Origin of the sequence: Robiginitalea myxolifaciens, from assembly GCF_900115205.1 — a bacterium.
GTDB classification, from domain to species: domain Bacteria; phylum Bacteroidota; class Bacteroidia; order Flavobacteriales; family Flavobacteriaceae; genus Robiginitalea; species Robiginitalea myxolifaciens.
Map to the genome: position 1 here is coordinate 1,672,339 of NZ_FOYQ01000001.1, position 57,671 is coordinate 1,730,009.

Sequence of the window (57,671 nt, forward strand, 5' to 3'; positions counted from 1 at the left end):
TCAGCCCCGGAGGAAGAAGGGGAAATCTATGAAATTTTCGGACCGGAATACGAACGGGTGAGCCCGGAAAGTAAGCGCCTGGAAGGGACGGTTTATTACCTGGTATCCGGGCATGGTGGTCCGGATCCCGGGGCAATGACTAAATACGGGGGAAAGGCTATTGCCGAGGACGAATACGCCTACGACATTACCCTGAGGCTGGGGCGCTATTTGCTTTCGCACGGGGCTATGGTCTATATCATTATCCGGGACCCCGACGACGGCATTCGCGATGAGCGCATCCTCCCTATTGACCACGACGAAGTAGCCTACCCGGATAAGCGCATTCCCCTGAACCAACTGGCGCGCCTGAAGCAGCGCACCGAAGCAGTTAATAAATTATATGCCAAGCATCGCGGGAAGCACCAGCGCCTGATCGTTACCCATGTAGACAGTCGAAGCAGCGGACAGAATATCGATGTGTTTTTCTATCACCATGAGAAAAGTACCCAGGGAAAGCGTCTGGCGGAACACATCCATAAAACCTTCCAGCAAAAGTACGCGTACTACCAACCGAATCGTAAATACAACGGTACCTTCAAGGATCGCAGCAATCTCTATGTGGTCAAGAACACCCATCCACCCACCGCCTTCATTGAAGTCGGGAATATCAGCAACAAGAAGGATCAGCGTCGTATCCTGGATCCCGACAACCGCCAGGCCCTGGCCAATTGGATCTGCGAAGGAATACTTACGGACTACGAGTCTAGGAAGAAGGACTGATTTTGCGGTAATGCTGATCTTTTCCACCCACCATTCCGGGTTGGCGTTCCTGAAGTCGGGAAGCAATATGCCTGCTGTAATATCCATACATCACCTCCGGGCTCTTACCCAAGTAATAGAGGAAGTGGATGCGCGCAAAATGATACTGCAGGCGCCACACGCCCAGTTCACGGTATTTACGTGCTGAGGTAATCACACTCGACTTAAGGATTTCAAAAGGGTACGCCTTGCTCAGGCGCCTGATGAATTCGTTGTCTTCATAGATACGATACGTCTCATCAAAACCACCCAGCTGGGTGAACCAGCTTTTTGGGACAAAGAGGGATTGATCCCCGCCCCGGCAAATCGGATGATTAATCCGCGTCCACCATGCAAAGAAGTTTAGCACGGGATGGTTCCAGTCGAATTTCAGGCGGAAGCAACCCGATGTGAGCGCTGGCTTTTTCTCCGAATTGAAATGGCAAGCATCCTGGATAGATCGATCAAAGCCTTCAGGGGGAAGGGTGTCGGCATGTAAAAAGTAGAGGAGTTCTCCGGAAGCTGCGGCAGCTCCCGCATTCATTTGTTTGGCCCGGCCCCGATCCGATTGGATAACCCGGGCTCCTGCTTCACGAGCTACCCGGATACTCTCATCCGAGCTGCCACCATCGACAACAATAATTTCCGTTACTGCATCCGTAATACAGCGGGCGCGGAGCAGGGGCAAGGTATGCCTGAGGTTTTTCGCTTCGTCAACAACTGGAATAATCAGGCTTATGCGGACCACTTAGCAACAACCTCCTCCGTCGTAATGCCAGGTACTTTCGCTTACGTAGATCTCCGGGTGGGAGGCAGCCAGGGCAGCTGCGGTTTTATCGCAAACAGCCAGGGGCTGGTTTTGCAGGAGCACGTGGCCTTTGCCGTCGTCAAAGAGTTCCTCCTTACCGTAATACACAGCAGATTTCCCGGTGAACACACAAGGTCCGTCTTCCGGCATCGGATCTTTAATGGCAGCTACCTCCACCGATTCGATGGGTATGATCTGGTCTACATCGTAATGCTGCGGACTCAGGATGCGATACAGGCGACGGGCGCGAACTTCAATCGTTCCAAAGCCGGCGTCCGTAAGTACTTTTAAATATTGTTGAAGCGGGATACTACCTGTAATACATAAGGCGCGTAACCTGTCGTCGTTACGCAGGGTATCGCTCAAAGGGTATTCGCAAACCGGGTCGCTCATTACCAGGCGCCCGTGAGGTTTCAGTACCCGATACATTTCTGATACTGCCTTGCGAAGATCTGCTTCTTTAAAAATATTGAAGAGGCAATTCTGGGCAGCCACATCTACACTTTCATCCGCAACGGGCAGCGCCAGGGCATCTCCCTTTACCAAATCCACAAAGTCACTGGAAAACCAGGGATTCTCCTGCTCAGCAACTTTGAAGTTTGCTCGTGAAGCTTCCAGCATTTCATCGACCACATCTACGCCGATCACCCCTCCTTTCTGACGGGAGAAATACGAAAATTGGAGTAATTCCATACCTCCACCTACGCCTACATAGAGCACTTTGGGATCGCCTATGAGGTCCTGGGCACTAACCGTACTTCCACAGCCGTAATTCATCTCCTGCATAATGCGCGGGACGGATAATCCGGGTAATTGCCAGATCGGATTGGTGGTACAGCACAATCCTACATCAGGGGTTATGGCTGCGTCGCGATATAGTTCTTCTGTGGCTTGCAAATAGCTCATAGGGGATAGTTTGAGTAGTGGTTAAATGTAGGTGAATTAGTGTAAAAAAGTATCACGACCTTACATAGCCGCTATAACTTTTTTGAAAAGTTTTACCAGCCGGGGTTCGGCTGCGGCAGCAATTTCCAGGATTTCCGCCACATTGATTGGTTCCAGGTTGTCCGGATCGCATTCGTCGGTCAGCACGGAAACGGCGGCAACGGGAAGCTTCAAATGATTGGCGACGATGACCTCGGGCACGGTGCTCATTCCTACGGCATCGGCACCCAGGGTTTTCAGCATGCGATATTCCGCGCGGGTCTCCAGTTGCGGCCCAACAACGGAGGCATAGACCCCTTTGCGCAAAACGATGTCCTCCTCGTCGGCGGCTGTTTCCAGGGCCTTGCACAAATCTGAATCATACGGCTTGCTCATATCTACAAAGCGCTCGCCGAATTCGGCAACATTCTTAAAGGCCAGGGGTGAACCACCCTGCAGGTTTATGTGGTCGTCGATCAGCATCAAATCGCCCTTCTTAAATCCGAGATTAATGGCGCCGGCTGCATTCGAAATCAATAATTTCTTTATCCCAAGCTCCCGCATCACGCGGATCGGGTAGGTAATGTCTTTAAATTCATATCCTTCGTACAGGTGGAAGCGACCTTGCATGACCACCACTTTTTTCCCGGCGATTTCCCCATAGATGAGTTTACCGCTATGAAACTCCACGGTAGCCAGGGGGAAGTAAGGGATATTGTGATAATGGGCAACGGTTTGTTGTTCAATCTCAGCGACCATCCGACCCAGGCCGGTGCCTAGTACAATACCAATTTCAGGGGCTTCAAAGCCTTTCCCCCGGAGGAAGGCAGCGGATTTATCGAGTTGCTTCTGGGTCATTTTGAAATATGCGTTATGTAGGGTTTGAATTCAGGGCGGTGGGCGATATCCTCATACCGGTCCACGTCATTTTTTTCTGCCAGTAAAGATACCGGAATTCCTTTCAGGTCGCTCAGGGTGTCGGCCAGAACTTCGGGGCCACCCCAGGCTTTTCCACTGAAGATTTGCCCAGGTACTTCCACCAGGCCAACCAAATAATAACCCCCATCGGAAGCGGGTCCCAGGACTACCTTTTGTGACTGAAGTGCTGCAAAGGCATCGCTCAGGACCTGGGTATCTAAATCCGGGAGGTCGCTGCCAATCAGCACAACGCGTTTATACCCGGCATGGAAAGCCTCCATGAAGGCATTTTGCATTTTTTCACCCAGGTCCGAACCCTGTTGGAGTTTGTATTCAAAGCGCTCTGGGTTCCAGAATTCCCCGGTACCCAGGGCTTCTGTGAAATAGACGAATTTGTCGGCTTCCTGAAATGATTCCGCTTGTGATGCGGTGTGTCTCAAGAGGTGTTTGTATACCTCCAGGGCGGCCTGATCGCCTATAGTGGCGGCAAGTCGCGTTTTGCATTTCCCGAGTTCCGGGTTTCGGGTAAAGATCAGCAGGGCCTGGTCAGCAGTTGGAGTCAAAGGTCTAAAATTAGGAAACCCCCGACCGGAATATTCCAGTTTCGGGGGTTTTCATTCCTAGTTGCAAATATAGGATTTGCAAACTACTGCTTCCTAGTAAGGGATCCAGCGCCAGGCATAGGCCATGGCAGCCAGCAAATACATGCTAAAGAGGATTGCCGTTCGGAATTTATAAAGCATCCTTCCCATGCCAGTCAGGGTGCTTTGTAAACTGTGATCTCGCATTATAAGGGTCTTTTTGAGTTAAGGGTAGTCTTTTGAGCCAGAGTCATTCCTTAGTCCCAGACAAATCCGGTAGACAAACGGAATACGAAGGCGTAAAGCACTACGAAAAACATAGCAAAACTGAACCAGGCAAAAATCTTGAAGTAGTTACGCACTAAAAGGTTACCCAGGTTTTTAAAAGCTTCGAGATAGATCTCTTTAATGAGTAGTGTTGTCTTCATAATAAATTAAGATTATCGGGGTTAATGTTTTTTGTTTGGTTCAAAGATGCGGGCACTATTTTGATTTTGTCCCGAGAATGGATTTCAGGGAGGAAAACCTCGACTAAGTACCTTTTTTTCGCCGGTTGACCGAAAAAACGAGCAATTGGCCGATTGAGGACAATTTTGGTTCCGACGACCATTCTGGAAAATCATCGATAAACGGCATACCAGATGTTGCGAAAGTGCTGAAATCTGTTGTGAAGCCTCAAAAAAGAAAACCGGCACCCCCCCAGGTGCCGGTTATAACCAAACTAACTCAACTTTGCTTTGCAATGAATGAGAGTCAAATCTAGGCATTCCTGCTGCGCGCCGGGTTAGACTTTTGTAAACCTTATGTTTTGGTTTTGTAAATATTCCGGCAGAATTCCCCTGGCCGGCGCCATGCCCTAACTTTCTGCTAACTCAAATACTAATATTTGATCACGAGGGCTTTACCATAAGTTCAAATAACCCGCCTGATCTTTGTATTCCATGAGACGCAAACGTTCTGTTGACCTCGTGGTCCTTTCCGACATCCATCTGGGCACTTACGGCTGCCATGCCAAGGAACTCCTTCGCTACATGAAATCTATTCGCCCGAAGCAGGTGATCCTCAACGGGGACATTGTAGATATCTGGCAATTTTCAAAAAGGTATTGGCCTAAATCCCACATGAAAGTAATTAAGCGACTACTGCAATGGACTTCCGAGGGGGTGCCCGTGTATTATGTCACGGGTAACCACGACGAAATGTTGCGAAAATTCAGCGGATTTGAACTGGGGAGTTTCCAAATCGTCAATAAGGTAGTATTGGATCTGGAGGGTAAAAAAGCCTGGTTCTTTCACGGTGATGTCTTTGATGTAACCATGCAACACAGCAAGTGGCTGGCTCGCCTGGGCGCTATTGGATATGATACCCTGATTCTGATTAACCGTGCCGTAAACTACCTGAGTGCCAAAATGGGTCGGGGAAAGATTTCCATGTCCAAAAGGATAAAGAACAGCGTTAAATCTGCGGTAAAGTTCATTGGCAATTTTGAGCAAACCGCCGCGGATATCGCTATCGAAAACGGCTACGACTACGTGGTTTGCGGACACATCCACCAGCCGGAAATACGTCAAATCCGGTCAGAAAAAGGAGAAGTCACTTATTTGAACTCCGGAGATTGGATAGAAAACCTGACTTCCCTGGAATACCACCGCGGTAAATGGCGAATCTACAGTTATGAACAAGATCTGTCCCTGCAGGCTGCCCCACCAGCCGCAGAGCAGGAAGAACCCCTGGACCTGCGTTTGCTACAGCAGCAGCTCATCCATGAATTCCAACTGAAAGCCTAAGATGCGAATACTCTATGCCATACAGGGAACCGGGAACGGACACCTGAGTCGGGCCCGCGCCATTATCCCAGAGCTTTTGAATCGGGGCGTAGACCTGGATTTACTGGTTAGCGGTATTCAGGCCGATATCCCTCTGCCTTATGAAGTAAAATACTGCATGCGCGGGATCAGTTTTATTTTCGGCAAACAAGGGGGCGTTGATTTGTGGAATACCTATTTGCGAACAAATTCCTTCCGCATCCAACAGGAAATCCGCAGCCTGCCGGTTCGGGATTACGATTTCGTGCTTAACGATTTCGAGCCAATTTCCGCCTGGGCCTGTAAACTCCGAGGGGTACCCTGCGTGGGAGTAAGCCACCAGGCCGCCGTACTCGCTCCTTCGGCGCCCCAACCCGAAAAGCGGGATCACCTGGGATTATTAATCCTTAAGCGATATGCCCCGGTTAGCCATCAGTACGGCTTCCACTTTCAGGCATACGAACCCGGGATCTATACCCCGGTTATCCGTAAGGGCATCCGGAAGGCAAAACTCAGCGATAAGGGACATTATACAGTCTATTTGCCGGCATACTCGGATGGACGCATATTAGAAGTGCTCAGCAAAATTCCCGATGTGCAATGGCAGGTCTTCTCCAAGCACAGCAAAAAAGCTTATGCCTTTGATAATATAGTGATAAAACCCATCCAGAATATGGGTTTTTTGGGAAGCGTAAGTACCGCTTCAGGAATTCTATGCGCAGCAGGATTTGAGACCCCCTCCGAGGCGTTGTTTATGGGCAAGAAACTCTGCGTGATACCCATGAAGGGACAATACGAGCAACAGTGTAATGCTGCCGCTCTTGGCAAAATGGGAGTGCCCGTTGTTGAATTTCTGTCCGAGGAAGCCCTTCCCGCACTCCGGGCATGGGTAACCTCCAACCATCGCGTACAGGTAGATTACCCGGATGTTGCCGGGACCGTAGTGGATCGTATCCTTGCTGAAATGAAAGAAGGCAGCCGGGTTCCGACTGCCTCCTAGGCAATATGCTGAGTTAGCAAGTGTATTCTAAACTATTTATTTAGCCTGCTTGTAATTTGCATTTTCAAGACTAGTCAAAGGCAAAGCCCGTAGACAACCTGAAAATAAAGGCATACAATACCACAAAGAACAGCACAAAGCTAAACCAGGCAAATACCTTAAAATAGTTCTTGACCAGGAAGTTCCCCAGGTCTTTAAAAGCTTCAGTATATATCTCCTTAATAAGTAGTGTTGTTTTCATGGCACTAGTTTTTATGGGTTCTGCCATGTATAGTGCCATCAGGATGCCAAACTCAGGAAATGGGCCGAAAATTCGGTGAAATGAAGCCTTAATTAGATAAAAAGCGGAATTACCACGTTTTCAGCAGGATGCGTAAGCCATTACGCACTAGTTTTACTTCTCCTCCTTCTTCCTGATGTTTTTCCCAGGCTTTGCTGCTGGCTTCTTTTTCCGCATCACTCCTAAGGCTTCCTACCCCGGCCATCGCCGTTTTAAAGTCTTTGAACCCATTGATCACCCAGGCATTGGCACCGTCAGGACCGATACCCGCCGAAATGGTTCCCATCATGTTGAGCCGCCCGTCCGGGTTGTTGGAGGACTGCATTTCTTTATAGGAGTCCACCCATTTGCCCATATCATCTACATCCAGGAGGAAATAGCGCTGAAACGGATGCTGTACGCTAGCATCTCCATATTGGGCTAACTGTCTCCCCATGGCAGAGCTGAAGCCGCTTTCCATATGCTGGTTGACCCGTGCGAGAAATAAGTTCCAGGCATCGTTATTACCTCCAGCGTACATCGCCCCCATGGCATCCAGGCTTCCGGCAAATACTACAGCATGTGAGAAGTTATTTTCACTGTCGTTAAAATGATTCTCCCATAGGGAAACCATGACACCTTCGGGTTTGTTCTTCGAAAAATAATCATCGAACAAATCGTAAACTGTGGAAACATCCTGTGATTCTACATTGAAATTGTAAATCGTAAAATAAGTGTCCTGCGCGCTACAGACGAATCCGAGAAATAGCGCAATAATTAGCACTGATTTTTTCATAATAAATTGGTTTAGGTTGTTGATTATCAAGTATTAGAAGATACAAATTAATCCTGGATCAAACTGCGCTGAAGGGGTCGGATTACCGGATTTGGCAAGGTTCTGTGGGAAAAAGGCTTCTTTACTATCCGAATTGCCTTCTTATCTGTCCCATTTTTGATTAAATCGCGTGTCTGGGATCCAAAACAACCTGATCCTCAAAGGTATAGATAGACATGCGAAACATTATGTAACCAACTTGAAAATGAAAAACCCTTCCAGCTGTTGTAGCCTAAAGGGTTTTTGGTTTAAATATGGGTTTTGAATCTACTCCTCGCTATCGATGACTTTGTAGATGGGACAGGCGAAATCTATTCCAATATCTCCACAAAAATATCGGGCTTAGGGGCAAAACCGAAGATACCTTCTCGTTTGAACCAGGAGGAAATGCAGACGGTCTGATTGTCACTCGTTTCAAAAACGATTAAAGGATATCCGATAGTCAGGACGTCTTCGGGGGTATTGGTATTCCGATTGAATTTGGTAGCCCTGCGTTCATGCAGGGAATTCTCATCGATAAACCACTGGGGATCATTGTCAGTTCCCAGAATATAATTTCCATCCTGACTAAGTCCTGTGGCGAGGAATGGCCGGTCGTAGAACTGCAGGAAGCTGAAATTATTGGTCTCGTAGATTCCACGTTCCAGATTATCCAGGAGAACATTCTGAGCGGCATTGTAGAAATAATTGCGCTGAAAGTCCTTCCAGCGGAGGGTGTTGAATGTTTGCTTGTTGCTGAAGTTTCCACCCGCGTCTACTTCAAACGTATAAGACTCCGAAGCGAATTCATGCCCGACCAATACCTTGGTGGCGCCCAGGGTAATTATTTGGAATTGCCCGGCATTTTGTGCATTGAATGAAAGGGCCTCCTGGGCTATCGGGTTCAGGGTGTTGTTGGTCCTTGTAAAGGAATATAGGTTGTCGCTATCAGCAACCAGCCATACCCCATTACCGCGGTACGCAATATCGGTTATAAACAGGAAGCCCGTATTGGGTTCCAACAAGTATTTGAAATCCAGGGTCGCTGCGTCATAAACCCAAAGATCTCCGCCTATCTGCAGGAGTAATTCTTTTCCAAAGCCAGAGTCCACAATTTTCATGAATACGGCGGAGGAGGTATCGGGAGAATCGCCGGAGATTAGGGTCTGATTGGTTTCGTAATTAAAGCGCATCAATTGTTGCTGATTATCCTGGGCATCATTTCCGAGGATGTACAGCGTAGGTTCATTCTCGTCGTAGGTCCACTTCATAATGGAAGAAACTGGGAGTAAACCAGGACGCTGATAGCTCACTTCGGAGGAAAGTCTGCCAAATTGGGTACTGTTGTTGTCGAAGGTGTTGACCACCCGAACCTCATAGATGGGGTTATTCAGGTAGGGCGGGTCCATATCAGTAAAGCTGGTTGTTCCCACATCGGTAATCTCCGCTATTTTTTCCTCCTGAAATGCATAACCCGTTGAGTTCGCTTCATGATTCAGGACATAGATTTCATATTTGGCGAAGTAATAACCCGTAAAAGGTTCCCAACTCAGGTTTATCTGATTTCCACTGGCCGAAATATCGGTAATGGCTACCGGTAAAATTTCGAGATCACCGGGAAATACGGTTTGGATATCGCTCTCCCCTAAGAGTCCGTCTGCGGTATAGGTGCGGAGGAAATAACAGAGCTGATCCCCAGCCACAGGGCTTTCATCAATAAATGTTGTGGTTTCCGGCTCCCCGATTATGCCTACCAGCTCGGCATCCTCCTTTTGACAGCTTGTGCTTCGATATACTTCATATCGGCTGAAGTCTCCTCCGGCATAGGCATCCCAGGTAAATTCAATCCGATCCCGCGCTTCAAAGTTGGGGAAGAAGGTGACCGACACATTGTCAAATGCCGGGGGGCTGTAGGGTCTTGCTCTAAATTTAAAGGTATCCAGGGTACCGTCCTCATCAAAATCGATCTCCGCGGTGAAGATGAAAATATTGCTGCGTAAGTCTACGACGTTCAGGGTTAAGCTCTGACCAAACTGGTCCCTGAGGGTGATAATCCCATTTCGCAGTTCCCAATTCAATTCACTTACTTCAGGAATACATTGATTGTTGTCAAAGAATACATAGTCCCGGTACGTACCGTCTGGTGAAATGGTAAAGAAATCCAGGCCACAGGCCGGGCTGGTAGGGGGAATGTCAACGACCTCTCCTTGCAGTTCTCCCTGGAAAATCGCCCAGGTTCCGTAAAGTAATTCCGGGTCTACATCCTGTTGAGTAGGATTTTCGGGCCCATCGTCCTTAGAGCAGCTAAAGAACAAAAGTGTAAGTACGAGGGTGAATATCGGAAGGCGGAGGTTAGTCATTTAAGATAAGGGTTGAGAATTACGAATCGAATTACGTCAATTTCTCAATATCTAACTGATTTGGGATGGGAATTATTTTAGGGGGAGAAAACTATTCTTTAGGAGATACCTCGCTGGCGCTCGGTGTTCCTTTGGTCCCCCACCTGAAAGTAGTCGGATCCAGGAGATACCTCGCATTTGCTCGGTGTTCCTTTGGTCCCCCGCCTGAAAATGCCAAAACCCTCCACCGCTAGCGCGGCGGGTGTTTTTTGTTTCCAGCCCGCTTTGGAAAGCAAGCTTTCCGCGCGTCCCGAAAACAAAAAACCCGCTCCAATCGGAGCGGGTTTTGTCGCTTTAAGTGGTACCTCCAGGAATCGAACCAGGGACACACGGATTTTCAGTCCGTTGCTCTACCAACTGAGCTAAGGTACCAGGATGTTAAGCGTGGCCTGCCGGAGCAGGCCTGCCTTACGTGAAGGCGGGGGCAAATATAATTTCATTTTTAGACAGAACCAACATTTCTGGTAAAAAAGGATAATTCCCGATCTTTGAGGTATGAATCTGGTCATAGACGCAGGGAATACATCTATCAAGCTCGGGGTATTTATCCGGGGCAAGCTGGAGCACACCCAGACCACCGATAAGGAAGGCTTTGCAGGGGCTATTCGCGATACCTTCTCGAATTACCCGGGAATATCTCATGCCATCCTGGCTTCTGTAGGCTCGCTGGGAACCATGGCGCGGGATGTCGTATCCGTTTTCTGCGAAGTCCATGTGGTCTCCGCGCTTACCCGGGTTCCGTATAAAAATGCCTACGCCTCTCCCCAGACGCTCGGGGCAGATCGGATGGCGCTGGCCACAGCCGCCTATTATTATAAGGAGAAGGAGAATGTTTTGGTGATCGATGCCGGGAGCTGTATTACCTACGATATGGTAAACGATATTGGTGAGTACATGGGCGGGGCTATTTCCCCTGGCCTGCGCATGCGATATCGGGCGCTGAATACCTTTACGGCCAAACTGCCTGAACTTAAGCCCCAAGCCCCGATGGCCCTGATAGGAAATGCCACTGAAAGCAGTATCCACAGCGGGGTGGTTAATGGGCTCTGTTTTGAACTTGATGGTACTATAGATCAGTATCGTTCTCATTTTGAGAATTTAACAGTGATTTTAACAGGAGGGGATTCGCAATTCTTGTCTAACCGACTAAAAAATACCATATTTGCCCTTCCTAATTTTTTGCTTCAGGGCTTGAATCAGCTGCTGGATTACAACAAGAGCTAAATGCTACAACGCCTCTTTTTCGCAAGCCTTTTCTTTGTGATTTTTACTGCCGGTGCTCAAGACGGCACCGTGTCTCCGTACTCCTCACTGGGTGTGGGTGATTTGCGCCAGGTGCGCACCGTGGAAAACCAGTCCATGGGTGGTCTGGGCATCTATACCGATAGTATCCACCTGCATTTGAACAACCCTGCGGCCCTTGGGAAACTGGGCGCCACAGTCTACACGGCAGGCATATCCCACCAGGAACTTCGTTTGGAAACCTTTGACGATGCGCAAAACTCCTCGGTATCCAATTTAAATTACCTGGCCATTGCATTTCCAATTAAACTGCAGCGCGCCGGAGTTGCCTTCGGAATTAAGCCGTATTCTTCTGTGGGATACAACCTGGAGCAATTTTCCAGCAATGCCGAAGGCGGGGAAATTGTCAGGAGCTTTACCGGAACAGGAGGAATAAACCAGGCCTTCTTATCATTAGGCTTCGCTATTACCCCCGAGCTTCATATCGGCGCTACGGGGAATTTCAATTTCGGGCGGGTTACCTACCGACGCATTCAAATTGAGGAGGGGGTGGTTTTTGGCACCCTGGACGAACGCATTTCGGAGATCAATGGTTTCGATTTCAATTATGCCCTTACCTATCAACCGCAAATAACAGACAAGCATACTTTATTCTTGTCTGCGCGGGCGGCGACCCAGCGAAATTTGGTTTCCACCAATGAGCAGCGCATTGAAACCTTTGTACCATCCAATGGCAATACTATAGAGTCTATCAATGTAAACCTCGATGAGGAGTTTTTGCGATTTACAGAAATAAAAGTCCCTACAACCTATTCTCTGGGAGCAGGTATCGGGGAAGATAAGCACTGGTTTGTCGGCGCGGAGTATAGCTTGCAGCAATTCAGTGATTTTCAAAACGTATTCCTGCAGGGCGACAATGTAACCTTTGAAGATGCCAGCAGCATTGCAATTGGCGGCTACTTTATCCCGAATTTTCAATCCCTTGATTCCTATTTCAGCCGGATCGTGTACCGGGCTGGATTTCGTCTGGATAATACGGGATACATCGTAAATGACAAGCCCCTCGAGGATTTTGGCATAACATTTGGTTTAGGGGTACCACTGGGAGGAGACATCAGCAGTCTTTTCTCCAACCTGAACCTGGGATTTGAGTTGGGCCGGCGTGGCACCACGATGAACAGCCTGGTTCGTGAGAGTTATTTCAAGGTTAATCTGGGACTTTCGTTCAATTCAAGGTGGTTCCAGAAACGCCGGATCAATTGATAAAAAATTAGTAATTTACACGCCCTTAAAGAACTAGATAAGATGAAAAAGGAATTTTACCTGATGTTACTGATGATTTTCGGCTGTACTGCCCCGGCTCTGGCCCAGGCGCAGAATCCGGAATGTATGACGAATCTTTCCATCTACGCGGAACACGCAAAAGTTAAGAATTACGAGGCTGCCTATGCACCCTGGAAAATGGTCTACGAGGCCTGCCCGGGTATCAATAAGGCCAACTTCTCCTACGGGGAGAAAATCCTCGATTATAAAATAGATAACTCTTCCGGGGCCGAAAAGGAAGGATACATCAAAGACCTGATTGCCCTGTATGACAAGAGTATGGAGTACTTCCCTAAGGATTATTCCATGGCCGATGTGATGAGCGATAAGGCCAATGTTATGTACGACAACAAAATGGCCGATGATGCTGAGTTGTATTCCATGCTTACCAAGGCCTTTAACGAAGACAAGAAGAACTTTGACAATCCAAAGTCACTGTATTTGTATTTCTCTTCTTTGGTAGACTTGCACAAAGGGGGCAAAAAAGAACTGCAGGAAGTATTTGACGTATACGACGACGTTACTGAGCAAATCGAATCAGTAAACGAAAAGTACCTGGCGCAGATTACTAAGCTACTTCCCAAGGAAGAGGCCGGAACGCTTACTTCTAAGGAAAAGCAACGCCTTCGTGCCTACAATAGTTATTCTGAGAACTACGGTAAGATTGCCGGTAGTATCGATTCTAAGTTGGGAGATCTCGCCGATTGTGAGAACCTGATCCCGCTTTACGAGAAGAGTTTTGAAGAAAAGAAAACCGATGTAAATTGGGTAAAGCGTGCCGTAGGGCGTATGTTCTCCAAAGAATGTATCGACGACCCCATGTTCCGCAAGCTCTTTGAAGCTCAGATCGCACTGGATCCTTCTCCAAGTGCTTACCTCTATGGAGCTACCCTTAAAGTAAAGGATGGCGATACAAGAGGGGCTATTGCTGATTTTGATAAGGCAGCTTCTTTGGAAACCGATTCAAAAAAGCGCTCCGATATTTTCTACAAGGCGGCCACGGTGGCCAGAAGGTTTAGCAAGAGCCAGGCGCGTTCGTATGCCCAGAAGGCTATCGATGCTTACAGTGCTAACGGAAAGGCGTATTTGCTGATCGCTAACCTCTATGCAGGAAGTGCAAACGATTGTGGAAGCACTCCATTTGAGAAGCGTGCGATTTACTGGAAAGCAGCCGATATGGCCAGACGTGCCGGGCGCGTTGATCCTTCCCTTAGCGGAAGATCCAATCAGGCCGCTGCGAGCTACTCTGCCAAGGCTCCTTCCAAAACGGATATTTTCAACTCCGGGATGGCTGGTAAGACCCTTACCTTCTCCTGCTGGGTTGGTGGATCTGTTACAGTGCCTAACTTATAAGGATTTACATGCGACATAAATCGCATTCCAGATTACGAAGTGTTGCCACGGTTTTTGCCGTGGCAATCTTTGTTTTGGGCTGTCAGGACAAGTACGAGCGGGTGGGAGATGAAGCCGTAGATCCGGTTTACCCTCAGGGGGTAGCCAGTGATTTTACCCTCACCTATACCGAGGCGCCTGAGAACCTGAATTCCCAGGACAGCAGCACTACCCGAATCATCGCCATCCTTAAAAGCCCGGTAAGCGAAGATTATACCAACCTCCGCTTCCAATACCGCACCTTCCCCGATGGTCTCCGGGTGGAGCATTACGACGAAGAGGGGCGCCTCAGCACCATAGAGGCCGATTATGCCATTATCTATGCGCAGACCAACCTCTTTGACCTCAAAGGCAATGTGATAATGCAGACCCAGGACGGAAAGATGCTGGAAACCGAACAGCTCTTCTGGGATCGCAGCAACGATTGGATTTTTACGGAAGCCCGTTTTACCCTTACCAACCCGGAAGAAGGAACGGTGCTCAATGGGGAAGGAATGGATTTTAACCGGGAATTTAGCTATTTTAATGCCCATAAGACCGGCGGGGAAATGCGGGTCAAAGAAGAAGGTTCATGATAAAAATTTTAAGATATACCGAGTACCTCTACCTGGCAGTAGCCGTGCTTTCGATTTATGAGGTCAGCCAAACATGGTCAACGGAACGGGATCGCAGTTACCTCTTTATCCTGTTTGCGGTTGTTTCCTTAGGGATGTTCCTTTTCCGTCGGCGTTACCGGCGCAAATTTGAAGCCCAACGCAGGCGCATGGACTCAGACAAGGAGTAAGCGGCTTTGGCAATAACCATCATCGTAATATCGCTGCTGTGTTCCGCCTTTTTCTCTGGGATGGAAATCGCTTTTGTTTCGGCGAACCGCATCCATATCGAAATTGAGAAAAAGCAGGAGGGCATCCTCGCGGGGATCCTTACCCGGCTTACGGAGAAACCCTCCAAGTTTATCACCACCATGCTCATCGGGAACAATATTGCCCTGGTGGTCTATGCCTACTATATGGGGGAGTTGCTGATGGAATGGTTCCAATCGCTCTTGCCTTCCGCTTACCCGATAATCAATTCCCTGCTTACGGATTTTTCCCTGCTGTCTCAAACCGTGATCTCCACCCTGATCATCTTGTTTACAGCGGAATTCCTGCCTAAGGTGCTGTTCCAGATTTATTCCAATACCCTCCTCAAAGTCCTGGCTGTTCCGGCCTACATTTTCTACCAGTTGTTCTGGCTGATTTCGGAAGGGGTTATCTGGATTTCCGATGTGGTGCTGAAGCTCTTCTTCAAATCCGATGGGGACCACGTACAGGTTTCTTTTACCAAGCTGGAACTGGGGGATTATATTACGGAGCAGATGGAGACCGTGGAGGAGGAAGATGAGGTGGATTCCGAGATCCAGATATTCCAGAATGCGCTGGAGTTTTCCGAAGTAAAGGCGCGGGAGGTGATGGTGCCGCGTACAGAAATTACGGCCGTGGAACTCCACGACACCCCCAAAAACCTGACGAAACTTTTTACGGCTACCGGTTACTCCAAAATCCTGATATTCAAGGATACCATCGATAATATCATTGGCTATGTGCACTCTTATGAGCTCTTCAAAAAGCCCAAGAGCATAAAGAGTATCCTGTTGCCGGTGGAATACGTACCGGAAACCATGTTAATCCACAACATCCTCAACGTGCTCACTAAAAAGAGGAAAAGCATGGCTGTGGTCCTGGACGAATACGGGGGGACTTCGGGGATTTTAACGGTGGAGGATATCATCGAAGAGTTATTCGGGGAAATAGAAGACGAACACGATTCCACAGACCTGGTAGAAGAGGAAATCGGGGATAATCACTACAAATTTTCGGCTCGGCTGGAGGTAGACTACCTCAACGAGCAATACCGCCTGGACCTGCCAGAAGGGGACGAATACGGTACGCTGGGAGGAATGATTCTCCACGAAACCGGGGAGATTCCCCAGCAGGATACCGAAATCCGGATCGGCCCGTTTTTCTTTAAAATTCTCGAGGTGAGTAATCACAAAATTGATCTGGTATCCCTCGAGGTTCTCGATGCCGACTAAAACCCTCTCGAATCCCCTGATTTCCTTTTTATTATTGGTTAGAAAATGGTAATTTCGCCCACTGATTTAAAGAAATCCACATAAGATGGCAATACTCGAAAATATCCGCAAACGTACCACGGTTCTTATCCTGATCATCGGGATGGCCCTGTTCGCCTTTGTAATTTCTGACGTTCTCACCCGCGGAGGCGGTCTGGGAGGCGGAAATATCGGCTCAACGGTTGGGGAAATCAATGGAGAAGATATTGGAATTGATGCCTTCCGCCAGCAAATGGAAGCTGCTCAGGGAACCTTTGGGGCTTCGGCCACTTCCACCCAAATGGTCAACCGCGTTTGGGATCAGACGGTTCGCAATACCTTGTTGGACCAGGAATTCGAAAGGTTGGGGATCGAAATCCAGCAGGATCAGATCATGAACCTGATCCGCACCAATCCAACGTTTACGCAGAACCCCAATTTTCAGGATGCCGACGGAAACTTCGATGAAGATGCCTTCCGCAATACCATTTCGGACCTGCGCCTGAATTCCCCGGCCCAATATGCCCAATGGTTGCAAACCGAAGAGGCCCTGATGCGTGCTGCCAAGGAGCAGACGTATTTTGACCTGATCCGCGCCGGGATCGGAGCGACCCTCAAAGAAGGGGAGTGGGACTACCGCATGTCTAATGACAAAGTAGATATCAGCTACGTCCGCGTACCGTACACCTCCATTCCGGATAGCACCATTTCCGTTTCCAAAGAGGAAATCGCCGCCTACATGAAGGAGCACGAAGCAGATTTCAAGCAGGAGGCCGCCCGCGACATTCGCTATGTCTATTTCCGGGAGTCGGCATCTGAAGCCGATGAGCAAAAAATCCAGGACGATCTGGCCGCCTTGCTCGAGGACGAGGAAGTCTTTGATGCAACCGCCAAAGACAGTACCCGTGTTGAATACGGATTCCGCAATGCTACCGATATGGCAGCCTTCCTGGATCGCAATTCAGACACGCCATACGACACCACCTATATCAGCCGTCGTGTTATGCCGGCCCAATTCGCCGATTCCATCCTGAATTTACAAGTTGGGGAGGTATACGGTCCGTATAAAGAAAACAATACCTACAAGTACACCCGTATGATGGGGCGTAAAGCTGATGGCGCCGTTAAGGCCAGCCACATCCTGATCGCTTACCAGGGAGCGCAACGTGCCAACCCAACGGTTACACGTACGCAGGAGGAAGCCAAAACCCGCGCCCAGGAATTACTCCAGCAGGCTCGCGAGAATGAAGGCAACTTTGCGCAACTGGCCCGGGATAACTCCGATGGTCCTTCTGCACCTCAGGGCGGAGATCTCGGTTTCTTCCAGGAAGGCATCATGACACCTGCCTTTAATGATTTTGCCTTCGGTAACCCTGTAGGTACCATTGACCTGGTGGAAACAGAATTCGGGTATCATATCGTAAAGGTCGACGCTAAGGAAGATGTGGTTCAGATCGCTACCCTCAGCCGTAACATCGAACCATCCGAAGAAACCATTAACGCCCTCTTTACCGAAGCCACAAGTTTTGAAATGTCCGTAGCGGAAAGCCCTGAAACCTTTGGGGGTATTTCTGAAGAAAATGGCTATTCCGTCCGCCCGGTGAACAAAATCAAGGCAATGGATGAAAACCTGCCAGGTATCGGCGCACAGCGTCGCATCGTACAGTGGGCATTTAACCGGGATACCGAAATTGGCGATATCCGCCGATTTGATTTGAGTGACGGGTATGCGGTAGCCCAGTTGACGGCTACTTACCGGGAAGGGCTTATGGCTACTGAAGATGCTTCCGTACAGGTATTGCCGATCCTGCGTCGCGAAAAGAAAGCCGCACAGATAATTGCTGCTAATGCCGGAAAGGATATGCAGACCATTGCAGCGGACAACAACGTCCAGGTGAGCACGGCTACCGCCTTAAACATTAAATCGCCTACTATTCCCGCCGCAGGCCGCGAACCTTTGGTAATCGGAACGGCGATGAGTATGGAGCAGGGAGCTACTTCTGATCTGATCGAAGGGGAGACCGGAGTCTTCAAAATTCAGATAACCGGCAAGCAGGCCGCCCCCGAGATGACGAACTATGCCCCGTATGCTACCAGTTTGAATACTGCGCTTGGACCACGCGTTACTACCGGGGTTTATGAAGCATTAAAAAGCAAGGCGGATATCGAAGATAACCGTTCGGATTTTTACTAGAATAGCTTATTTAGGGGAAGCTCAGCTTTCAGGCAGCGCCATTTCCGAATAACGAAGTACAGTCTGATACCCCCGGGAGTTGAAATACCCGGGGGTATTTTCATTTCCGGCGGCCAGGATAAAATCCCCACCCCAGGCCCCCAGGCTTTTGATCGCTCCGGGGTAGTCCGAAAACAATCTTTTTTGAACCGGTTCAAAGTCCAGCGCTTCGGATAATAAGGCTTCCGATTCCTGCATGCCTTGCTGAAAAACTTCAAGGCTTTGGGTAGTAGCCATGGCCTTGCTGATTGCAGTGAGGGATTGCAGCAGGGAAGCGGTATCCCTGCCTTGTTCCCGATAGCGTTTTATGCCGGCCCGGCTGTCCTGCTTATTTCCTGAAAAGACAAAGTACAGGCTATCGGCAAATGCAGGTTGGAAGGGAGCCGCTGTTATTTCGGGCGCTCCTGCTTCCCGACGGGTATAGAAAATAGGACCCGCGGCACCGGCGCAGGCCAGATCATAGCCACTTCCCCCCAGGGTCTGGTCGGATAGCGCGTAAGGGTTAATCCCAAAGAGTTCTGAGAGGTTGGCGATTAAGGTAGAAGAAGTTCCAAGCCCCCACTCCCTCGGGAATTCCAGGTGCGTGATAATCTCCTTTTGGTTAATGGTTTCAAACCCCTTGTCGCCACTGAGTTTCAGGGCAACGCTTAGGATTTCGAGTAATCGGGCTCTAATGGCATCATCCGTTGCCGGGCTTGCTGATTTTGTCGGGATGTTGGCGGCATCACCACGGCGTAGTTCTTCCGAATCAAAGGTTGTCGTAAACCAGGGCTGCCCTTTGGAGTCCCTACTCTGCCATTTGAGCCCATCGGTGTCTTTATCCCGATCGCCGAACCCTGCGATCTCCAGGCTTTGTCCGAAACGGGTAGGGATGGCCAGGGCTGTTGCTCCGTCCAGCACGGCGTATTCCCCAAAGAGTAAAAGCTTACCGTGACTGTAAAATCGTTTTGAATCGGGCTGCATCATGGTCGGGTATCAAATCCTCATTTACCCTTGCGTAGTAGTTCCAGTTGTTCGGAGGCTGCACTATGGCTTACCGTGTGCTTACGGAAATAATCCACCAGCGCTGTTTTCTCATCGGCCGTTGCCCCAAGCTGATTCAGGATATTGAGCAGGTGCATTTTCATATGCCCCTGCTGGATCCCCACAGTAACCAGGGAACGAAGTGCTGCAAAGTTCTGGGCGAGACCTGCCACAGCGGTAAGGCGCATCAAGGTTTCGGCATCCGGGTTCCCCAGAATTTCCAGGGCCAGTTTTACCAGCGGGTGCAGGCGGGTCAGGCCTCCTACGGTCCCTAGTGCCAGGGGAATTTCGATCCAAAATCGGAATTCATCGCCTTCCAGGCTGGCATGGGTAAGGCTGCCGTACTGCCCGGAACGGGCCGCAAAGGCATGAACCCCGGCTTCCACTGCTCTGAAATCATTTCCGGTGGCAATGACCAGGGCATCAATCCCGTTCATTACCCCTTTGTTGTGGGTTACCGCCCGGTACGGTTCACACTCGGCTACGGCAATGGCCTGTATCATCCGTTCCGCAAACCGTCGTCCGTTCATCCCGTTCCCTTCGGAGAGTTCTGCTACCGGACAGCGTACTTCTGCGCGGACGCGGCAGTTGGGCACGTAGTTGGAAAGGATGCTCATCAGCACTTCGATCCGGGACTCCCCAGGGGTGTCCGAGGACATAGTGGGGTGCTTTTCTGCCTCCCGCATCAGGGTTTGCGCCAGGCTTTCCAGGCAGGAGTTTATAAAATTTGCCCCCATCGCATCCTTGGTTTCAAAGGTGCAATGCAGCTGATAATAACCTGGCAATTCAGCGGTTTTTTCCCTTAGGGTAATTCCCGTAATACCGCCACCCCGGGCTTCCATGTTCCGGGTAATGGGCTCGATATCGGTCATCATAACCGGCATGATTTCCGTAATAAAGGCCTTTAATTTTTTTGGGTTTCCCCCATAGCGGAAATGTACCTGTCCCACTTTCTCCGTACCCAGGATTTCTGTGTGGAATCCCCCGCGCGTACCCCAGAATTTAGCCGCCTTACTGGCCGCGGCCACCACCGAGCTCTCTTCAATAGCCATGGGCAGGGCATAGATTTTTCCATCTACCAGAAAATTCGGGGCCACCCCCAGGGGGAGGTAGAAATTACTGATGGTGTTTTCGATAAACTCGTCGTGGAGTTGCTGCAGCTGTTCATCCGAGTTCCAATATTGCCGCAGCACGGCCTCGGTTTGCTCGGGATTTTGGGTGAAGCGGGTGGCAATCCAGCGGATCTTTTCCGACTTGCTCAGTTTGGAGAAGCCTTCTACCGTTTGGGTCATCGGGTGGTTTTGAGGGTTAAAGATACGGAAAGCTCACCTTTCCTCCCGACCCGCCCAGCTGCATTTTTAGGAATGGATTTTGTGCGCTGTACCCGCCGAAGCGGCTGCCGAAAAAGTTGCTAATCCTTCGAAATATTCATAAACTTGAAGAATGCTTTATTTCGAACATAAACTATGATACATTCCCTCCGGCACACTACTATAACTGCAAGTGTGCGAACGTTTTTACTACTCGGCTTTTTTCTAATTTTAGGAACCCCCACCGCAACGGCTCAGCAAAAAATTACCCTGGAAGATATCTGGGGCGGAGCCTTCCGTACAGAGCGCATGGAGGTGCTGCGATCCATGGCCGATGGGCAGCATTATACCGTACTCAACCAGGATCGCGACCAGGGCACCAGCGCGATAGATAAATACGCCTATCAGACGCAGGAGTTAGTAGGTACGCTCCTCAAAAGTGACGCGGCTGCCGGCATTCCCAAATTTTCTTCCTATCGCTTCAGTGAGGACGAAACCAAGGTCTTGCTGGCTACAGAAGTAGAACCTGTTTTCCGTCGTTCCCGCCTTGGAATCTATTACGTATATGACCTGGAGGCCAAAACCCTGGTCAAGATTTCAGAAAACAAGATTCAGGAACCAACGCTCTCCCCGGCAGGAGATAAGGTGGGCTTTGTCTGGGAAAACAACCTGTACTATTTGGATCTTACCTCCCAGGAACTTACCCAGGTAACTTCCGATGGCGAACGGAATCGCATCATCAACGGGGTAACCGACTGGGTTTACGAGGAGGAATTTGCTTTTGTGCGGGCATTCGAATGGAATTCGGATGGAACGCGGTTGGCTTTCCTGCGCTTTGACGAGAGCGAAGTGCCGGAATTCTCCATGGATGTCTATGGGGATGACCTGTATCCCTTCCCCTATAATTTTAAGTATCCCAAAGCGGGAGAGGCCAACGCCGATGTCTCGCTACACCTTTACGATCTGGCCAGTGCCCGGACCAGCCCGGTAGACCTGGGCAATCCGCATTACATTCCCCGCCTGGAGTGGATGCATCATAAAGACCACCTGAGCGTGCAGGCCATAAACCGTCACCAGAACGATTTAAAGTTGCTGAAGGTCAATGCGGCAGATGGCTCGGTTACCACCCTGTTAGAAGAAAAGGATGCGGCTTATGTAGATATTACCGATAACCTGACCTTCCTGGAAGACGATCGCTTTATCTGGACCAGCGAGAAAGATGGCTTCAACCATATTTATCTCCATGGGCAGGACGGTAAGCAGCAGATTCAGCTTACAAGCGGCCCCTGGGAAGTAACTTCCTACTACGGGTACGATCCAAAACGCAAGCGGATTTTTTATCAATCCACAGAGCAGGGCTCCATTGTCCGCGACGTCTACAGCATCACAGTAAAAGGGAAAGGCAAGAAACGCCTGACCCAGGGGGCAGGGACGCATAGCGCTTCCTTCAGTGCAGATTTCAGCTACTTTATCGATGCCTTCAGCAGTGTTGAAACCCCACCGATGTACACCCTGCATAAGGCTTCTGACGGTTCCCTGGTCAAGGAGTTGCTCAACAACAACAGCCTCAAGGAAAAGCTTGCGAACTACGAGTTTTCCCCCAAGGAATTCAGCACGCTGGAAGTCAACGGAAACAGTTTGAACATGTACATGATCAAACCCGTGGATTTCGACCCCAACAAGGAGTATCCCTTATTCCTCTATCAGTATAGCGGTCCGGGCTCCCAATCGGTTTCCAATCGCTGGTACGCAAGTAATGATTACTGGCACGAGCTCCTGGTTTCGGAAGGTTATATTGTCGCTTGTGTCGATGGACGCGGTACCGGCTTGAAGGGCCGGGATTTTAAGAAGGTTACCCAGAAGGAATTGGGGAAATACGAGGTCGAAGACCAGATCGAGGCAGCCCGCCTGCTTAGTGAACGCGCGTATATCGATGCAGACCGCACCGGGATATGGGGGTGGAGTTACGGGGGCTTTATGTCTTCTAACTGCATCCTGAAAGGGAACGAGGTTTTTGAAATGGCTATCGCTGTGGCCCCGGTTACCAGCTGGCGTTTTTACGATACTATCTATACCGAGCGCTACATGCAGACGCCTCAGGAAAACCCCAGTGGTTACGACGACAATTCCCCGATATTTTTCGCCGACCAACTCAAAGGAAAGTACCTGCTGGTACATGGCTCGGCCGACGATAACGTTCATGTGCAGAATACCATGCGTATGATCGAGGCTTTGGTACAGGCCAACAAACCCTTTGACTGGGCCATTTACCCCGATAAGAACCACGGGATTTACGGGGGGAATACCCGCCTGCACCTGTATAACAAAATGACCAAATTCGTATTGGAGAATTTATAGGTTCTCCGGCGAAACCGACCAAACCAAACTCAAAGGATTATGCAAACTACACCCGACGTTTCAGACCAACAGCAAATGTTTGGCCATCCGAAAGGCCTTTTTTACCTGTTCTTCGCCGAGCTATGGGAGCGCTTCAGCTTCTATGGGATGCGTGCCCTGCTCACCTTGTACATGGTGAACGTGATCTATGAGAAACTGGTAGAACGGGATTACGCCACAGCTGCCGTTTATGCCTCCTACGGATCCTTAGTCTATGCCTCAACCGTAGTTGGAGGACGGATTTCTGATTCCATCCTGGGTATGCGTAAATCCATTTTTTTGGGTGGGATTCTCATGGCAATAGGCCATTTTGTGCTGGCTATTGAACATAACATCGCTTTCTTCCTTGCCCTTTCTTTTATCATCGTTGGAAACGGCTTCTTCAAGCCCAATATTTCAACTTTCGTAGGGACGCTCTATAAGGATGGTGACCCCAAGAAAGATTCCGGGTTTACGATCTTCTACATGGGGATTAATATCGGGGGCTGGGTAGCTCCGCTGCTATGTGGCTGGCTGGCAGCCAAGTATGGGTGGCATTATGGCTTCGGATTGGCGGGAATAGGGATGTTAACCGGGCTCATCTTTTTCTGGAGCGGAATTCGCAAAGGCGTATTTGGTGACCGCGGACTTCCTCCTGACAACGGGAGCGTTGATAAAAAAGTGGCAGGGATTAAGCAAGGCACTTTAGTTCCCATTCTGGCCGTTCTGGCGGCCCCGCTGATTGCCTACCTCTTGTCTTCCTACCAGTCTCTGGGTGGGGAAGGTAGTTTTCTCGAAGGCACCAATATCGTAAACCTCCTCTTTTACTTTATCGGCTTCGCTGTTTTGGGGTACATGGCCTACATCATGATTTCGGCAACACCGGATGAGCGAAAGAAGCTCTTTGCCGCCGTGCTGTTTACCTTTTTCATGACCATTTTCTGGGGTTTCCACGAGCTCTCAGGGAGCGTCATTACGCTTTTTGCTTCCCGAAACGTAGACTTGGAGGGGATTATGACCGCAGCGCAAACAAACTCCCTGAATTCCATGTGGATTATTATTCTGGCCATCCCTATATCGATGATGTGGACCTGGTTGACCAAACGAAAGATGAATCCAAGGACACCTTACAAGTTTGGCCTGGGGTTGCTTTTTGCGGGTATCAGTTTCTACATTCTGGCTATTAGTGATGGTAGTGCCAATGAAGCAGGACTCGTTCCCTTTAGCTACCTCTTATTGATGTATTTCCTGATTTCAGTAGGGGAATTATTCATGTCGCCTGTAGGGCTCTCCAAAATGACAGACCTGGCCCCCAAGCGCATTATAGCCTTTATCATGGGCGTTTGGTTCTTGTCTTCGGCATTTGCCTTTCAGGTGGTTGGATTTATCGGCAAACAACTGGCCATTGAAAGCACGGATGCGAATATTGGCGGTTTTGATACGCTAACGGTGTACACGGATGGGTTTATGCTTATCGCTAAATACGCCTTGGGAGCGGGAATCATTGTTTTGATAGCCTCACCCTTAATTAAGCGCCTCATGGGCAAAGTCCATTAATCACTTGCGCTGCGCCTCGAGGCAACAGTATTCAAATCAATACAGAAAGCCCCCTTTCTCGCCGTAGCATGGAAGGGGATTTTCAGTTTTTCACACAAGGTTTCCCACCGATCCAGCGCACTGTAATAATTACTGCCGTCGGCAATAACCATTTCAGGGGCAAGGGCAGCCAGCAAGGCGGAATCGATTTTCTTAGGGGAATGGGAAAGCAGGAGGATGAGGGGCGTTTTCGGAGCACCAGGGATCGCAGTTAATCCCGACAAGCCTGCCTGGGCTTCTTCCTTCCCGCTGATTCGAAGCAGGCGTTTCCCCCCGAAGCGGTAAGCGGTCTGTAAGCTTTTTGTTTCCTGGATTTGCAAGCCAAGCGCGCTGGCATAATTAGTCGTGGTATTCCCCCAATTGTCTTGGTTTTCGGCGTGTGGCTCCAGAGTCTTGCCGTTGCGAATCCAAAGCCCGCTTGAGGCGGTGCGCTGGGGGATCCATAGTTCCCGACCCCTCCCAATACGTATTTCCTGTTGCAGGTCGTAGAGGCAGAGGGCGCTGGTCGCGAGAAGCGCCACCTGAAGCGCTTTGTTATTTATTCGGGTTTTCCGGACAGTTCGTGTGGTGGGTTTACGAAGGGCAAGGGCCAGTCCTACCAACAACAGATAGCTTAGCAGGAGATGGCCGGAATCCCAGCGTATTCCTGTGGAGATGAAGGCTTCCTGTGCCGCGAGTTTTGAAACCAGGCTATTCTGGCCCTGGACCAAGGTCTCTGCCAACCAAATCAAGCCCTCCGGAACCGGGCCAAAGCTGCTCGCAATAAGTAAGCTAAACCCCAGGGTAAGCATTACCCCTAAAAAAGGTACCAGGACAAGACTGCCAGCTAAGAAATGCCAGGGGAACTGATGAAAATGAAACAGGGCTACAGGCACTACGCCTAGTTGTGCACTCACGCTAATGGCACTCAGGTTGCCCACTTTCTTCAGGAATGTGTTAATCGGTGGCGGTATACCCAAGCTAGCAATTCGATTAACAAAGGCTGCGAGCCATCCATTCACAGCGGGGAAGAACGCCAGGATTCCCCAAACGGCTCCGAAGCTCAGCTGGAACCCGGGTTGAAGCACCCAGTGCGGATTGATAACAGCGAGCATTACCATTGCTGCAAGGCCCAGGAAATGCAGGCTTTGCCCCCTTCGGTAGTGCTGTTCCGCCACCAACCAAAGGCTTAACATGATACTCGCCCGCACTACGGAGGCGCCGAAGCCCGCAAGGGCGGTATAGATCCAGAGTGCCGATAAGCTGGTCAGGTAAAGAAACTGGCGCTTCCCTTTGAACCGGAACCGACCCAACAGCAACTTGAGGAAAACCCGAACGAGGAGCAAGACCAGGCCCACATGTAGCCCGGAAATAGCCAGCAAATGGGCCGTACCCGAGCGCTGGTATTCCTGGCGTAATTCCGGATCAAGCTCGTTTCGTACACCGAGGAGCAGCGCACTGAAAAGACCTGCTGCCCTGGAGTTCAAACCGGAATTTGTAAGTCTGTGATGCAGATCGCGTCGCCATAGGGAAAGCTTGTATAAGGGATCGGTTTTTGCCGGGCTTTGTTTATAGTGTCTCTCCTCTATATTTACTTGATACCAGATTCCCTGCGTTCGCATATAATTCCCGTAATCAAAATCCCCAGGATTCTTCGGTGGCGTAAAGCCGTTGGGAATTCCCTTTAGAAAAATTTTATCTCCAGGGAGCCAAAGACTGTCGGGGGAAGTTTCAGGAAACTGAAGCAGCATCAGGCCACTTGCCGGTTGGCCATTTGCAGCATATACTTTAGCGATCCATGGACGGGAAAAAGGAGTGGGCCGTCGTCTTTCTTCCAGGCTAAGGGATATGCGCATTTCAGGGATTGAGGAATCGGGTAGGGGTTGTACATGCCTGAAATGTGCAGGTTGGTTTTCTGGTAGCTCCAGACTTCCCGCGAGCAAACCAAGGCCAATGAAACTCACTACGGCCGTTATGAGGAATCCATAGGGATGTACGCTTTTGGGGAATCCCCAGCAAAGCCCCAGGAGTAAACCGGATATCGCTGCAAAGATGCATACAACTTGCAGGGGAAATGAAATCTCGAAGCTCAGAAAGATGCCCAGTCCAAGGGCGGCGGACAATGCCCAGAGGGGCAGCCCGGCTTTCCCCAAGTCAGAGGATTCGCGTAGCCTTTACAAAGGCCGAATTCCAGTAACCTTCCCTGAGGGAAGAGACAATAACCCCACGGGAGCTGGTGGAATGGATAAAGCGAACGTCGTCCCCGTTAGCAGCAACTACCAAGCCAACATGGTTGATACGCCGGCCGCGCCGGGTGGTGGTAAAGAATACCAGATCGCCCTTACGCAGGTTTTGTACGCGTACTTTGCGCCCCATTTTGGACATCTCAATGCTCACTCTGGGAATACTAAAGTCGTGGGCGCCAAAGGCTACGTAGAGTAGGCCGGAGCAGTCCATACCTTTTCGGGTGGTTCCCCCGTATTTGTATCGCGTCCCGGTATAATCCATGGCCGTACTAATGATGGCATCGGCCTTGGCTTCATTTTTAAAGCGGCGATCGGCGCGGGATTCTTTTACATCCCTGGAGTCTTCTCCGGTGGTTGCCAGTTCCGTGTTTGCTGAGGAATCTGAGGGGGTTGTTTCGGGGGAAGCGGGAACACTTACTGAGGGATTATTTCGGGAGCCGTAGGTGGTCTTTTTGCGGACGACGCCGCAGCTCGTCATTGCCAGGAAAAGGACAACGATAAGAAGTGGTTTTAAACTGGGGAGCAAAGAGCGCTTCATATCCGGATAACGGGCTTCCTCTCTACGAAAGTATATAAATTCCTGGGAAGCCGTTGGCAATTTAACGGGCCGAACTGAAATCGAAAATCAGTTGCGCTGCATTTTGACTCGCCCCTTCTCCACCTAATTTCTCTCGAAGCAATTCAAAATCAACAAGTTGCTGATCTCTGATCGGGCCTTCCAGCAGTTCTGCCAGGGCAGCTTGCAAGGTGTCTTTCCGGAGTTCCCCCTGAATGAGTTCCCGGACTACTTCCCGGTCCATGATGAGGTTTACCAGGGAAATATATTCCAGGTTAATGATGCGCCGGGCGATTTGATAGGACAGCCAGCTTCCCTTATAACACACCACTTGCGGTACCCCGACCAGGGCGGTTTCCAGGGTGGCCGTCCCGCTGGTTACCAGGGCGGCATGGGCTGCCTGCAACAAGGGGTAGGTCTTGTCCCGGATAAGTTTTACGGCTGTTCCGGCAAGGTAGGGTTCGTAATCCTCCTGATCCAGGCTAGGGGCTCCTGCAATGGCAAACTGATACTCCGGGAAAAGTGGTACCACTTCCATCATTATGGAAAGGATTTTATGAATCTCTTGTTTGCGGCTGCCGGGCAACAAGGCAATCAGGGGTTTCTCTGGATCCAGTCCTTCTGCCTCCATAAAAGCGGCAGCAGGGGTCTCTGAAAGGTTGCTCATCGCATCGATAAGCGGGTGACCCACAAAATGGACGGGCAGGTTGTGTTTTTCCTCGTAAAAGGCCTTCTCGAACGGGAGGATGACGTACATATGGTCTATGTCCCGGGCGATTTTCTTAACCCGCCCCTCCCGTGAGGCCCAGACCTGGGGCGAAATGTAGTAATGCGTTTTAAAGCCAGCTGCTTTGGCCCATTTGGCAATACGCAGGTTAAATCCGGAGAAATCGATGAATATTACCGCATCCGGGTTGTAGGCGGCGATGTCTTCCTTGCAGAAGGCGATATTGCGGAAAATAGTGGGCAAGTGTCGGATCACTTCCAGGAAACCCATAAAGGATAGTTCCCGATAGTGTTTTACCAGTTCTCCCCCTGCTTTTTGCATCCGATCCCCGCCCCAGCAGCGAATTTCGGCCTGGGGATCAATACGCTTCAGCGCACGGATCAGGTTAGACCCGTGGAGGTCTCCCGAGGCTTCTCCGGCGATGATGTAGTACTTCAAAGCTTAGCTAATCTTATAATAGAGGATGATCAGGGCGGTCAATACCGTTGCCATAAGCACACCCCGGGCACGATAATCCCGGCGCAGCCGCAGGAATCCAAAGAAAGCTACCAGGTTCAGGATGGCTCCCAAAGCGAGCAGGCTACCCACGTGATCCTCTTCAACTGCCGCGGCATAGGTCTCGGCAATGCCAAGGTCCGAAAACAGGAGAATATAGGCCAGTACGCCCAGGATATTGGCTATGATTCCAACGATAAATCCAATCGCTATTTCCTTTTTGGGGTTCATCAGGTCGAAAAAAAATACTTTATCCGCCAAAAATACGTTTTTCATGCGTAGGAGTCCGAAGCATGCATTAACAAAAAATTACCAGCCGCTGGTCTTTCTGGCACGGTTTTTTCTGTATCTTGGGAGTTCATTAATCAATGCCGATGCCCCTGATTTTCGCCCTTTTGGAGGTTTTGACCTTAAGGCGGGCCTAAGTCCGGGGGAATAAAAAAAATTACATGAAGCGAAAATTCTTTCTTGCTGTTTGGATCCCTCTGATCGCTGTAGCCTCCTGCAGTTTTGCCAGCAGCTCTTTCGAAACTGACGACAAAGATAAACTCCTACTCGATCTCATCGTTTATGTCCTGGATCGCGCTCACTACGAGCCCAAGGACATCAATGACGATTTCTCGGTAAGCGTGTACGAGGATTTCATCGATGTGATAGATCCTACCAAACGCTATTTCCTGGAGTCCGACATCCGGGAATTCGAACAATACAAATTTCAGATCGACGACCAGATCAAGAATACCGATATCAGCTTTTTTAATCTGGTCTATGACCGGCTGATGGAGCGAATGGCCGATGCCCGCGAGATCTATCAAGAAGTACTGGATCAACCTTTTGATTTCAGCACCGCCGAGGTTATCGATACCGATTACGATAAGCAATCTTATGCAGACTCCCGCGAGTCTTTAAAGGAGCGTTGGAGGAAGCAGCTGAAATATGCTACTATTGGCACCTACGATTCCAAGCTTACGCTAAGCCAAAAAGATGAGGCAGCCAAAATAACGCCGGAAGAGGCCGAAAAGGCTTCCCGTGAGGCTACCCGCCAGACCCTGGATGAGTTCTTCGCTTTTACGGACGACCTTGAGCGTAAGGATTGGTTTGTACAATACCTCAATACCATTGTGGATGAATTCGATCCGCATACCCTTTATTTCGCTCCAGAGGACAAGGAGCGCTTCGACATTGACATGTCCGGGAAATTCGAAGGGATTGGGGCACGTCTTCAGAAGAAGCCCGAGGGAGCTAAAATTGTGGAAATTATTTCCGGAGGTCCCGTATGGCGCGACCAGCAAATTGAAGTGGGTGATGAAATCCTCAAAGTAGGGCAGGAAGGGGAACCTCCTGTAAATATTGTGGGCATGCGCCTGGACGATGCCATCAAACTCATCAAAGGGCCAAAAGGTACCGTAGTTGACCTCACCGTTCGCAAAGTAGATGGGTCTATCGAAGTGATTTCGATTACCCGCGATGTTGTGGAGCTGGAGGAATCTTTTGCCAAGTCGGCTACCGTGATCAAGGATGGGACTACATATGGCCTGATCCACTTGCCGAGCTTCTACGCTGATTTCGAAAATTACAACAGCCGGAATTCTGCGGCCGATGTGGCCCGTGAAGTAGCTATGCTCAAGGAGCAAGGTGCAGAAGGCCTGATTCTGGATCTCCGAAATAACGGAGGGGGATCCCTGAAGACTGTGGTGGAGATGGCCGGACTCTTCATCAAAGACGGACCTGTAGTACAGGTGCGGTCTTCAGATCAGGAAAAAGAAGTATACGAAGACAAGGACGAGCGCATCCAATGGGATGGCCCGCTGGTTATCCTTGTAAACGAATTATCGGCTTCCGCCTCTGAGATTATGGCGGGTGCTATGCAGGATTATAAGCGTGCCGTAGTTATCGGGAGTAAGCAAACTTTCGGAAAGGGTACGGTACAGAATATCATCCCGCTTTCCAACATCGTCCGCGGTAACGAGTACGGTGATCTGGGAGCCATCAAAATCACCACCCAGAAGTTTTATCGGGTGAGTGGTGGTTCCAATCAGTTGGAAGGCGTAAAGAGCGATGTTGTTCTTCCGGACCGCTACAGCTACATTGACCTGGGCGAAAAGGACCAGCAAAATCCCCTGAAGTGGGATCAGATCAGCCCGGCCGACTATGAGCCATGGGATGGTTATATCGATTTTGAAGGGACTATTGAGCGCTCTCAGCAGCGTCTGGCCCAGCATCCACAGATTGCCATGGTAGAGAAAAATGCCCGCTGGTTAAAAGAACAACAGGATCAGAAATCCGTTCCCCTGAAGTACGAATTGTATCGGGAGCGCGAGCAGGAAATTAAAGATCAGTCTAATTATTTCCGTGAGAACCTGAAATACGATTCCCAGTTGAGCTTTAGCTCATTGCCGTATGAAACTGAATTATTCACCCAGGATTCCGTATTACGCGAAAAGCGCGACCGCTGGCATCGCAACCTGGCTGGAGATGTCTACGTTGAGGAATCGATCAACGTCCTGGAGGATCTTCGCATGAATAGTTTCCGCAAGGACAAACTGGCGAAGCGAATGGAGGATTAAGGGGTAAACCTCAATCCAAAAAAACAAAAAACCCTGGCTTTTCGGCCAGGGTTTTTCTTTTGTGCCAACCTTTTACAGGATTGTAGAAACAGGGATCAGCTTTTTAGTTTCTCGGTGAAACTTTCACGCAACTTGCGCAGCTTCGGATCGATTACCACCCGGCAGTACCCATATTCCTTATTGCGGCGATAGAAATCCTGGTGTTCTTCTTCGGCCTCATAGAAATTCTTCAACGGGCTCAGTTCGGTAACTATAGGATCGCTGTAGTACTCCTTCATTTCCTCCAGGACCTCGGAGGCAGTTTGCTGTTGCTCCGGGTTGTGGAAAAAGATTACCGAGCGGTACTGCGTACCCCGGTCTGCCCCCTGGCGATTCAGGGTAGTCGGATCGTGGGTAGCCATAAAGATTCGCAATAGGTCGGCGTAGCTTACCAGCTCGGGATTAAAGCGAATCCGGATAACTTCCGCGTGCCCGGACAAGCCGCTGCAAACTTCCCGATAGGTGGGTTTCCCGGGCAGGTTTCCCCCACTGTAACCCGAGATCACTTCTTCCACCCCGGCAACTTCCAGGAAAACAGCTTCTGTGCACCAGAAGCAACCACCACCAACGGTGGCTTCATGCAATTCAGGAGTCATGGTTCTCAGTATTTAATTCGGCTTCGGGATCGAGTACCAAAGCTGCGGAGTTAATACAATATCTCAGGCCGGTAGGCGGGGGTCCATCGGGGAATACGTGGCCCAAATGGGCATCGCAAACATGGCAGCGCGTTTCCACCCGAATCATTCCAAAAGACGTGTCCTTGATATACCGGATACTGTGATCCGCAACAGGTTGGGTAAAACTCGGCCACCCCGTTCCGGATTCGAACTTAATCCGGGAATCGAACAAGGGGGTATTGCAACACACACAGCCATAGATTCCCGGGTCGTAGGCCGTACAATAATCCCCGGTTCCCGGGGCTTCCGTTCCGTGTTGCCGCGTGATTCGGTATTGTTCGGGAGTGAGCATTTCCCGCCACTCTTTATCGGTTTTAGTTACTTTGCGTTCGGGCTCCGGACTCCCCGTTCGGCAGTACCGGATAACGTCGTTCCAATTCAGGTCCTTGGTCATAAATTAAAAGCTTATTTTCGGTCATAAGTTAGTCGTTTTTCGGGGCTTTGTCTTACACTTTTTTCATGCGTAAAAGCAAAAGAAATCGCTGGATTTACTCCGTCCTGATGCTCCTCTGCGTAGTGGGTTTCTGGTGGTTCGAAAATTTCTACACCCCGGACCCATACGCCTCTGAAAACCCGGCTGTTAAAACGGAGTTCCCCGATGATTTTTTGCCTGATTACCCGGAGGCCGAAGTCGTTGTGCACAATCACCATGTGCTGGGCTACAGCGAACCCTACGAACAAGCGGCCTGGGTGGCTTATACCCTGAAACCCACCCACCTGACCCGCGACGACCGGCAACGACCCTATTTTGTGGAAGATCCTAGGGTGGGAACCAAATCTGCAGATTGGCGCAACTATCGCGGTTCGGGCTACGATCGCGGCCACCTTTGCCCGGCAGGGGACAGGCGGTTTTCTGAGGAAGCCTACAACCAGACATTTTATACCAGCAATATAAGCCCGCAGGATTCAGAGTTCAATGCAGGCACCTGGAATACCCTGGAACAACAGGTAAGGGCCTGGTGCCGGCGCTATGGCGAGCTCTATGTAATTACAGGCGGGGTTTTAGAACCCGGGTTGGAGGAAATCGGAAGCGAGGATGTGGATGTCCCGCGTTATTTCTACAAAGTCGTCTTTCGAGGCAAGGCAGCGAACCTGAAAGCAACAGCCTTTCTGATGCCAAACCGGGAGGAAAACCTACCCCTGGATAATTACCGCGTGAGTATCGATGTTATTGAAGCGGCCACAGGGATCGATTTCTTTGCTGAACTCGACACCCGTACCCAGCAACAATGGGAGGCAGAAGCAACCACTTCCTCCTGGCCCATAACTTTAAGGGGAAATTAAGCCCACTCGTTCAGGCGGTTCGCATCGAGTTTGAGGAAGATAAAAAGCAAGAGGGTAAAGCCCAGCAGGCTGGAGCCTCCATAACTGAGCAAGGGTAAAGGAATCCCAATGGTTGGCAGCAGGCCAATGACCATCCCGATATTGATAAAAAAGTGGATGAGCAGGATGGAGATCACCCCATAGCCATACATGCGGCTAAAGGCATTTTTCTGGCGTTCGGCCAGGTGAACCAGGCGCAACAGCAAAAAGGTAAAAAGCAAGGTCACGGAGGCCGTACCGAGGAAGCCCCATTCCTCCCCAACAGTGGTAAAGATGTAGTCGGTATCCTGTTCTGGGACAAAATCCCCTTTGGTACGTGTTCCTTCCAGGAATCCCTTCCCCCAGAATCCTCCCGACTCTATGGCCTTTTCCGATTGGTAGGTATTGTATCCTATCGTTTTTCGAATCTCCTCTAATTTATCCGGATCCTTTTCCAAACGCAACCACAAAGTAAAGCGATCCCGGTGACGCTGTTCAAATACATTATCAAAGACAAAGTCTACGGAGAGCGAGAATACTACGGAAACCAAAAACAAACCAACCACAGGGAGCAGCGGTATTTTGACCGAGGGGCGTTTTAGCGCAAATACCAGCGCAATGAGCAGCGCCAGGCCAATACCCACCCAAATGGTGCCAAAGATCAATGTAGTTATAAACAAAAGTACAGCCAGTAGCGCCAACCCCAGGTACCATAAGGGGAGACCTTCTCTGAATAGTACAAAGACCAGGGCAAAGAATACCAGGGCGCTCCCGGGATCGGGCTGGGGGATAATCAACAAGGCAGGGAGCAGGATAATCAGTAAGGCGCGAAACTGGTCCTTACGCCTTTTGATATCGGTCTGGATATCGCTGAGGTACTTGGCCAGGGCCAGGGCTGTTGCCGTTTTGGCCAGCTCCGAGGGCTGCAGGTTAAAAAAGCCCAGGCTGTACCAGGAGGTTGCCCCGGCTATGGTTTTGCCAAAGAGGAAGAGGCCTACCAGGAGTACCAGGACAATGACGTAGAACAAGCTGGCAAAGCGTTCATAGAATGAGGCCTCCAGGGCCATGACTACAATGATCAGTGCCAGGCTTACCCCGATAAAAATCAGCTGTTTTCCGTAGCGATGCCCCATATCGAGGATGCTGCTATCCGGTTCCAGGGTGCTGGAATAAATATTGACCCAACCGATAAGGACCAGGGAAAGGTAGATCAGCACGGAAAGCCAGTCGATCCTTCGGACCGCATTGCTACCAGACATATTCGTTTATCTCAAATTCCTCGCCGCTGTAGGGCTTGGCGTATTCATGTTCCAGGGTTTTCTCCAGCATACGTCGCTCCAGGTCGGTACGGGTTATTTCTCCCTTGAGGTATTTCTCGATCATCAGGGAAGCGATATGACCGGCATACCGGGCCCCGTAGTAGCCATTTTCAATGTAGACAGCGAGGGCAATTTTAGGCTTGTCCACTGGGGCAAAAGCCACGAAAACCGAGTGGTCCGTCAACTGGGTGCGTACCCCGTCTATCTTGGTGAAGTTCTCAACGGTTCCGGTTTTCCCCGCAATATCAATTCCCGGAATCTTAATCCATTTCGCCGTTCCCTTGTTGTAGACATCGGCCATACCGCGAATTACCGGTTCAAAGTGAACGGGATCTATGGTCGTGTATTTGCGTTCCGTGTAGCGCGGGTCGGCGATCTCTTCACCGCCCATTTTCTTGAGGACGTGTGGGGTATAATACCATCCGCGATTGGCTATGGCAGCCGTCATATTGGCCAGCTGTATGGGCGTGGCCGCCACTTCGCCCTGCCCGATAGAGTTCGAAATAATGTAGGAGGAACTCCAGCGGTTGTCTCCGTAGACGCGGTCGTAGTATTCCTTTCCGGGAACACGTCCTGGCGCCCCGGTGGGTAAATCGTAGCCGAGGTAGTTGCCCAGGCCAAAACTGCGCATGTGCTTTTCCCAGATATCCTGTCCCTCGTCTGTAGTTACGTAATTGTCGTAGAATTTGCGGAAGGTGCCTGCAAAATACGCGTTGCAGGAACGGTAAATTCCGCTATTCATCGTACGCATTCCTCCGCCGCAGTGACATCCCCGTTTTTTGTTTCCCACGTAGAATCCATTGTAACACATGAAGGTGGTTTGCGGGGTAATAATGCCTTCCTGAAGGGCCACCAGGGCATTCAGGGTTTTGAATGGGGATCCCGGGGAGGGCTGGGCCAGTATGGAGCGATCCCAGGTGGGTTTTGAGAGGGTATCGTTGTGGAGCCGGGTATAATTCCGCGAGCGTTCCCGACCCACCAGCAAGGCCGGATCATAGGTTGGTCCCGAGATCATGGCCAGGATTTCCCCGGATTCGGGTTCAATCGCTACAATACCGCCGCGCTTGCCGTTCATCAGCAGCTCTCCGTATTCCTGCAACACCTTATCCAGGGTTAGATGGAGCTCGGTTCCCGGCTTGGGCAGGGTGTCGAGGGTACCATTTTTGTACGGGCCAATGTCCCGGTTAAAGCGATCCTTTTGAATAACTTTTACCCCTTTACGACCTCTGAGGATCTCCTCGTATTGTTTTTCAATCCCCGTTCGGCCGGTAAGTTCTCCTTGCTCGTAGTAGGGGTTTTGTTTCAGGTCCCATTCGTTTACCTCTGAGATATACCCCAGGACATTTGCTGCAGCGGGGGTATTGTAATCGCGCAGGGAGCGCTTTTCAATATAGAATCCCTTGTATTTGCGCATCTTTTCCTGTAATCGGGCGTAGTCCCGTTTGGAAAGTTGAGGCACCATTACAGAGGGCAATCGGGGGGAATAAACCCGAGCTTTCTTTAGCTGACTGTCGAAACGTTCCTTGTCAATACCCAGCAGGTCGCAGAACTCCAGGGTATCCAGGGGTTCCACTTCCCTGGGGATAACCATCACATCATAAGCGGGCTGGTTGGCCACCAGTAACTTGCCATTTCGATCGTAGATATGCCCTCGCTCGGGATAGTCGTAAACTACCTTAATGGCCGGGTCGTCATAAATCTGATCCGCAGAGGAGAAGCGGAAAAGTTGCAAATAGCTTAGCCTCCCGATAAAGGTGATCCCTATCAGAATGATCAGAGAAGACAGGATGAGTTTTTTCATCAGACTAAGTCGTATTCGAGGTATGTGCCAGGACTACCTCAGGTTTTTCGCGCCGAAAAAAGCGCCGCTAGTAAAATCGAAAATATAAAGGTGCAGACCCCGGTTAATAGTACCCGCTTTAAAATTAAGAGCAAATTCGTCAAACTAAAAATTTCCAGGGTAAAGAAAATTAGGTGATGCACCCCAATTAACAACGCGAGAAAGGTGAATTGTTGTACACGGGTGGAATTGGGAAGGCTGAAATTCTGAAATTCCAGGTTAATTCCGAACACAAAGCGCATGATAGCGGGCCTGAAAAAGGCCGCCGTAATACAGGCCGCCGTATGCATGGCCATAGTATCTGAGAACAGGTCAATGACAAAACCCAGCGCAAAGGCCCATCCCAAAAGCCCGGATCGGTTCTCCTTTAAAGGATACCAATACAGGAAGAGTATATAGACCATGGGGTTGATGAGGCCGAACAGGTTCATCCGGTTAAAGATCAGCACCTGGAGCAGCACCAATCCAACAAAACGTATGATCCCCGAAAATGGACTAAAATTCATCTTCTGCAGCTTGAAGTTCCAGGATTTCGGGCCGGTTGCGATTACGGATCACATAGACCGGCTTTAAGTTGGTCATATCGTTGAACAACCGAACATCAATACTGTAGAAACTTTGGGATTCCCCCAGTTCAAAAGATTCTATAGTACCGATGGGGATGTTTTCCGGGAAGATGCTGGACATGCCACCTGTGACCACTACGTCCCCAACTTCCAAAGGTACCTGCCGGGGGATGTCTTCCAGCTGCACCAGACGAAAGTCTTCGCGATTCCAGGTAAGGGAGCCAAAATACTCCGTACCGGCAATCTTGGCATTGATAATGGACTTGGAATTCAAAACACTTTGTACCGAGGCGTAATTGCCACTGCTGCGCTCCACGATCCCCACGATCCCTTCGGTGCTGATCACGCCCATATCCTGGACCACGCCGTCATTGGTACCTTTGTCGATGGTCAGGTAGTTGTTGGCTTCGGAAAAGCTGTTTTTGATGATACGCGCCGAGGAAATCACATAATCCAGGGAGGTGGTATCCTGAGGTGCGGGGATTATGGAATCCTTGTTGAAGAGCAATAGCCGCAACCGGCGATTCTCTTCCAGCAACTTATCGTTCTCTGCCCTGAGGTCAAAGTAGTTACTCATGGAAAAACTGGCGCCGTATACGGTTCCGGTAAGCCAGTTGGCAGAATTGAAATAACGGGAACGGTGGTAGGCGTTATTCTGAATGGTCAGGCCCAGGGCAATGATCATAAGAATCAGGTAGAGCAGGGAGGACTGATTCCGCAATATAAAATTGATGATCCTTTGCATCAGGCACTTCGGGTTCTAGGCACTATTCCCGGGCCAGTTCCGGGGGTGCATCCTATTTAATCAGAATACTCTTGTATCGCTCCAGGTTTTTGAGGGCTATCCCGGTTCCCCGAACAACAGCGCGCAAGGGATCTTCGGCGATGTATACCGGAAGGTCCGTTTTTTGCGACAGGCGACGGTCGAGTCCGCGTAACATGGAACCACCCCCGGCCAGGTAAATCCCGGTATTGTAAATATCGGCAGCCAGTTCGGGTGGGGTTTGGCTCAGGGTTTCCATTACCGCGTCTTCAACACGGAGGATGGACTTATCCAGAGCCTTGGCAATTTCGCGATAGGAAATGGAAACCTGCTTGGGTTTTCCGGTCAGCAGGTCGCGCCCCTGTACGGACATCTCCTCCGGTGGGGTTTGAAGGTCTTCTGTGGCGGAGCCGATCTGAATTTTGATATTCTCTGCAGTGCTTTCCCCCACATAGAGGTTATGCTGAGTCCGCATGTAGTAGATAATGTCGTTGGTGAAAACGTCACCTGCAATTTTAACCGATTTGTCGCAGACAATTCCTCCGAGGGCAATGACGGCAATCTCGGTGGTTCCTCCTCCGATATCCACGATCATATTCCCCTTGGGTTGCATAATGTCCAGGCCAATACCAATAGCGGCAGCCATTGGCTCATGGATCAGGTAAACTTCTTTTCCATTTACCCGCTCAGCCGATTCCCGTACCGCGCGCATTTCTACTTCCGTGATCCCGGATGGAATACAGATGACCATACGCAGGGCAGGAGGAAACCATTTTTTCTTGAGTGCAGGAATGCCCTTGATGAACATATTGATCATCTTTTCAGAAGCATCAAAGTCGGCAATAACCCCGTCTTTCAGCGGGCGGATGGTCTTGATGTTCTCATGGGTTTTCCCCTGCATCATGTTGGCTTCCCGACCAACGGCGATAACTTTTCCGGTGATTCGATCGCGGGCTACAATAGACGGACTGTCTACTACAACCTTGTCGTCGTGAATAATAAGGGTGTTGGCTGTACCGAGGTCAATAGCGATTTCCTCGGTCAGGAAGTCAAAGAAACCCATGGGCTAGTTGTTTTGTTTTGACGATGAACGGTCAAATTTTATCGTCAAAAGTAGTAAAATTAATGCTTAAAATGACGGGTGCCTGTCATTACCATGGACAGCCCGTTTTCATCGCAAAAATCAATACTCAACTGGTCCTTAATCGAGCCTCCCGGCTGGATTACCGATTGGATTCCCGCCTGGTGTGCAATCTCCACACAATCAGGGAATGGGAAGAAGGCATCACTGGCCATTACAGCACCTTCCAGGTCAAAGTCAAAGGAACGCGCTTTGTGTATGGCCTGGTTCAGGGCATCGACCCGGGAAGTTTGACCGGTTCCACTGGCACAGAGCTGTTTGTTTTTGGCCAGGACAATGGTATTGGACTTGGTGTGCTTGCAAATTTTAGAGGCAAACAACAGATCTGCTGTTTCCAGGGCAGACGGCGTCTTTTTGGTAGCGACCTTCAGGTCTGCAGCCGTATCGGTTTTCAGGTCCTTATCCTGGTAGAGGATTCCATTCAGGCAGGTTCGTATCTGGGTTGCCGGCAGGGCAGTGGGTTTTTGAACCAGGAGGATGCGGTTCTTCTTTCCTTTGAGGATTTCCAGGGCGTCGTCGTGGAAGCCCGGGGCAATCACTACTTCACAAAATAGCTCGTGTACTTTAGCAGCCGTCTCTGCATCCATCGGTCGGTTACAGATCAGGATTCCCCCGAAGGCAGAAACCGGATCCCCCGCCAGGGCATCGCTATAGGCCTGGCTCAATGTAGCGCGCGTGGCCAAACCACAGGCGTTGTTGTGCTTGAGGATGGCGAAAGTTGGATCGTCCTGGATGAATTCAGACATCAGGTTCACAGCTGCATCGATATCGAGCAGGTTATTGTAGGACAGGGCCTTCCCGTGGAGTTGGTCGAACAGGGCATCGAAATCCCCGTAAAACACCCCTTGCTGGTGGGGGTTTTCCCCATAGCGGAGCGTGCGCCCCTGGGATTCGCTTAATCGCAGTTTGGACTCCCCGCCCTCGCGGTTGAAGTAGTTGAAAATGGCAGCATCGTAATGGGAGGAAACCGCAAAACTTCGGGTGGCGAATGCTTGCCGGTCTTCCAGGTCGGATTCTCCCGCTTTGGTGTCGAGCAGCTCCAGTAAGGGCTGGTAATCTTCCATGGAGGACACGCATAGCACGTCTTTATAATTCTTGGCAGCGGCCCGGATCAGGCTTATTCCCCCGATGTCAATTTTTTCAATGATATCCTGTTCCGAGGCACCCTCTGCAACTGTCTTCTCGAAGGGATAGAGGTCTACGATAACAATATCCAACTCCGGAATGTCGTACTGCTTGAGTTGATCCCGGTCCGAATCCAGTTCCCGGCGTCCCAGGATACCTCCAAAGACTTTCGGATGCAGGGTTTTTACCCGACCCCCGAGGATGGATGGATATCCGGTAAGTTCCTCTACAGGAACTACAGGGATCCCTAAATCCCGGATAAAGCGTTCGGTGCCTCCAGTGGAATAGAGGACCACACCGAGTTGGTGGAGTTTTTGAACTACTGGTTCCAAACCGTCTTTATGGAATACCGATACCAGGGCTGCAGCAGCCTTTTTTGAATGACTCATTGGGAAAGGGTTATTTAGGAGAACAGGTTGATTACTAAGGAGCTGATTTACACTTTAGGGCTCCAAATTTACCTTTTTTGATAGGAAATTGCAGGGGAGGTTATCAACAATCCGGGGGAAGTTTTACAATTCTGCAGCCGGATCGGAAATCCCCTGGGATTCCAAAAGCGTAGCTACCGCTGCAGCAACCCCTTCGAGAAGTTCGATATCCGCATCAGTAAACGGATCCGCTGTTTCGGAATCGATATCGATCTGTCCGATATTTTCACCTCCTACAAAAATGGGAACAACAATTTCGGCCTTTACATGGATGCTACAGGCAATATAGTTGTCCTGGGCCTTTACATCCGGCACTACAAAATTTGAATTACTCACGGCAACCTGTCCGCAAATCCCTTTGCCAAACGGGATAATAGTATGGTCGGTAGGGTCCCCGACATAGGGTCCTAACTTGAGTTCTTCTTTGTTTCCGTTGCGGAAATAGAAGCCGACCCAGTCGTAATGGGGGACTTCCGCCTGAAGCAGCCCACAGAGTTCCAGCAGCAGGGCCGAAGGGTGTTTTTCGGATTCAGCGAGAAGTTTTTGACTGCGATTCAATAAGGCATTCATGGAGGAATAATTAAGAGTTCAAATTTACAAAGAGCCGGTGGAAGCCTCACAAGAGCTTGAGAAAAAAAGCAAGTGGTCTTCGTCTCTGCAGTAAAGAAAAAACCCGATGCACGTGCATCGGGTTTTTCGAATATCCAGAATGGATCGCTGGTGCATTTGGCACCTATACCATTCTTACATCATTCCGGGCATTCCACCGCCGCCCATTGGTGGGGCTGGAGGATTGTCCTCTTTGATTTCTGTAAGGGCACATTCCGTAGTCAGGATCATTCCTGCAACAGAAGCGGCGTTCTCCAGAGCGATACGGGTTACTTTCTTAGGATCGATGATCCCAGCTTTCAGCATGTCCACGTATTTTTCGCTCTTGGCGTCGTATCCGAAATCGCCTTTCCCTTCGTGTACTTTGGATACTACTACGGATCCTTCTCCGCCGGCGTTTTCAACGATGGTACGCAGGGGCGCTTCGATAGCACGGGCTACGATTTGTACCCCGGTTTCCTCGTCAGAGTTAGCGGCTTCTACCTTGGCCAGTACTTTCTGTGCACGAACCAGGGCAACCCCTCCACCAGCAACGATACCTTCTTCTACAGCGGCACGGGTGGCGTGCAGGGCATCGTCTACGCGGTCTTTCTTCTCTTTCATTTCCACCTCGGAAGCTGCACCTACGTAGAGTACGGCAACTCCGCCAGCCAACTTGGCCAGGCGTTCCTGAAGTTTCTCGCGATCGTAATCCGAAGTTGTAGTTTCGATCTGAGATTTGATCTGGTTAACACGGGTTTTGATGTCTCCTGCTTTTCCAGAACCGTTTACGATAGTGGTGTTGTCTTTGTCGATGCTCACCTTCTCGCAGGTACCCAGCATATCGATGGTGGCAGTTTCCAGGCTAAACCCGCGCTCCTCGCTGATCACCATTCCTCCAGTGAGGATAGCGATATCTTCCAGCATGGCTTTGCGGCGGTCTCCAAATCCTGGAGCTTTTACCGCGGCGATTTTCAGGCTTCCGCGCAGTTTATTGACTACCAGGGTTGCCAGCGCTTCTCCGTCTACATCTTCGGCGATGATCAACAGCGGCTTTCCGCTCTGGGCCACAGGCTCCAGTACGGGCAGCAGGTCTTTCATGGTAGAAATTTTCTTGTCGAAAAGGAGGATGTATGGGTTCTCCAGATCGGTAACCATTTTTTCTGAATTGGTTACGAAGTATGGACTCAGGTACCCGCGGTCGAATTGCATTCCTTCCACGACATCTACATAAGTGTCTGTACCCTTGGCTTCCTCAACCGTGATCACGCCTTCCTTTCCAACTTTTCCGAAAGCCTCGGAAATAAGTTCTCCGATAGTCGCGTCGTTGTTGGCGGAGATAGAAGCCACCTGTTCGATTTTTTCAGAGGAATCCCCTACTTTCTTGGATTGCTTGGACAGGTTGGCAACGATAGCCTCGACAGCTTTGTCGATTCCGCGCTTAAGATCCATTGGATTGGCTCCGGCGGCTACGTTTTTCAATCCTTCCTTAACGATAGCCTGCGCCAAAACCGTTGCAGTGGTGGTACCGTCACCAGCAAGGTCATTGGTTTTGGAAGCAACTTCCTTTACCATCTGAGCCCCCATATCTTCCAGGGCGTTTTCCAGCTCTATTTCCTTAGCTACGGTTACCCCATCTTTGGTCACTACAGGAGCCCCGAAGGACTTACTGATAATTACGTTGCGACCCTTGGGTCCGAGGGTAACTTTAACGGCGTTAGCCAGGGCGTCTACCCCGCGCTTTAGGCCGTCTCTTGCTTCAATATCAAAAGTGATGTCTTTTGCCATAATGCTATGCTAATGATTGTGTTTATATGATTGCTAAAATATCGCTCTCGCGCATCATGAGGTAGTCGGAACCTTCGAACTTGAGTTCGGTTCCGGAGTATTTTCCGTAAAGAACAGTGTCTCCAACCTTAACAGTCATGGGCTCATCCTTGGTGCCAGGACCCGCAGCGACAACTTTTCCGCGCTGAGGTTTTTCTTTGGCAGTATCCGGGATGATAATCCCTGAGGCTGTTTTGGTTTCGGCTTCCATAGGAGCGATAAGCACCCGGTCTGCCAGTGGTTTGATGTTTACTTTAGCCATATCAGTTGATTTTTCGGATTTTAATGTTTCGCGTCATTAGGGGCTAAAATTATGCCAGCCCCTAAAAACTGACACTTTGTAAAACAAAAATGCCAGCTTGTCATAAAAGCTGGCATTTCGTTGAATTCTTTCAGGTTCTACTGAATCGTATCAATAGTCGTGGCAGGCTCTGCAGCTGGTTCCACGGGGATTTCATCGAGTTCTCCCTGAGGGACACTCTCGATCCCATCTTCCTGCAGCAAGCGAGATTCCGATGCCGCAAAATTGGATTTAAGGGCAACATTGGAAAGCAGGATCAAAACGATCAACACGGTCGCCAGGGTCCAGGTGCTTTTATCGAGGAAGTCCCCGGTTTTTTTCACACCACCAACGATTTGTGTTCCCCCGCCTCCGAATGAGGAAGAAAGTCCACCTCCCTTGGGGTTTTGAACCATAACTACCAGCATGAGCAGTAGGCAAACCACGATGATCAGGATTAGAAAAATATTAAAGGTATCCATCTGAATATTACTTGTTTTTGTCTTTTCGAAGCGCTGTTATCGCCGAAATTTGGTCTGCAAAGAAACTACTTTTTTCCGGATATTTCAAACTGAGAATCCGGTAGGCCTGAATCGCTTTTTTGTACTTGCCCTGTTCCAGATAAACCCGTGCCAGGGTTTCGGTCATCAGCTCCTCTTGTTTGATTTTTAGGGAAGACTTTATATCTACCTCGGGTACCTCCTCCGGAGCTACCGGGGTAATTTTTGGATTCTCCGAGAGGAAGCGATCGATGCGATCGAATTTGGATGCCATTGCCGGGGCTTCGGCTCCTTCATCCTGAGGGGTATCCTCGTTTGTCGCAGCGGGCGTATGCGCTGCTTCTTGTGTTTGCTCCTTTTGGGAAGTCTCCTGATCCTCTTCCTGGGAAGAAGTTTGCTTCCCCTTATCTATGGTTGTCAATTGCAGCCATTCGGAAAACGAATAGCGTTCGCGACGATTGAAGGTAAGCGGCTTACCGAGTTCGAGTTGCTCCCGCGCCTTCTGCCGGTCGGCATCCAATTGTTTATCTACCTCCGGGTCAAGGGATCGGAACAATCGCGGATCCAGAATCTTGTCTGCATCCTGTGTGGATTGGGGAAGCGGGCCATCCTCTGTCTCCTCATCCAAAGCCGGTGCTTTCATTTCTCCGGGATCGACAGTCTCAGCCACGGTCTCAATTTCGGCCAGGGGTACCTGGGTGGTCAGGGCATCTGCTATTTCGTCCTGCAGGAATTCCTCTGAGGTGATATAGTCGAAAAGGATCTCCCGGTCGGCCGTTATCGCCGCCGTTTTTTTAAGGGCCAGGTTGTACTTGTAGCTCCCGGTCTGGTGCAAGCCTTTCAGATAAAGGGCCTGCGCCGACTGAAACCAGGGATAGGCATCGAGGACTTCCTCTAGTTCCTTGGTTTGCCTCGGTGCGTCGGACAACTGGGTGTTGCGGAGCAGGGATGTAAATTCGTTGACATTCATCGTTTACCAGTCGGCCAGGGAGGCGTTAAATATATCCTGATTCAAACGTTCGAAAATCTCTTCGTGTGCCTCGTCCTGTACAGAAGCCAATTGGGAATTGGCCGGAAAATCAAAGAAGAAGGAGAAGCGTTGTTCAAAATCCGAGTCTTCTTTGGTGCTATTAAAGAAACGTACATTAACCGACATGGTCAGGCGATTTTGGGCAGCTGTTTGCTGCGCCGTGGCCGACATGGGCTGTACGCGGTATTCTACAATTTCCCCCTCATAAATGAGATCTCCCCCGGAACCTACCAAAGACAAGCTGGTCTGATTGGCAAGGGTTTCCTGCAGGCTCTGGGTAAAATCCCGATCCAGGCCGGGGTGGAAAATCGAACCCGGGCTCTGGGTGGCGTAATTCTGGAAGAAATTCACCTGAAAGGTTTGCGCCGTTCCGACATCTCCCCCGGTGAAATTATAGATTCCACAACCAGAGTAGAGGGAGACAAAAATTACGAGCAGGACGGCCTTAGCGCCACGTTGCATGCCTTGGAGAATTCCGCGCTTCATGGGGTAATTCATTACAGATCGTACTGTTTAATTTTACGGTAGAGCGTGCGCTCGGAAATTCCCAGTTCTGAGGCGGCCGCCTTGCGTTTTCCTTTGTTGCGCTGCAGGGCCTTTTGAATTAGCTCTACTTCCTTCTCCTGTAAAGATAGGGTTTCCTCTTCTTCGATTTCCTCGGCAAAGTGATACTTGTCTTCCTGGACAGGAGGCTCGGGATTAACGGCAACGGGTCGGGCTACGGGAACGGGATCCAGGGCAGCCGGAAGTACGGCATAGGACGTATCGGCTTCTTCGGGATCTTCTGCTCCGTATATTTTGCGGATCAGGCCGCGGTTTTCTTCCTGAACCTTTTCCGAATCGTCGTTCTTGATGAGCTCCAGGGTTAGCTTTTTCAGGTCATTCAGATCGGACTTCATGTCAAAGAGCACCTTGTAGAGGATTTCCCGCTCGTTGCTGAAATCACTTTTTCGCTCGTCCTGGCCAACAACAGCCGGCAGGTTATTCCCGGTATCCGGGAGGTAGGAGCGAAGGGTTGCTGCCCCAACTGAGCGGTCCTGCTCCAGGACGGAAATCTGTTCGGCAATGTTTCTGAGCTGACGGATGTTCCCGGGCCAGCGATAGTTTTGCAACAAGGCTACGGCGTCGTCTTCCAGGCGAACCGTCGGCATCTTATACTTCTGACCAAAATCGGAAGCGAATTTGCGGAAAAGCAGGTGGATGTCTTCCTGTCGTTCCCTGAGGGCAGGGATATGGATTTCCACTGTGCTGAGACGGTAGTACAGGTCTTCGCGGAATTTGCCATCCCGGATCGCTTCCATCATCTTGATATTGGTCGCTGCCACGATGCGCACATTGGTCTTCTGAACCTTGGAGGATCCTACTTTGAGGAATTCCCCGTTTTCCAGAACGCGTAATAGTCGCACCTGAGTGGTCAGAGGGAGTTCGCCTACTTCATCCAGGAAAATTGTTCCACCGTCGGCCACTTCAAAATATCCGCTTCGGGTTTGGGTAGCCCCGGTAAATGCCCCCTTCTCGTGTCCGAAGAGTTCACTGTCTATAGTTCCCTCTGGAATTGCTCCACAGTTAACGGCGATATACTTGGCGTGCTTGCGATGCGACAGGGCATGGATAATTTTTGGGATAGCTTCTTTACCCACCCCACTCTCTCCGGTAACCAGTACTGAAATATCAGTAGGGGCCACCTGGATCGCTTTTTCCAGTGCTCGGTTGAGCTTGACATCGTTGCCAATCAGCTCAAAACGCTGCTTGATATTTTGTACGGTACTCATGCCTTGTTCTCTGATTTAATCCCCGCCGTGCTGCTTCCTGCCAACTCCTGATTTTCGGAATAGCCAACCGCATTTCCGAGCAAGGTGGCCGAGGTGCATTCCTCAATGCGAACATCCACGAATTCACCCGCCTGGTAATGCTCCTTGGGAAATACGACAACGGTATTCTGGGTGGTGCGTCCCATCCAGTGCGCGTCGGAGCGGCGCGAAGGCCCTTCGATCAAAACTTCCCGGACCTTGCCCACATGCGCCTGGTTTCGTTTCAGGCTGTGTTCTTGTTGCAGGGCAATGATCTCGCGCAGGCGTCGTTTTTTGGTTTCCTCCGGAACGTCGTCTTCGAGTTTGCGGGCGGCCAGGGTGCCCGGACGCTCGGAATAGGCAAACATAAATCCGAAATCATAGTGGACATATTCCATCAGGCTCAGGGTATCCTGATGGTCTTCCTCGGTTTCCGTAGGGAATCCGGCGATCATATCCTGACTGATGCCACACTCCGGAAGTATGCGTCGGATGTTGTCGATCAGCTCCATATATTCCGCCCGGGTGTGCAGGCGGTTCATGGCCTTGAGGATACGGTCGCTTCCACTTTGTACGGGAAGGTGGATGTACTTGCAAATATTGCGGTGCCGGGCCATAGCCTCGATCACATCCAGGGTCATATCCTGTGGGTTGGAGGTCGAAAACCGAATGCGCATTCCAGGAACTGCGATAGCAACCCGGTCGAGCAAACCGGCAAAGTTTACAGCAGAAGCCTGTTGTATCGCCGAGGCTTTCTCAAAATCTTTTTTCAATCCCCCACCGTACCAGAGATAGCTATCGACATTCTGCCCGAGGAGCGTGATTTCCCGGAAGCCTTTTTCCCAGAGATCAATCGCTTCAGCAACGATAGATTCGGGATCCCGGCTCCGTTCCCGTCCACGGGTAAAGGGTACCACGCAGAAGGTGCACATATTGTCACAACCCCGTGTAATGGATACAAAGGCAGTTACTCCATTGGAGGCGAGGCGCACGGGCGCCACATCGGCATAGGTTTCCTCCTTGGAGAGGATAACATTAACCGCCTGCCGGCCTTCATCCACTTCCTGAACCAGGTTGGGTAAATCCTTGTAGGCATCGGGACCTACCACCAGATCCACTATTTTTTCTTCCTCCAGGAATTGGTGTTTGAGTCGCTCTGCCATACATCCCAGTACACCAACTTTGAGTGCTGGATTTTCGGCTTTGATGGCGTTGAATTTTTCGAGGCGCTTGCGTACGGTGAGTTCTGCCTTTTCCCGAATCGAACAGGTATTGACCAGGATGAGGTCTGCCTCTTCCATACTATCCGTAGTGTTGAAGCCAGCGCCTCCCAGGATGGAAGCCACGATCTCGCTATCCGAGAAATTCATCTGGCAGCCGTAGCTTTCAAGATATAGTTTTCGGGTGTTTTTTTCCTGCGCCTGCGTTTCCAGGGCAGTCCCCTGACGTTTTTCGTCAATAATTTTTTCCATAGACCACAGGTTGACCCCCTGAATTTGTGAGGGACAAAGGAGGGCAAAGATAAGGCCTTCTCGCCTAATATGACAATTTGTCAGCTATAAATTAATTCATAAAATTCAACAATAAAATGCGCAACGAAAAGCTAAAACGGAAATCTAATAAGCAACAACCCTTTTACCTCTTAATCATGCCTGCATTCGCCAGGGCCTTTGGGCCCAATTTCCAGTCCTTTTACCTCCGTTTCTTTTTTTTAATCACCCTTACAATTGGCGGAGTTGCCTTTTTAAATTCTTGCGACGATGATACCGACGATCTGGTAGAAGTTATTGTCGCCCGTCCACTCACTATGAGCCTGTCTGAATTCAGGGCGGAGGTGGCGTTAACCGCCCCGCAGCCTATAAAGGAATCGGGCAAAATTTATGTTTATTTAGATTATATTTTTGTTGGGGAAGTCGGTAAAGGAGTTCATATAATTGATAATCGCGACCCCTCAGCTCCTGTGAGGATTGGTTTTTTGAATATTCCCGGCAATGCAGATATTTCGATTAGGGGCGATTTTCTGTTTGCCGACAGCCTCTTTGACCTCGTGGTCCTCGATATCTCCGACCTATCATCCATTTGGCAAGTTACACGTCTGGAAGGGGTACTCCAGTATCCGCCTATTTGGCCTGTCGGAGCAGACATCATTGAAGGGGAATTTGACTATGAGAATGAGGTGGTAGTGGGATGGACGCGGTCTGTGGAAAGGCGGAGGCCTGAGGACTTACCTCAAGTTGGCGTTGCTGAAGATTTTGCTTTGGCCAATACAGATGGTGGTTCAAACACTGGGGAAGGCGGCTCTCTGGCTCGCTTCAAAATCGTCGGGGACTTCCTTTACGCAGTAGACAGCCATAGTATCAATGTTTTCGATATTACCAACCTGAAAGCTCCAATAGAATTGCCAGATGTCTATGCAGGTTTCGATATCGAGACGATTTATAATCGTGGTGAGCATTTGTTTTTGGGAGGACGTCGCGGCATGTACATATTCGATATCAACGACCCGGCCGCCCCAAATTTTATCTCAGAATTCCAACACGGAACGGCCTGCGATCCGGTTGTTGTCGATGGGGATTTTGCCTATGTTACACTACGAGGAGGAAATGGATGCGGGGCAACTGAGTCCGGACTCTTTATAGTTGATATCAGCAATATTACCAACCCGGTTCTGGCCACCAGTTATCCGATGGTTGGACCTTATGGCTTAGGCCTGAGTGCTGACCTGCTTTTTGTTTGCGATGGGGAAGCCGGGTTAAAGGTATACGATCGCTCCGACGTACTTGACCTGAAAATGCTCGACCGTTTCCCAGAGCTTTTTGCGTATGATGTAATACCCCTGCAAGACCGGTTGGTCCTGGTAGGGGATGGAGAAGTCCGGCAGTACAATTACACCGAAGGCTCGATTGAACTTTTGAGCCGACTTAGTCTTCGCTAGCCGAAACCATAGGAATCCCAAGGGACTTCACCTTGTCATTGATATCCCTGAGATATTGGCTTTCCAGGGTATTCAGGGCGTTCAACGCCTTCGCCAATTCGGCCTTTACCACTTCGAAGAACTCCCGGGACTGATCCGTTGGACGGTAATCTCCGCGCTGGGAATCGGCCAGGAGGAAGGCCAGGCGATTGTTGATCCGGATACCATAATTCAGGGGATCCTGACGACTCTGGTTTTTGGTCATGTGGATGTTGTTTTCCACCACCGATAGTTTCTCGCCGAATTCGCTTATCATCCCTTTCAGTTCGTCGTGCCCGGCGGCCTTCCCCTTGAGATAATCCAGATCCTTGGCTATGGTACGGATTCGAGTAATGGCGTTATTTGCCTTGCTAACCTGGTCCCGTACCGCAATGAGGAAATCGAATTGCTGCTGGTAGTCGTCCTGGCTATTGGGCAGGCGTGGGTCCGGAATGATCTCCAGGGATTGCTCCTGAACTTTACCGTTATAAGTTAGGCGCACTTTATAGGTGCCTGGAACCGCTTTAGGTCCTCGGTTCGGACTCGAATAGAGGATCATGCCCTCAAAGCTATCGAAACCGGGATACCGCATATCCCATACGAGCCGGTTACCCCCGCTGCTTACCTTGAGGCTGCGCGGTGCTTGTGGATTATGTCTGGAAGGCTTGGCGGTATTGGAATAACTCCGAATCACAGTTCCATCGCCCTCCAGGATATCGAGGCTTACTTTATCTCCGTCTTTAAGGTCGGCTATGTAGTAGTTAATAATGGCGCCGCTGGGATGGTTCTGGCCTTCCCTTTTGGTGTCGGCCCGGCCCCATCCGCCTTGTTGCATGCGATAAGCCTTATCCGGGGCAAACAAATAAGAATCGCTGCTAGCTACTTCCGCGGACAATTGGTGCAGCGGAGTCAGGTCGTCGATCATCCAGAAACTGCGGCCATGCGTAGCGGCAATCAGGTCGTTATCGCGGACATGCAGGTCGCGAATCGCCGTGACGGGAAGGTTCATCTGGAAGGAATTCCAGCTTTGGCCATCGTCAAAACTGATATACATACCCCATTCTGTACCGGCATACAAGAGCCCCTCGCGAACCTTGTCGGAGCGGATTGCCCGGGTGTAATAATTGTTCGGGATTCCCTTGGTAATCGTAGTCCATGTTTTCCCGTAATCCGTGGTTTTGTAGAGGTAAGGCGTATAGTCCCCGAACTTGTAGGAAGTGGCCGCAACATAGGCGGTTCCCTTTTTGAAAGGACTTGGGTCTATACAATTGATCATATTCAGTTTGGGCGACATTCCCGCAGGTGGAGTTACGTTTTCCCAGTTGGCGCCATTGTCTCGTGTCACATGGATCAGGCCGTCATCGCTTCCCACCCAAATAACTCCGGGTTCCTGGGGAGCTTCCGCAATGGCGAAAATGTTGGCGTAGAATTCTGCTCCGGTGTTGTCTTGCGTAATAGGTCCTCCGGAAGATTTAATGGTTTCCGGCAGGTTTCGGGTCAGGTCTCCGGAAAGGAGCTGCCAGCTTTGCCCGCCGTTATCCGAGGCGTGCAGGTAGTTAGAACCGGCATAAAGTCGGTTGGGGTTATGAATGCTGAACGCCACCGGGAAATTCCAGTTGAAGCGATATTTCATTACCTCAGCTCCCGATCCGGCCGGGTTGTCCGGCCATACATTTACCGAACGCATTTGCCCGACCTCATGGTCGTAGCGCATCATATACCCTTTATAGGTGCCACCATAGACAACCTCACTATTGTTGGGATCCGGTGCCAGGTGTGCACTCTCTCCACCAGCCGTGGGTTCCCAATCCCTTTCGGTAATCGCGTTTCCGCTGGTACGATGCAGGATGCGCACTGTGGAATTATCCTGCTGGGCTCCATAGATCCGATACGGGAAATGGTTGTCTGTTGTGACGCGATAAAATTGCGCGGTAGGTTGGTTATAATAGGTACTCCAATTCTCCCCGCCGTCGTTCGAGACCTGAGCCCCGCCGTCGTCGGCAATGGCCATTCTCTGGTTATTATCCGGGTCGATCCAGAGGTCGTGGTGATCGCCGTGGGGCGCATTTTTCAGGGTAAAGGTTTTTCCCCCGTCCGTGCTCACTCCGTAACTCACATTCATGACATATACCTTGTCCTCGTTCTGTGTATCGGCATAGATGCGGCTGTAGTACCAGGCGCGCTGGCGCAAGGCCCGATTCTGATTTATTTTTCTCCAGGTTGCCCCTCCGTCGTCCGAACGGAAAACACCTCCATCTTCGGCTTCTATAATGGCCCAGATACGTTTGGAATTTACCGGGGAAATCGCAATTCCCGTTATCCCCCACGGAAATCCGGGGAGTCCCGGACGCTCGCTGATGTCGATCCAGTTATCGCCTCCATCGGTACTCATAAACATACGGCTGTCTTCCCCTCCACTATCCATGCGGTATCCGTTGCGCTTCATTTCCCATGTTGCCGCAAAAAGGACTCGGGGATTGTTGGGGTCCATGATCAGGTCTCCTGCTCCAGCCTTGTCGCTCACGTACAGGATGCGTTCCCAATTTTGCCCACCGTCCTTACTGCGATAGACCCCGCGCATCTCGTTGGGCTTCCAAAGGTTTCCAATAGCTGCTACGTAGACCAGGTCCGGGTTTTCCGGGTGGATCCGGATACGCGCGATGTGCTCGGAATCTTTCAGCCCGATAGATTTCCAGCTTTTGCCCGCATCGTCGCTGCGCCACATGCCGTGTCCTGAACTTACATTCCCCCTGAGGGTTTGTTCGCCTTCCCCGACATAGAGGATGTTCGGATCTGAATCCGCCACGGCCACAGCTCCGATGGATCCTCCGTAATAGCCATCGGAAATGCAACTCCAGGTTCCTCCGGCATCTTCTGTTTTCCAGACACCTCCTCCGGCAGTACCCATGTAATACAGGTTAGGGTTGCCGATTACACCGCTTACGGTACCGGCCCTTCCTCCCCGGAATGGTCCAACCAGTCGCCACTCCATTCCAGAGTATAGATCAGCATCGTATTTCAGAGTTGTTGCACGGTTTTTGCGACTTTGAGCCTCACTTTCGCCAAGTGGAAACAACAGGCAAGCAGCCAGAAGGAATAGGGATAGGGTACGCATTGGATTGGTATTTGAGTTAGCTCTTAAAAATACAACTATATTATCGAATTATCAGGCAGAAAGAATCCTCGGACCCCTGCTTTCGTTTAGGTAGCGGAGAATCTTCCGGGCCAGATGGAAAGCTTGAAATAAAAAAATTCGGCTACTTTTGTGAACCTAAATCCGCTGCATGGCAAAGAATTTGGTTATCGTAGAGTCGCCTGCCAAGGCCAAAACCATTGAGAAATTTCTCGGGAAAGAGTACACCGTAACCTCTAGTTTCGGTCATATTGCCGATTTGCCCTCCAAGGAACTCGGGGTAGATGTAGACAAGGGATTTGCCCCTAAATATGTAGTGGATAAGGAAAAGAAAGCCCTGGTGAGCAAACTTCAGGGACTGGCCAACAAGGCAGAAACCATCTGGCTGGCCAGTGATGAGGACCGGGAAGGGGAAGCCATCTCCTGGCACCTGGCAGAAACCCTGAAACTCGATCAGCAGAAGGTGAAGCGGATTGTCTTTAATTCCATTACCAAGTCGGCCATTCAAAAGGCAATCGAGAATCCCAGGAGTATCAATTATGACTTAGTCAATGCCCAGCAAGCGCGGCGTATTTTGGACCGCCTGGTGGGGTATGAACTCTCTCCGGTACTCTGGAAAAAAATCAAGCCTGGGCTATCGGCGGGTCGCGTACAATCCGTTGCGGTTCGGCTGATTGTGGAACGGGAACGTGAGATCGAAGAATTTGCTCCTGAAAGCAGTTTCAAGGTCAGTGCAGCATTTACCACCGGGCAGGGCTCGGGATTCGCAGCCAAGTTGCTGGATACTTTTCAAAGTGAGGCCGAGGCAGTGGCCTTTCTTGAAGCTGTGAAGGGGGCCGATTTTCAGGTGGAAAGCCTGGATAAGAAACCCGCTAAGAAATCCCCGGCTGCGCCGTTTACTACTTCAACCTTGCAACAGGAAGCATCTAGGAAATTATATTTCTCGGTTTCGCGAACCATGCAGGTTGCCCAAAGACTGTATGAAGCCGGTCTGATAACCTATATGCGAACCGATAGTACGAATCTGAGCGGGGAGGCCATTGCTGCTGCCAAGAGTGCCATTATTCAACAGTACGGGGAAGAATACCATCAGGTAAGGCAGTACAAGTCAAAATCCAAAGGCGCCCAGGAGGCTCACGAAGCCATTCGTCCTACCAATATGGAGCTGCAGCAGCCCAATCTGGACCGGGATCAATCGCGTCTGTACGAATTAATCCGTACCCGTACGCTGGCCTCGCAGATGAGCGACGCCAAACTGGAGCGGACCAACGTCAAGATCAGCAATAACAAACAGGGTTCCCGCTTCAGCGCCAATGGGGAAGTCATCGTGTTCGACGGGTTCCTGAAAGTTTATCTCGAAGGGAAGGACGAAGAGGATATTGAAGAGCAGGATGGAATGCTCCCGGCCATGCAGGTTGGGGAGGCGCTGACTGCCGAATCGATCACGGCTACCCAGCGATTTACCCGGGCACCGTATCGCTATACGGAAGCTTCTCTGGTAAAAAAATTGGAGGAATTGGGTATCGGCCGACCTTCCACCTACGCCCCGACAATTTCTACGATCCAGAATCGGGGATACGTTGAGAAAGGAAGTGTAGATGGAAGCGATCGCGAATACCTGCAACTGACCCTTGAAGGAGATGGAATTGCTAAAAAGACCCTGACCGAAAAAGTAGGTTCCGACAAGGGGAAATTAGTGCCTACAGATATCGGGAAAATTGTGAATGATTTCCTGGTAAGCCATTTCGCGACCATCCTCGATTATAACTTTACGGCCAAAGTCGAGAAGGATTTTGACGAAATAGCCACTGGAGAGGAAGATTGGCAGCAGGTGCTGCAGGAATTCTACAAGGATTTCCACCCGAACGTTATCGATGTTGAGGAGAATGCGGAACGCGCCAGCGGAGAACGCGTATTGGGAACTGATCCCAAATCAGGACGGCAGGTCGCTGCACGCCTGGGACGTTTTGGACCGATGGTTCAGATTGGAACGGCGGAAGAAGAGGAGAAACCTCAGTTTGCCAGTTTACTTCCCGAACAATCGATAGATACAATCACCTTCGAGGAGGCGATGGACCTCTTTAAGCTTCCGCGCAAATTAGGCACCTATGAAGGCATGGAGGTCGAAGCCAATGTCGGTCGCTATGGACCCTATGTGCGCTACGGGAAAAAATTCGTTTCCCTGGACGAAGGGGAAAGCGTTTTTGACGTTGACTTTAAGCGGGCGGCAGAGCTGATCCAGGCTAAGGAGAAAGCCGATGCGCCGATCGCTACTTACGAAGAGAAGCCGGTTACTAAAGGTAAGGGGCGTTTTGGTCCCTACATCAAATGGGACGGTATCTTTATTAATGTACCCAAGAAGTACGACTTTGATGCCCTGAGCAAGGAGGATATTGCCGAATTGATCGAGGACAAGAAAAAGAAGGAGGCGGAGAAACGCGTACGGGAATGGCCCGAAGAAGGGATTGTACTGGAAAAAGGCCGGTGGGGTAAGCTCCAATTGGTCAAAGGTCGCTCCCGGGTTCCCCTGGCAAAGACCGTAGATCCCGAGACCCTGACCCTGGAACAGGCCAAAGAACTATTAGCATCAAAAACGAAAAGCAAGAAATCCAAATAGGCGATCATGGCCTTTGATTTTTTACTCCCGGTTTCCCAAAGCGTTCTGGCCCATACAGAGCTACTCCCTGCACAGGCCCTGGGACGCAACATCTATAAACATACCGAACAGGACGGACTACCCGTACTGGCCGGTGCCCGATTTGCGCTGTTAGGGGTCTATGAATCCCGGAATGCCTTTATCCGGAAAACCAGCCGCCTGGATATGGATGGCCTGCGATTGCAACTCTACAAACTCATGCAGGGCAACTGGAACGATACCATAATTGATCTGGGCGATGTCGACGAGGGGGAAACCGTAAAGGATACCTACTTCGTAGTCCGTGAGATTTTGGCCGGCCTGCTCGAGGAAAATATTATACCTATAATAATAGGGGCTACCCAGGATATTACCTATCCCATGTATCGGGCTTTCGATGGGATAACGGATCTGGTAAATCTGGTTTCCGTAGACAGTCGTTTTGATTTTGGGGCGGAAGAGGAGTTGATCTCTTCGAATTCCTACATGAGTAAAATCATTACCGACAAGCCCAACAACCTTTTTAATTTTTCCAACCTGGGCTATCAGAGCTACTTCAATGCCCAGGAGGAAATAGACCTGATGGACCGCTTGTTTTTCGATGCCTATCGGCTTGGGGAACTCACAGCGGATATTGGCCTGGTGGAACCCGTTATGCGCAACGCGCACTTGGTGAGCCTGGATGCCCGTGCGATCCGCGCTGCGGAAATGGGCCAGTCCGATGAATTTTCACCCAATGGTTTTACCGGTCGGGAGATTTGCGCCATTACCCGTTATGCCGGCATGGGCGAACAGATTGCTGCCTTCGGGATTTTTGAAGTGGAAAACAATCCCCAGTCCCTGCAATTGATTGCCCAGATGATCTGGTATTTTCTGGAAGGCCACAACTTCAGTACGCGGGAATTCCCCTCGGACAACGATCCGAACTTTACTAAGTATATTGTACCCTGCGACAGTGAGCAACTTCACTTTTACAAAAGCGCGCTTACAGAACGCTGGTGGGTAGAAGTGCCAAACCTCCTTAGTGCACATACTAAATCCGATACCCCTGCGTTATTACCATGCACCGAGCAAGACTATCTGGACGCCTGCGACCAGAATATTCCGGAGCGCTGGTTTAAAGCCTACAAGAAGGGCTTTAATTAATCAAGGGATTTATTCGTCTAGAATACCCCATCCAGTACAATAAATCATTCCAAATCGAGTTTTTAGGAATAATTGAGTACGTCACAGTCTTAAACTGAAATTAACCTAAGTATGAAAAAGCTATTGTTGACATCTATAGCGTTTGTTTTTTTGCTGAGCAGCTGCGGATCAAAATCCAAGGGGGAACTCGTTGGTGTGCAAGGCAAAAAATGGTACCCTGAAAAACCCTACGGAATGGAATTGATCCCGAGGGGTTCTTTTATTATGGGTAAAAGTGAAGAGGATATGGGGAATGTTCTCAACGCACCAACCAAAACCGTAACCGTTCGTTCCTTCTATATGGACGACACAGAAATTACCAATAGCGAATACCGGCAGTATGTCGAGTGGGTACGCGACTCTATCGTTCGTACCAAGCTTGCCATCCTCGCGGATGAGCTGGGACTCGGACCTGAAGATGACGGGATCGGAGCTTTTGCTTTCCGGGATGCCGATACCGCTAACCTTTCTGTATACGATAAATATATGCTGGATAATTACGCCGGCATCGGGGATTATGAAAGTCGTGCCCTGAATACGGACGAGGATCTGATCTGGGAAACTTCTGATTATCCGGATGAGTACTACGCCGAGATCATGGATTCCATGTATATCCCTGAAGAAGAATCTTATAATGGTCAGCGTACTATTGACGTGACCAAGCTCGAGTACAAATACAACTGGATGGATATCGAGGCTGCTGCCCGATCTCAGGAAGGACGTCGCAAAGACTTTATCCGTACCGAGGTTGTACAGGTTTATCCCGATACCACCGTTTGGATCAAGGATTTTGCCTATTCCTACAACGAGCCCATGCACAACGATTATTTCTGGCACGATGCCTACAGCGACTATCCTGTAGTTGGGGTAAGCTGGAGCCAGGCCAAGGCCTTCTGTAACTGGAGGACCAAATTTAAGAACGACGACCAACGCGCTCGTGGAAAGCAGTTTGTGAACCAATTCCGTCTGCCTACCGAAGCCGAATGGGAATACGCTGCCCGCGGTGGGATCGAAGGGGGAACCTATCCCTGGGGAGGCCCGTACGTAATCAGCGACACCGGCTGTTTTATGGCTAACTTTAAGCCGCAACGCGGAGACTATGCTG

At 50.2% G+C, this 57,671-nt stretch carries 50 protein-coding genes and 1 tRNA gene (2 of these 51 only partly in view); 18 read left to right on the forward strand and 33 right to left on the reverse strand.

Annotated elements, in window-relative coordinates; genetic code table 11:
* Nucleotides 1-762, forward strand: the 3' portion of a protein-coding gene (locus tag BM318_RS07350) for an N-acetylmuramoyl-L-alanine amidase family protein (protein WP_092981861.1). The gene continues 390 nt to the left of window position 1, outside the view; 762 of the gene's 1,152 nt are visible here — the last part of the coding sequence; its start codon lies beyond the left edge, outside the window; its stop codon occupies nt 760-762.
* Here the strand turns inward: BM318_RS07350 and BM318_RS07355 are convergent.
* From BM318_RS07355 to BM318_RS14405, 6 genes are all read right to left on the reverse strand, one after another.
* Nucleotides 746-1,528, reverse strand: coding sequence for a TIGR04283 family arsenosugar biosynthesis glycosyltransferase (locus BM318_RS07355; RefSeq protein WP_092981862.1), 783 nt, complete (start codon nt 1,526-1,528; stop codon nt 746-748). The genes BM318_RS07350 and BM318_RS07355 overlap by 17 nt on opposite strands.
* Entirely contained in the window at nt 1,529-2,494 is a 966-nt protein-coding gene (gene arsM / locus BM318_RS07360; protein WP_092981863.1) for an arsenosugar biosynthesis arsenite methyltransferase ArsM, read from the reverse strand.
* 60 nt (nt 2,495-2,554) lie between these two features.
* The gene (locus tag BM318_RS07365) at nt 2,555-3,370 is read right to left on the reverse strand and encodes a purine-nucleoside phosphorylase (protein WP_092981864.1); all 816 of its coding nucleotides are present in this window, start codon (nt 3,368-3,370) and stop codon (nt 2,555-2,557) included.
* Entirely contained in the window at nt 3,367-3,993 is a 627-nt protein-coding gene (locus BM318_RS07370; RefSeq protein WP_092981865.1) for a TIGR04282 family arsenosugar biosynthesis glycosyltransferase, read from the reverse strand. Before BM318_RS07370 ends, BM318_RS07365 begins: the two co-directional genes overlap by 4 nt.
* A gap of 93 nt (nt 3,994-4,086) precedes the next feature.
* Entirely contained in the window at nt 4,087-4,218 is a 132-nt protein-coding gene (locus tag BM318_RS14530; RefSeq protein ID WP_262501547.1) for a hypothetical protein, read from the reverse strand.
* Between the two features lie 50 nt (nt 4,219-4,268).
* Nucleotides 4,269-4,439, reverse strand: coding sequence for a DUF6747 family protein (locus BM318_RS14405; RefSeq protein ID WP_177218269.1), 171 nt, complete (start codon nt 4,437-4,439; stop codon nt 4,269-4,271).
* Nucleotides 4,440-4,952: 513 nt separating this feature from the next.
* Here BM318_RS14405 and BM318_RS07380 point away from each other — a divergent pair.
* The gene (locus tag BM318_RS07380) at nt 4,953-5,798 is read left to right on the forward strand and encodes a UDP-2,3-diacylglucosamine diphosphatase (RefSeq protein ID WP_092981867.1); all 846 of its coding nucleotides are present in this window, start codon (nt 4,953-4,955) and stop codon (nt 5,796-5,798) included.
* Between the two features lies 1 nt (nt 5,799).
* The gene (locus BM318_RS07385) at nt 5,800-6,816 is read left to right on the forward strand and encodes a glycosyltransferase family protein (protein ID WP_092981868.1); all 1,017 of its coding nucleotides are present in this window, start codon (nt 5,800-5,802) and stop codon (nt 6,814-6,816) included.
* A 70-nt stretch (nt 6,817-6,886) separates the two neighbouring features.
* Here BM318_RS07385 and BM318_RS14410 read toward each other — a convergent pair whose 3' ends face one another.
* The 4 genes from BM318_RS14410 to BM318_RS07405 form a co-directional block, all read right to left on the reverse strand.
* Nucleotides 6,887-7,057 (reverse strand): DUF6747 family protein, encoded by a 171-nt coding sequence (locus tag BM318_RS14410; protein WP_177218270.1) that lies wholly within the window; start codon nt 7,055-7,057, stop codon nt 6,887-6,889.
* Nucleotides 7,058-7,166: 109 nt separating this feature from the next.
* Complete coding sequence (locus BM318_RS07395; RefSeq protein WP_143099938.1) at nt 7,167-7,871, reverse strand: hypothetical protein; 705 nt, start codon at nt 7,869-7,871, stop codon at nt 7,167-7,169.
* Between the two features lie 350 nt (nt 7,872-8,221).
* The gene (locus BM318_RS07400; RefSeq protein ID WP_092981871.1) at nt 8,222-10,249 is read right to left on the reverse strand and encodes a fibronectin type III domain-containing protein; all 2,028 of its coding nucleotides are present in this window, start codon (nt 10,247-10,249) and stop codon (nt 8,222-8,224) included.
* 338 nt (nt 10,250-10,587) lie between these two features.
* Nucleotides 10,588-10,660 (reverse strand) — tRNA-Phe (locus BM318_RS07405).
* Between the two features lie 123 nt (nt 10,661-10,783).
* On the opposite strand from BM318_RS07405, the gene BM318_RS07410 reads away from it, so the two are divergent.
* The 7 genes from BM318_RS07410 to BM318_RS07440 all read left to right on the forward strand — a co-directional run bounded on the left by BM318_RS07410 (nt 10,784) and on the right by BM318_RS07440 (nt 18,531).
* A complete protein-coding gene (locus BM318_RS07410; RefSeq protein ID WP_092981872.1) occupies nt 10,784-11,512 on the forward strand; it encodes a type III pantothenate kinase in 729 nt (242 codons plus the stop codon).
* Complete coding sequence (locus BM318_RS07415; protein WP_092981873.1) at nt 11,513-12,793, forward strand: BamG family beta-barrel-assembly machinery protein; 1,281 nt, start codon at nt 11,513-11,515, stop codon at nt 12,791-12,793.
* Between the two features lie 42 nt (nt 12,794-12,835).
* A complete protein-coding gene (locus BM318_RS07420; protein ID WP_092981874.1) occupies nt 12,836-14,206 on the forward strand; it encodes a tetratricopeptide repeat protein in 1,371 nt (456 codons plus the stop codon).
* An 8-nt stretch (nt 14,207-14,214) separates the two neighbouring features.
* Nucleotides 14,215-14,820: an LPS export ABC transporter periplasmic protein LptC gene (gene lptC, locus BM318_RS07425; protein WP_092981875.1), complete on the forward strand. Its 606-nt coding sequence runs from the start codon at nt 14,215-14,217 to the stop codon at nt 14,818-14,820.
* A complete protein-coding gene (locus tag BM318_RS07430; protein WP_092981876.1) occupies nt 14,817-15,029 on the forward strand; it encodes a hypothetical protein in 213 nt (70 codons plus the stop codon). Before lptC ends, BM318_RS07430 begins: the two co-directional genes overlap by 4 nt.
* Nucleotides 15,030-15,035: 6 nt before the next feature.
* Nucleotides 15,036-16,319: a hemolysin family protein gene (locus BM318_RS07435; RefSeq protein WP_262501548.1), complete on the forward strand. Its 1,284-nt coding sequence runs from the start codon at nt 15,036-15,038 to the stop codon at nt 16,317-16,319.
* 85 nt (nt 16,320-16,404) lie between these two features.
* A complete protein-coding gene (locus BM318_RS07440) occupies nt 16,405-18,531 on the forward strand; it encodes a peptidylprolyl isomerase (RefSeq protein WP_092981878.1) in 2,127 nt (708 codons plus the stop codon).
* Between the two features lie 21 nt (nt 18,532-18,552).
* Here the strand turns inward: BM318_RS07440 and BM318_RS07445 are convergent, their stop codons facing one another.
* Together BM318_RS07445 and BM318_RS07450 are read right to left on the reverse strand one after the other, a co-directional pair.
* The gene (locus tag BM318_RS07445; protein WP_092981879.1) at nt 18,553-19,536 is read right to left on the reverse strand and encodes a GYDIA family GHMP kinase; all 984 of its coding nucleotides are present in this window, start codon (nt 19,534-19,536) and stop codon (nt 18,553-18,555) included.
* A 17-nt stretch (nt 19,537-19,553) separates the two neighbouring features.
* Nucleotides 19,554-20,885 (reverse strand): hydroxymethylglutaryl-CoA reductase, degradative, encoded by a 1,332-nt coding sequence (locus BM318_RS07450; protein ID WP_092981880.1) that lies wholly within the window; start codon nt 20,883-20,885, stop codon nt 19,554-19,556.
* Nucleotides 20,886-21,059: 174 nt separating this feature from the next.
* Between BM318_RS07450 and BM318_RS07455 the strand changes: the two genes are divergently transcribed.
* Entirely contained in the window at nt 21,060-23,261 is a 2,202-nt protein-coding gene (locus BM318_RS07455; protein ID WP_092981881.1) for a S9 family peptidase, read from the forward strand.
* Between the two features lie 39 nt (nt 23,262-23,300).
* Nucleotides 23,301-24,836 (forward strand): peptide MFS transporter, encoded by a 1,536-nt coding sequence (locus tag BM318_RS07460; RefSeq protein ID WP_092981882.1) that lies wholly within the window; start codon nt 23,301-23,303, stop codon nt 24,834-24,836.
* Here the strand turns inward: BM318_RS07460 and BM318_RS07465 are convergent.
* The 4 genes from BM318_RS07465 to BM318_RS07480 form a co-directional block, all read right to left on the reverse strand.
* Nucleotides 24,833-27,007, reverse strand: coding sequence for a ComEC/Rec2 family competence protein (locus BM318_RS07465; RefSeq protein ID WP_092981883.1), 2,175 nt, complete (start codon nt 27,005-27,007; stop codon nt 24,833-24,835). The two genes, BM318_RS07460 and BM318_RS07465, sit on opposite strands and share 4 nt — an antisense overlap.
* Nucleotide 27,008: 1 nt before the next feature.
* Nucleotides 27,009-27,638 (reverse strand): C40 family peptidase, encoded by a 630-nt coding sequence (locus BM318_RS07470; protein ID WP_092982115.1) that lies wholly within the window; start codon nt 27,636-27,638, stop codon nt 27,009-27,011.
* 61 nt (nt 27,639-27,699) lie between these two features.
* Nucleotides 27,700-28,821, reverse strand: a complete 1,122-nt coding sequence (lpxB, locus tag BM318_RS07475; RefSeq protein ID WP_092981884.1) for a lipid-A-disaccharide synthase — start codon at nt 28,819-28,821, stop codon at nt 27,700-27,702.
* Nucleotides 28,822-28,824: 3 nt separating this feature from the next.
* Complete coding sequence (locus BM318_RS07480) at nt 28,825-29,109, reverse strand: hypothetical protein (RefSeq protein WP_092982116.1); 285 nt, start codon at nt 29,107-29,109, stop codon at nt 28,825-28,827.
* A 218-nt stretch (nt 29,110-29,327) separates the two neighbouring features.
* Between BM318_RS07480 and BM318_RS07485 the strand changes: the two genes are divergently transcribed.
* Complete coding sequence (locus tag BM318_RS07485) at nt 29,328-31,445, forward strand: carboxy terminal-processing peptidase (protein ID WP_092981885.1); 2,118 nt, start codon at nt 29,328-29,330, stop codon at nt 31,443-31,445.
* Nucleotides 31,446-31,540: 95 nt separating this feature from the next.
* On the opposite strand, the gene msrA is transcribed toward BM318_RS07485, so the two are convergent.
* Together msrA and msrB are read right to left on the reverse strand one after the other, a co-directional pair.
* Nucleotides 31,541-32,080 (reverse strand): peptide-methionine (S)-S-oxide reductase MsrA, encoded by a 540-nt coding sequence (gene msrA / locus BM318_RS07490; protein WP_092981886.1) that lies wholly within the window; start codon nt 32,078-32,080, stop codon nt 31,541-31,543.
* The gene (msrB, locus tag BM318_RS07495) at nt 32,070-32,555 is read right to left on the reverse strand and encodes a peptide-methionine (R)-S-oxide reductase MsrB (protein WP_092981887.1); all 486 of its coding nucleotides are present in this window, start codon (nt 32,553-32,555) and stop codon (nt 32,070-32,072) included. The genes msrA and msrB overlap by 11 nt, the downstream gene beginning before the upstream one ends.
* Nucleotides 32,556-32,620: 65 nt before the next feature.
* Here msrB and BM318_RS07500 point away from each other — a divergent pair, with 65 nt between their 5' ends.
* Entirely contained in the window at nt 32,621-33,445 is an 825-nt protein-coding gene (locus tag BM318_RS07500; protein ID WP_092981888.1) for a DNA/RNA non-specific endonuclease, read from the forward strand.
* On the opposite strand, the gene rodA is transcribed toward BM318_RS07500, so the two are convergent.
* The 14 genes from rodA to miaB all read right to left on the reverse strand — a co-directional run bounded on the left by rodA (nt 33,442) and on the right by miaB (nt 48,132).
* Nucleotides 33,442-34,722 carry a rod shape-determining protein RodA gene (rodA, locus tag BM318_RS07505; protein WP_092981889.1) on the reverse strand — a complete coding sequence of 427 codons (1,281 nt, stop codon included), beginning with the start codon at nt 34,720-34,722 and terminating at the stop codon, nt 33,442-33,444. The two genes, BM318_RS07500 and rodA, sit on opposite strands and share 4 nt — an antisense overlap.
* A complete protein-coding gene (gene mrdA, locus BM318_RS07510) occupies nt 34,712-36,583 on the reverse strand; it encodes a penicillin-binding protein 2 (protein ID WP_092981890.1) in 1,872 nt (623 codons plus the stop codon). The genes rodA and mrdA overlap by 11 nt, the downstream gene beginning before the upstream one ends.
* 38 nt (nt 36,584-36,621) lie before the next feature.
* Nucleotides 36,622-37,128: a rod shape-determining protein MreD gene (locus tag BM318_RS07515; RefSeq protein ID WP_092981891.1), complete on the reverse strand. Its 507-nt coding sequence runs from the start codon at nt 37,126-37,128 to the stop codon at nt 36,622-36,624.
* Nucleotides 37,118-37,933 carry a rod shape-determining protein MreC gene (mreC, locus tag BM318_RS07520; protein ID WP_092981892.1) on the reverse strand — a complete coding sequence of 272 codons (816 nt, stop codon included), beginning with the start codon at nt 37,931-37,933 and terminating at the stop codon, nt 37,118-37,120. Before mreC ends, BM318_RS07515 begins: the two co-directional genes overlap by 11 nt.
* A gap of 52 nt (nt 37,934-37,985) precedes the next feature.
* On the reverse strand, nt 37,986-39,014 hold the full coding sequence (locus tag BM318_RS07525; RefSeq protein ID WP_092981893.1) for a rod shape-determining protein: 1,029 nt from the start codon (nt 39,012-39,014) through the stop codon (nt 37,986-37,988).
* A 59-nt stretch (nt 39,015-39,073) separates the two neighbouring features.
* Complete coding sequence (gene purH, locus BM318_RS07530) at nt 39,074-40,606, reverse strand: bifunctional phosphoribosylaminoimidazolecarboxamide formyltransferase/IMP cyclohydrolase (RefSeq protein ID WP_092981894.1); 1,533 nt, start codon at nt 40,604-40,606, stop codon at nt 39,074-39,076.
* A 123-nt stretch (nt 40,607-40,729) separates the two neighbouring features.
* Entirely contained in the window at nt 40,730-41,215 is a 486-nt protein-coding gene (locus BM318_RS07535) for a GAF domain-containing protein (RefSeq protein WP_092981895.1), read from the reverse strand.
* Between the two features lie 174 nt (nt 41,216-41,389).
* Nucleotides 41,390-43,021 (reverse strand): chaperonin GroEL, encoded by a 1,632-nt coding sequence (gene groL / locus BM318_RS07540; RefSeq protein WP_092981896.1) that lies wholly within the window; start codon nt 43,019-43,021, stop codon nt 41,390-41,392.
* Between the two features lie 22 nt (nt 43,022-43,043).
* Nucleotides 43,044-43,322, reverse strand: coding sequence for a co-chaperone GroES (locus BM318_RS07545; protein ID WP_092981897.1), 279 nt, complete (start codon nt 43,320-43,322; stop codon nt 43,044-43,046).
* A 137-nt stretch (nt 43,323-43,459) separates the two neighbouring features.
* Complete coding sequence (secG, locus tag BM318_RS07550) at nt 43,460-43,822, reverse strand: preprotein translocase subunit SecG (protein ID WP_092981898.1); 363 nt, start codon at nt 43,820-43,822, stop codon at nt 43,460-43,462.
* Between the two features lie 7 nt (nt 43,823-43,829).
* Nucleotides 43,830-44,810, reverse strand: coding sequence for a hypothetical protein (locus BM318_RS07555; protein ID WP_092981899.1), 981 nt, complete (start codon nt 44,808-44,810; stop codon nt 43,830-43,832).
* A gap of 3 nt (nt 44,811-44,813) precedes the next feature.
* Nucleotides 44,814-45,332 (reverse strand): LptE family protein, encoded by a 519-nt coding sequence (locus tag BM318_RS07560; protein WP_092982117.1) that lies wholly within the window; start codon nt 45,330-45,332, stop codon nt 44,814-44,816.
* A gap of 35 nt (nt 45,333-45,367) precedes the next feature.
* The gene (locus tag BM318_RS07565; RefSeq protein WP_092981900.1) at nt 45,368-46,642 is read right to left on the reverse strand and encodes a sigma-54 interaction domain-containing protein; all 1,275 of its coding nucleotides are present in this window, start codon (nt 46,640-46,642) and stop codon (nt 45,368-45,370) included.
* Nucleotides 46,639-48,132, reverse strand: a complete 1,494-nt coding sequence (gene miaB / locus BM318_RS07570; protein WP_092981901.1) for a tRNA (N6-isopentenyl adenosine(37)-C2)-methylthiotransferase MiaB — start codon at nt 48,130-48,132, stop codon at nt 46,639-46,641. The genes BM318_RS07565 and miaB overlap by 4 nt, the downstream gene beginning before the upstream one ends.
* A 116-nt stretch (nt 48,133-48,248) precedes the next feature.
* Between miaB and BM318_RS07575 the strand changes: the two genes are divergently transcribed.
* Entirely contained in the window at nt 48,249-49,595 is a 1,347-nt protein-coding gene (locus tag BM318_RS07575; RefSeq protein ID WP_245759766.1) for an LVIVD repeat-containing protein, read from the forward strand.
* On the opposite strand, the gene BM318_RS07580 is transcribed toward BM318_RS07575, so the two are convergent.
* A complete protein-coding gene (locus BM318_RS07580) occupies nt 49,582-52,728 on the reverse strand; it encodes a WD40/YVTN/BNR-like repeat-containing protein (RefSeq protein WP_092981902.1) in 3,147 nt (1,048 codons plus the stop codon). The genes BM318_RS07575 and BM318_RS07580 overlap by 14 nt on opposite strands.
* A 169-nt stretch (nt 52,729-52,897) precedes the next feature.
* Here BM318_RS07580 and topA point away from each other — a divergent pair, with 169 nt between their 5' ends.
* From topA to porK, 3 genes are all read left to right on the forward strand, one after another.
* On the forward strand, nt 52,898-55,363 hold the full coding sequence (gene topA / locus BM318_RS07585; RefSeq protein ID WP_092981903.1) for a type I DNA topoisomerase: 2,466 nt from the start codon (nt 52,898-52,900) through the stop codon (nt 55,361-55,363).
* Between the two features lie 6 nt (nt 55,364-55,369).
* Nucleotides 55,370-56,527, forward strand: a complete 1,158-nt coding sequence (locus BM318_RS07590) for a formimidoylglutamase (protein WP_092981904.1) — start codon at nt 55,370-55,372, stop codon at nt 56,525-56,527.
* A 111-nt stretch (nt 56,528-56,638) separates the two neighbouring features.
* Nucleotides 56,639-57,671 carry the 5' portion of a T9SS ring complex lipoprotein PorK/GldK gene (gene porK, locus BM318_RS07595; RefSeq protein WP_092981905.1) on the forward strand. It continues 317 nt past the right edge of the window, so 1,033 of the gene's 1,350 nt are visible here — the first part of the coding sequence; the start codon lies at nt 56,639-56,641; the stop codon falls past the right edge of the window.

Coding starts and splice junctions, on each gene's coding strand:
- groL (WP_092981896.1), bottom strand. CDS start 43,021: ATGGCAAAAGACATCACTTTTGATATTGAAGCAAGAGACGGCCTAAAG.
- BM318_RS07410 (WP_092981872.1), top strand. CDS start 10,784: ATGAATCTGGTCATAGACGCAGGGAATACATCTATCAAGCTCGGGGTA.
- mrdA (WP_092981890.1), bottom strand. CDS start 36,583: ATGAAAAAACTCATCCTGTCTTCTCTGATCATTCTGATAGGGATCACC.
- BM318_RS07535 (WP_092981895.1), bottom strand. CDS start 41,215: ATGAATGCCTTATTGAATCGCAGTCAAAAACTTCTCGCTGAATCCGAA.
- BM318_RS07400 (WP_092981871.1), bottom strand. CDS start 10,249: ATGACTAACCTCCGCCTTCCGATATTCACCCTCGTACTTACACTTTTG.
- BM318_RS07385 (WP_092981868.1), top strand. CDS start 5,800: ATGCGAATACTCTATGCCATACAGGGAACCGGGAACGGACACCTGAGT.
- BM318_RS14410 (WP_177218270.1), bottom strand. CDS start 7,057: ATGAAAACAACACTACTTATTAAGGAGATATATACTGAAGCTTTTAAA.
- BM318_RS14530 (WP_262501547.1), bottom strand. CDS start 4,218: ATGCGAGATCACAGTTTACAAAGCACCCTGACTGGCATGGGAAGGATG.
- purH (WP_092981894.1), bottom strand. CDS start 40,606: ATGAGTCATTCAAAAAAGGCTGCTGCAGCCCTGGTATCGGTATTCCAT.
- BM318_RS07445 (WP_092981879.1), bottom strand. CDS start 19,536: ATGATGCAGCCCGATTCAAAACGATTTTACAGTCACGGTAAGCTTTTA.
- BM318_RS07430 (WP_092981876.1), top strand. CDS start 14,817: ATGATAAAAATTTTAAGATATACCGAGTACCTCTACCTGGCAGTAGCC.
- topA (WP_092981903.1), top strand. CDS start 52,898: ATGGCAAAGAATTTGGTTATCGTAGAGTCGCCTGCCAAGGCCAAAACC.
- secG (WP_092981898.1), bottom strand. CDS start 43,822: ATGGATACCTTTAATATTTTTCTAATCCTGATCATCGTGGTTTGCCTA.
- BM318_RS14405 (WP_177218269.1), bottom strand. CDS start 4,439: ATGAAGACAACACTACTCATTAAAGAGATCTATCTCGAAGCTTTTAAA.
- BM318_RS07440 (WP_092981878.1), top strand. CDS start 16,405: ATGGCAATACTCGAAAATATCCGCAAACGTACCACGGTTCTTATCCTG.
- rodA (WP_092981889.1), bottom strand. CDS start 34,722: ATGTCTGGTAGCAATGCGGTCCGAAGGATCGACTGGCTTTCCGTGCTG.
- BM318_RS07560 (WP_092982117.1), bottom strand. CDS start 45,332: ATGCAACGTGGCGCTAAGGCCGTCCTGCTCGTAATTTTTGTCTCCCTC.
- BM318_RS07420 (WP_092981874.1), top strand. CDS start 12,836: ATGAAAAAGGAATTTTACCTGATGTTACTGATGATTTTCGGCTGTACT.
- arsM (WP_092981863.1), bottom strand. CDS start 2,494: ATGAGCTATTTGCAAGCCACAGAAGAACTATATCGCGACGCAGCCATA.
- BM318_RS07515 (WP_092981891.1), bottom strand. CDS start 37,128: ATGAATTTTAGTCCATTTTCGGGGATCATACGTTTTGTTGGATTGGTG.
- BM318_RS07580 (WP_092981902.1), bottom strand. CDS start 52,728: ATGCGTACCCTATCCCTATTCCTTCTGGCTGCTTGCCTGTTGTTTCCA.
- BM318_RS07395 (WP_143099938.1), bottom strand. CDS start 7,871: ATGAAAAAATCAGTGCTAATTATTGCGCTATTTCTCGGATTCGTCTGT.
- BM318_RS07525 (WP_092981893.1), bottom strand. CDS start 39,014: ATGGGTTTCTTTGACTTCCTGACCGAGGAAATCGCTATTGACCTCGGT.
- mreC (WP_092981892.1), bottom strand. CDS start 37,933: ATGCAAAGGATCATCAATTTTATATTGCGGAATCAGTCCTCCCTGCTC.
- msrB (WP_092981887.1), bottom strand. CDS start 32,555: ATGACCAAGGACCTGAATTGGAACGACGTTATCCGGTACTGCCGAACG.
- BM318_RS07565 (WP_092981900.1), bottom strand. CDS start 46,642: ATGAGTACCGTACAAAATATCAAGCAGCGTTTTGAGCTGATTGGCAAC.
- BM318_RS07455 (WP_092981881.1), top strand. CDS start 21,060: ATGATACATTCCCTCCGGCACACTACTATAACTGCAAGTGTGCGAACG.
- BM318_RS07365 (WP_092981864.1), bottom strand. CDS start 3,370: ATGACCCAGAAGCAACTCGATAAATCCGCTGCCTTCCTCCGGGGGAAA.
- BM318_RS07500 (WP_092981888.1), top strand. CDS start 32,621: ATGCGTAAAAGCAAAAGAAATCGCTGGATTTACTCCGTCCTGATGCTC.
- BM318_RS07575 (WP_245759766.1), top strand. CDS start 48,249: ATGCGCAACGAAAAGCTAAAACGGAAATCTAATAAGCAACAACCCTTT.
- msrA (WP_092981886.1), bottom strand. CDS start 32,080: ATGACTCCTGAATTGCATGAAGCCACCGTTGGTGGTGGTTGCTTCTGG.
- BM318_RS07545 (WP_092981897.1), bottom strand. CDS start 43,322: ATGGCTAAAGTAAACATCAAACCACTGGCAGACCGGGTGCTTATCGCT.
- BM318_RS07380 (WP_092981867.1), top strand. CDS start 4,953: ATGAGACGCAAACGTTCTGTTGACCTCGTGGTCCTTTCCGACATCCAT.
- BM318_RS07415 (WP_092981873.1), top strand. CDS start 11,513: ATGCTACAACGCCTCTTTTTCGCAAGCCTTTTCTTTGTGATTTTTACT.
- BM318_RS07470 (WP_092982115.1), bottom strand. CDS start 27,638: ATGAAGCGCTCTTTGCTCCCCAGTTTAAAACCACTTCTTATCGTTGTC.
- BM318_RS07485 (WP_092981885.1), top strand. CDS start 29,328: ATGAAGCGAAAATTCTTTCTTGCTGTTTGGATCCCTCTGATCGCTGTA.
- miaB (WP_092981901.1), bottom strand. CDS start 48,132: ATGGAAAAAATTATTGACGAAAAACGTCAGGGGACTGCCCTGGAAACG.
- BM318_RS07555 (WP_092981899.1), bottom strand. CDS start 44,810: ATGAATGTCAACGAATTTACATCCCTGCTCCGCAACACCCAGTTGTCC.
- lptC (WP_092981875.1), top strand. CDS start 14,215: ATGCGACATAAATCGCATTCCAGATTACGAAGTGTTGCCACGGTTTTT.
- BM318_RS07460 (WP_092981882.1), top strand. CDS start 23,301: ATGCAAACTACACCCGACGTTTCAGACCAACAGCAAATGTTTGGCCAT.
- BM318_RS07480 (WP_092982116.1), bottom strand. CDS start 29,109: ATGAACCCCAAAAAGGAAATAGCGATTGGATTTATCGTTGGAATCATA.
- BM318_RS07590 (WP_092981904.1), top strand. CDS start 55,370: ATGGCCTTTGATTTTTTACTCCCGGTTTCCCAAAGCGTTCTGGCCCAT.
- BM318_RS07450 (WP_092981880.1), bottom strand. CDS start 20,885: ATGACCCAAACGGTAGAAGGCTTCTCCAAACTGAGCAAGTCGGAAAAG.